The following is a 49705-nucleotide window of genomic DNA, read 5'->3' on the forward strand; positions in this document are numbered from 1 at the left end:
TGGATTTTCACAGTTATTTGCAAAGCTTAAACTGCTGATTGCCAATAATATTAAACCCAACCCTAGTGCTTGCATGGTGCCACTCCTTGTAGCTGCATTGATTTACTTTAAAAGGAAATGCAGCCTAGTTCTGTAGCGCTTTTGCAGCATAAAAAAACGCAGCCTTAAGCTGCGTTTTTAAAGCACGTTTGATGCAAATTAGTTTAATGCAGCCACTACAGCTTGACCCATCTCGATCGTACCGACTTTATTCATGCCTTCAGACATAATATCCGCTGTACGTAAACCTTGATCCAATACGTTGCCTACCGCATCTTCAATAGCTTTGGCTGCCGCTTCTTCACGGAAAGTATAACGTAGCATCATAGCAACAGATAAAATTGTTGCCAGTGGATTGGCAATGTTTTGACCTGCGATATCTGGTGCTGAACCATGGCAAGGTTCATACATACCTTTACCATTTTCATCTAAAGATGCAGATGGCAACATCCCAATAGAGCCTGTCAACATGGCAGCTTCATCAGATAAGATATCGCCAAATAAGTTACCTGTCACCAATACGTCAAATTGTTTTGGCGCACGTACCAACTGCATTGCTGCGTTGTCGACATACATATGTGACAAATTGATCTCTGGATATTGCTCAGCATGCAATTGAGTTACGGTTTGTTTCCAAAGCTCAGTCACTTCAAGCACGTTGGCTTTATCGACTGAACATACTTTGCCGCCACGAAGTTTTGCCATTTCAAAGGCCACTTTGGCAATACGTTTGATTTCAGATTCCGCATAAACGTCGGTGTTAAAGCCTTGTTTTTCGCCGTTTTCGAGTTCACGGATACCGCGTGGTTGACCGAAGTAAATACCACCTGTTAATTCACGAACAATTAAAATATCAAGACCCGCTACAATTTCAGGCTTTAAGCTTGAAGCACCCGCCAACTGCGGATACAAGATTGCAGGACGTAAATTCGCGAATAGATTTAACTCAGAACGTAATTTTAATAAACCACGTTCAGGACGGATTGAGCGTTCAATGGTATCCCATTGTGGACCGCCTACTGCACCAAGTAAAATTGCATCTGCACGTTTGGCTTGTTCAGAAGTCACGTCTGGATATGGTGCACCGTGCGCATCAATCGCGGCACCGCCTAATAAACCTTGTTCCCACGTCAAACCCAGATTGAATTTGTCATTCACAGACGTTAAGACCTGTTCAGCAGCTTTTACAATTTCAGGGCCAATGCCGTCACCAGCTAAAATCAAAATATGTTTTGACATGAGATATTCCATTGATACATGACTAAAAAATTTAGTCCAATTAAAGTTTTTGTTCTACAAACTCACCCACGCTAGTTATAGCATCATAGGGTTTGCAAAAACGACGAATGGTCTTTTGCTCTTGCTTTAAATCAACACACAAAGGGTCAGGAACCGAGGCTTTGAGTAAACTGGTACTCCGTGTGGTATTCCGTTTACGATACATCTGCAAGGTATAAGACGTTTTGGCCTTAAATCTATGAATTAAATGCAACTTTTCTGCTCGGTCTTTAGACACTGGATAGAAACGTAACACCAATTCATGCGAACCTGCTGGTACTGACAAATATAAAGCGTTGTTTTTACCTAAATGGCTTTGTTGCAAACGCAAAATTTTTGCCTGTATGGCTTCACGATAAACTTTATGTTTATCGCTATCCACAATTTGAATCGCATTAAAACGTTCAAATTCACAATTACTGGTGCCTGTACAATAAATTAACGCATTGTTTTGCGTCGCTTTTGTTTCAGGCACATGTTTAATTTGTGCAGTATCGACCAATTGGCAGGCACTGAGTAGCATGATTGCGCTCAGTACCAAACCGCTAAAGCATGTTTTTTTCATCTTGCTACCGAATGCCAATGAAATTTGAACAAAATGTTAGCAAGACTTCACAATCGAAGCTATGGCTTTAGCCACGAATTTCGTTAAATACCCAAGGACGTGCTGCTTTGGTTTTTTCTTCATAAGCACGAATGTCATCGCTTGCTTGTAAAGTTAAACCAATATCATCTAAACCGTTTAATAAGCAGTGCTTACGGAATGGATCGACTTCAAATCTAAAGCTTTCTCCACTCGGTGTACGCACTTCTTGTGCTTCTAAATCGATGGTTAACTGATAACCTTCATTTGCAAAGCATTCTTTAAATAACTGATCCACAATCTCTTCAGACAAGATCACAGGTAACATGCCATTTTTAAAGCTGTTATTAAAGAAAATGTCCGCATAACTTGGTGCAATCACAGTACGGAAACCGTATTCTTCCAATGCCCACGGCGCATGCTCACGGCTCGAACCACAACCAAAATTGGCACGTGAAATCAAGATTGATGCACCTTGATAACGCGCTTTGTTTAATTCAAAGTCTGGGTTAATCGGGCGTTTTGAGTTGTCTTGACCTAAATAACCTTCATCCAAATAACGAAGTTCATCAAAAAGGTTAGCACCAAAACCAGTACGCTTAATTGATTTTAAAAACTGTTTTGGAATAATTAAATCTGTATCGACATTGGCACGGTCTAATGGTGCAACGATACCTTGTTCAACGGTATATTTTTTCATGTTGTTTGCTCCTATTAGAATGAACGTACATCAACAAAGTGACCTGCAATCGCTGCTGCTGCTGCCATTGCTGGGCTCACCAAGTGGGTACGACCACCATTACCTTGACGACCTTCAAAGTTACGGTTTGAAGTCGATGCACAATGTTCGCCCGGCTGTAATTTGTCTGCATTCATCGCTAAACACATTGAGCAACCCGGCTCACGCCATTCAAAACCTGCTTCGATTAAGATTTTGTCTAAGCCTTCCGCTTCTGCCTGTGCTTTGACTAAACCAGAACCTGGTACCACCATCGCTTGTTTAATGCTTGGCGCCACTTTTTTGCCTTTGGCAACTTCAGCCGCCGCACGGATATCTTCAATACGTGAGTTGGTACACGAACCAATAAACACGCGGTCTAATTGAATATCAGCCAAAGCCTGACCTGCGGTTAAGCCCATATATTGGTAAGCACGGGTCCAGTCATTACGCTGTACATCATCTTTGGCTTGTTCTAAAGTTGGTACCGCTTGAGTCACAGGAATGACCATTTCAGGTGAAGTACCCCAAGACACTTGTGGCTCAATCTCTTCACCTTGAAGCACAACTACGGTATCAAAGTGCGCGCCTTCATCAGAATGCAAGGTATTCCAGTATGCTACAGCTTGATCCCATTGCTCACCTTTTGGCGCATATGGACGATCTTTTACATATTCAATGGTTTTTTCATCGACAGCGACCATACCCACACGGGCACCGCCTTCAATGGCCATGTTACAAACTGTCATACGGCCTTCGATCGACATATCGCGGAACACTTGACCACCAAATTCAATCGCATGACCGGTACCGCCAGCAGTACCAATCTTGCCAATGATGGCTAATACCACATCTTTTGGTGTAACGCCTTGACCCAATTTTCCGTCAACACGTACCAACATGTTTTTCATTTTCTTTTGCACTAAGCATTGGGTTGCTAAGACATGCTCAACTTCCGATGTCCCAATACCATGTGCCAAACAGCCAAATGCACCATGGGTTGCTGTATGTGAGTCACCACACACCACTGTCATACCTGGCAAAGTTAAACCTTGCTCAGGTCCAACTACATGCGCAATCCCTTGACGCACATCATTAATATCAAACTGCACCACATCAAAGGTTTTACAGTTGTCATCTAAAGTTTGCACTTGGATACGTGAAGTATCATCTTCAATACCCGAAATACCTTCAGCGCGCTCTTTTTTAGAGGTTGGTACGTTATGGTCTGGTGTTGCTACATTGGCACTTAAACGCCAAGGCTTACGACCCGCCAATTGCAAGCCTTCAAAGGCTTGTGGAGAAGTCACTTCATGCAATAAATGACGGTCGATATACAGTAAGCTGGAGCCATCATCTCGTTGTTTTACTAGATGGTCATCCCATAATTTGTCATACAATGTTTTTGCTTGTTGGGTTTCGCCTGCCATGTCGATTTGCTCCACTGGACTGGGTAAATTCTTTCATTAATTATGGATTATAAACGGCTAATACCATAAATCTAATTTATCATTTTTATTAATTTAAAAACTTTTTTTAATAGGTTAATCCCTATTCATCTCGTGCAACTTATCATCTAATTTTCCTATTAACATTAAAAATATATTCGCTTTTACAAATTAAATGAGAATGCTTATGATTTACTTATCGGCACATGAATAGCATTTTGAGGAGCAGCAACATGGCACATATTCAAAACTTTGTTGACCAAAACCAACGTATGTTTAAAAAGACCTTAAGCTACTACATCATGCACATTACAGTTGCGATGTTAGTGGGCTACTTTGTCACAGGCAGTATTTGGATGGCAATGACCTTAAGTATTTTAGAACCCACCATTCAAGCTGTCGCTTACTTCTTCCATGAGCGGGTATGGGATAAAAAAAATCAAGCCATGCAAGATGCATAAAAAACTAACTGCTCCGTAAAAGGTCACTGATTTTAGTGGCCTTTTTTTGTAGCAATTTTACCAATAGATAAAACCATGACTAAATAGTGAGTCAAGTGATCATATTTTGACGCAAATTGTGCATTTTTTCTTTGCTTAAACATAAAAACTTATAAATAATGAAATAAGCATAAAAAAACTTTATGGATAAGCGCTTATGAATCTTGCAGCCTTTGAAGCCTTTGTCAAAGTGATGGAAACGGGTTCAATTTCGATGGCAGCTGATCAGCTGTTTATTACCCAACCCGCTGTGACAAAACGTATTCATAGTTTAGAAGAACACTTTGGCGTTAAGCTATTTGAATCTGCTGGACGTGGTGTACAAGCGACCCATGCAGCACACTCGCTATTGCCCAAAGTTAAAAACTGGCTCAATGAACTAGGTGATATTCACCATACTTTAAGTCACGAACAAAACGAAGTGCAAGGTAAGTTAAAGCTGGGCACTAGTCATCATATTGGCTTGCATCATTTGCCGCATCATTTACGTCGTTATGCGCAAGATTATCCAAATGTACGTTTAGATGTACGTTTTGTAGATTCAGAGCAAGCCCATGAACAAGTGCTCGCAGGCGATTTAGAGCTGGCTTTTTTAACGCTACCGCCGCAATTAGACAGTCGTTTAAAATATGTGACGATCTGGAATGATCCTTTGGTGTTCGTGGCTGCACCTTTTCATCCATTAGCCAGTCAACGTGATCTAAGCTTGCAAGATCTAATTGCCTACCCAAGTTTATTACCTGCTGCACAAACCTATACCTCGCAAATCACTTTAGCGGAATTTGAAAAGCAAGGGGTCAAGCCTAAAGTCACTATGAGCAACAATCCACTTGAGTCTATTCGGATGTTGGTCTCTATTGGTCTAGGTTGGTCAGTCTTGCCTAAAACAATGGTTAGTGAAGAACTGCAACAACTCGATATTAATTTAGAAATGCACCGCCAATTGGGTATGGTATGGCATCCGGGACGTAGCCAATCAAAAGCTGCACAAGCTTTGGTAAATCTCATGTCGCCTCATCACAGCAATTAAAATTTGTTTACACACAACAAAAATAACTTCGCGTACATTAAAAAGATCAGCCTCGGCTGGTCTTTTTTAATAATAACAAGCGGAGCAGTGTATGCACCAACGCGTTTTAGAGCGAGCGACTGAACTTCATTTCTCTCCCAATTTACAACAATCCGACCCTGAACAATTACGCCAAGATATTCGTGACTATTTTTTAGAAACCTTTGCCTGTTATGAGTCCTTATTCGATTGTTTAAAACCAGAGGGCTTTTATGAAAAAGCTATTCCTTTGCGTCATCCATTAATTTTTTATTATGGTCATAGCGCAAGCTTTTTTATCAATAAATTATTATTAGCCAAATTGATTACCGAACGCGTTCATCCACACTTTGAATCACTGTTTGCTGTAGGGGTAGATGAAATGAGTTGGGATGATTTGGATCATCGTCATTATGATTGGCCCAGTATTGCTGCAGTACATGCGTATCGGCAACAAGTTAAACAGATCGTACTTGAAGTCATTGATCGTATTGCTATGCAAACACCGGTCAATTGGCAACATCCATGTTGGCCGATTCTGATGGGCATTGAGCATGAACGCATTCATTTGGAAACTTCCTCTGTTTTAATTCGGCAGCAAAAACTAGATTATGTCCAACCCCATTCTGCTTGGCGTGCTTTTACTCAGCAACATAGCGCACCGCAAAATACCTTGTTGCCTGTCGCTGCCAGCGACATCTGTTTATACAAGACCCAAGCCAACCCGTATTATGGTTGGGATAATGAATATGGCATTCATAAAGCGCAAGTTGCAGCATTTAGTGCCAGTCGCTATTTGGTGAGTAACCAAGAGTTTTTGGCATTTGTTGAGGATGATGGTTATACACAAACCGAGCTGTGGACAGATGAAGGGCGCGAGTGGCTTAAATTCTCACAGGTCAAACATCCCACCTTTTGGCAACAGTCTGCACAAGGTTGGCAGTTGCGTTTGATGACCGAAATGGTGCCTATGCCTTGGGACTGGCCAGTAGAAGTCAACTTTCATGAAGCTAAAGCATTTTGTAATTGGAAAAGTCAACTTACCGCACAAAAAATTCGCTTACCCAGTGAAGATGAGTGGTATGCCCTTTATCAAAGCACGGGCTTAAGCCCAGAACAGATTCAACAACAGGCCAATTTGCAACTCAAACTGGCAGCCTCTGCATGCCCTGTCCATCAGTTTGCGCATGGCGATTTCTACGATGTGCAAGGTAATGTCTGGCAATGGACTGAAACACCCATCTACCCTTTTGATGGTTTTCAGGTCCATCCAATTTATGATGATTTCACCACCCCAACTTTTGATGGTCAACATAATCTGATAAAAGGCGGTTCATGGATCTCTAGTGGTAATGAAATTTTACATTCCGCACGTTATGCCTTTAGACGACATTTTTTCCAACATGCCGGTTTTCGTTATGTCATGGCTGAACAAGAGCTCAATCCTATTCAATCGCATTATGAAACCGATAAGCTTGCAGCCGAATACTTAGAGTTCCAATACGGCCCAGAATATTTTGGCGTGGCTAATTTTGCGAAAACCTTAGTACAACTGGCCATGCAAAAACTACCTGAACTTAACAAAGCTCAAGCCCTAGATTTAGGCTGTGCCACTGGACGGGCCAGCTTCGAACTGGCACATTATTTTGATCAGGTCACCGGCATTGATTTTTCGGCACGCTTTATTCAACACGGCGTACAATTAGCCAAGCAACAAACGTTGCACTATAGCATCTGCTTAGAAGGCGATTTAGTGGAACATAAATCTTGCCAACTCCATCATTTGGGTTTAGATCAAGTGGCAGATAAAGTCGCCTTTTTCCAAGGCGATGCCTGTAACTTAAAGCCCCAATTTAGCGGTTACGATTTTATTTTAGCGGCCAACTTAATTGATCGTCTGCATCATCCTAAAGCGTTCTTAACAACAGTCCATCAACGTTTAAATGTGGGCGGTGTATTGATGTTAACCTCGCCTTATACCTGGCTCACGGAGCATACCGAACGTAGCGAATGGATTGGTGGCTTTAAACAGGATGCAGAAAATTTTACCACGCTAGATGGACTCAAAGCCTTGCTTAGTCCGCATTTTGATTTAATTGAAGCACCACAGCATGTGGAATTTGTCATTCGTGAAACTGCACGCAAATTCCAACACAGTTTAAGTGAAGTCACGCTGTGGCGACGCAAAAGCTAAACCAAGAAAAGCGCCTCTAAGGCGCTTATTTAAAATGAACCAAACAATGTCCCCAAAGTAATGGCCACCGTTAAAGAAACCATTGGAATCAATACCGTGCACATGGCTACATTGGCATAAGATTGTTTGTGAGTCATGCCACAAATTGACAATAAAGTAATCACTGCACCTGAATGAGGTAAAGTATCCAAACAGCCTGCAGCCAAAGCGGCAATACGGTGTAGTAATTCAGGATTAATACCCGCGGCATTTGCCATTGCCAAGTAATCAGCCCCTAAAGTCGATAATGCAATCGACATCCCCCCTGAAGAAGAACCAGTAATCCCTGCCAAAACATTCATGGCAATCGCTTCTGAAATCAATGGATTACTCGATACATTGAGCACCATGTCGCGAATGATGATAAAACCTGCCAAAGACGCAATCACTGCCCCATAACCCACCTCAGACGCTGTATTAAAAATAGGTAACATTGAACCCAAAGCGCCTTTATTTACCGTTTCCTTCAGGTTATTCCATTTACCTAAACGTAATAAAATTAAGCTTAAACAGGCCACCACTAAGGCAATCACTAAAGCCCATAAACCAGTTTGTTTAGTTGGTTCTAATTTCGGATAAAGTTGTTGCAATGAACTAAAGTCCATATTTGGAAAAATTAGATAGGTGAATACAGCATTGACGCCAATTACGAGCAGTAAAGGTAAAAATGCCAAAAATACCGGCATTTCACCTTGTGAACTCACACCATTTTCTAACTTTTCTGCTTCTTGGGTATCAATGCCATAGCCTTCGCCGTTTTTACGTGCTTTATTGGCACGGCTTTGTAACCACATACAACCTAAAGCAAACATAATCAAGCCAGAAATAATGCCTATACCCGGCGCGGCAAATACATTGGTGGCAAAAAATGGAATTGGAATCGCATTTTGAATGGAAGGTGAACCCGGTAGTGCGGTCATGGTAAAGGTAAATGAGCCTAACGCAATCGCCCCAGGAATTAAGCGCTTGGGAATATTGGCCGCTTGAAACATAGATTTCGCAATTGGATAAATTGCAAACGCCACCACAAAAAGTGACACCCCGCCATAAGTTAATACACCACAGGCTAACACAACCGTCAAAATGGCGCGTTTATGACCTAATTTTTGCATGATCCAGTTTGAAATACTCGAGGCGGAACCTGAATCCACCATCAGTTGTCCAAATAAAGCACCTAACAAAAAAATAGGAAAGAATTTTAAAATATAGCCGCCCAAAGCCGCCATAAATGTTTCAGTATACTGCGGCATCATGTAGACCATGTCACCCGAGAGGACGATGGCAACGGCTGCCATAATCGGGGCCAAAATCAACACTGAAATACCTCGATAGGCAAAAAACATCAGTAATACCAATGAGATGATGATTGCTAAAGTACCCATTTTTTCTCCTTATTTTTTATTTTGTTGTTATCCGTAACTTTTTACACAGCTTAAACCATCAACAACAGATGAGCGCTCACATCATCTTGATGCTAAGGCTGTGTTAGATGTGCATTGATGAGGCAATAGACAGATGCTCTACCCACTTCAATCCTAAGCAGGTAGAACTCATCTTCGATCGATTATTTGGTTAGAGAATCTTCATGTAAGGATTCATTCAGTTGATCTACAATAATGGCCCATTCACCATCAGATTTGATTTTTTCAGCTAAAAATTGGCGCTGCGCTTCGCTCCAATAATCCGCTTGGGTAATTTTGGTATGGGCATTGAGTTGATGGGTGCTAATAAATAAAGCGATACCCTCTTCTGAACTATCTAATCCTAATTGCTCAAATAAATGGGTCATGCGTGGGCGGACGTGATTCATGTTTTTCTCCTTATTTTTATTGATCTGTCTCAGCTTAGAATACGCAATTTTTTGTTTTGATCGGTAGAAAAATGTAAAAAAGCACTCATCATGAGTGCTTTTATTTGCATCCAAATCAGCTTAAATTGACCAGTCTTGAACATCCCAGCCTTGTTGTTTAGCAAGCGTTTCTAAACGGTCATCAGGATTCACAGCAATGGCATGATCGGCATATTCAAGTAAGAAGCGGTCATTAATCGAATCTGAGTAGGCCCAAGATTCAGTCACATCACGTCCTTGTAACCATTGATCTAGACGAGTAAGTTTGCCTTGTTGATAGCACGGCGTATTAATCACTTTACCTGTGTATTTACCATCCATGACTTCTGCATTGGTGGCAATGATTTCAGTAATGCCAAATTCACGGAAGATGGGCGCAGTAATAAAGTCTGAAGTTGCGGTAATGCCTACCAACTGATGACCTGCCTCTTTATGGGCTTGAATGGCTTTAAAACCTTCAGGACGCATTTGTGCACGAATGACTTTTTGCATAAATAATTCATGCAGTTCAGTTAAATAAGCATGGTCATGCTGGGTTAAAAACTCAAACACAAATTCGTTATAGGCAATCGGATCAAGTTGACCAGCTTTATAGTCGTCATAAAACTTATCATTCATGGCACGGTGACGTACTGGATCAACCAAGCCTTCATTTACTAAAAATTCACCCCAAGAATGGTCTGAATCGGTATTCAATAAGGTATGGTCGAGATCAAACAGTGCCAATTTCATGAAAATACTCGTAAAAGCTGAAATTTAAGAAAAAAAATGTAAATCTATCTCGGCTAGTCGATAGAAATTCGTTAAGATCATAGCAGTTTTAATATTTTTAAACTTTGCTTTTTTCGTGTTGGACAAAGAAATAACAATCCCCGAAGGCAAAGAGATAAATTACACATATTTTAGGTAGCCAAATGATCGACTCTGAAGGTTTCCGACCCAATGTCGGGATCATTTTGGCAAACGATTCTGGACAAGTTTTATGGGCAAAACGCATTGGTCACAATGCATGGCAATTTCCACAAGGTGGTATCCAATTTGGAGAAACCCCGGAGCAAGCACTTTATCGTGAGCTAAGAGAAGAAGTTGGCTTACTGCCCGAACACGTCCAGATAATAGCGCAAACGAAAGGTTGGCTGCGTTATCGTTTGCCACATCGGTATATCCGAACGGATTCAGACCCCGTATGTATTGGTCAAAAACAGAAGTGGTTTTTGCTTAAGCTGACCGCGCCTGTACAAAATATTCAGTTGAATCTTTCCGATCCACCTGAATTTGATCAATGGCAATGGGTCAGTTACTGGTATCCGCTTGGTCAAGTTGTCAACTTCAAACGTGACGTATACCGTAAAGCGATGGTGGAACTGTGTCAGCAGTTGCCTGTTGCCAAACCTTAAAAAAATCTGTCATGGGTGCAGATTTTTTATGCCAGTCTTGTTATAAATAAAATTGAAATTTAACCCCTTAGGATTGGGAGTGGCCTTTATGTCGAATATGCAACTGGATACCTTAAGACGCATTGTACAAGAGATCAATGCGTCCACCAGTTTGCATGAATCTTTAGATATTATGGTCAATCAAGTCGCTGAAGCCATGCATGTCGATGTCTGTTCGATCTATTTATTAGATGAACGCAATCAACGCTATGTGCTGATGGCCTCTAAGGGCTTAAAGTCTGAATCGGTAGGTCATGTTTCCCTGCAAACCAGTGAGGGTTTAATTGGTTTAGTCGGACAACGTGAAGAAATTGTCAATTTAGATGATGCGCCCAGCCACGAGCGTTTTCTGTATTTGCCAGAAACCGGTGAAGAACTGTATAGCTCATTTTTAGGCGTACCTGTCATGTATCGCCGTAAGGTTATGGGCGTACTGGTGGTGCAAAATAAAGAAAAACAAGATTTTAGTGAAGCAGCAGAATCTTTTTTAGTGACACTTTGCGCCCAGCTCTCAGGCGTGATTGCCCATGCACATGCCGTGGGTAATATTGATGTGTTTCGTAAACCCAATAACTTACCTGCCTATAAAACCTTCCAAGGGGTTGCAGGCTCAGGCGGTATTGCTTTGGGCCGTGCCATTATCTTGTATCCGCCTGCTGATTTAGCTGCGGTACCGGATCGTGAAGCCGATGATATTAGTGAAGAATTGGCCTTACTCGATCATGCTGTAGCCGCAGTACGTAGTGAAATCCAGTCACTCGATGACAAAATGCAAGATGCTTTAATGGCAGAAGAGCGCGCTTTGTTTAGTGTGTTTTTACGTATGCTGGATGAAAACGCCTTGCCTGCGGAAATTAAAGACGAAATTCGCGATGGCAATTGGGCACAAGGTGCGGTGCGTTTAGTGATTGAAAAACATACCGCTTTATTTGCACAAATGGAAGATGAGTATTTACGCGAACGGGTTTCAGATCTTAAAGATTTAGGGCGGCGTATTTTGGCCTTTTTACAAGAGGCCGATGCCAGCCACCGTGAACTGACCGATGAAAGTATTTTAATTGGCGAAGAGATTTCTACAGCCGCATTGGTAGAACTACCAGTAGATAAAATTGCTGCCATTGTCACCACTGAAGGCGCGATGAACTCGCATATGGTGATTGTAGCGCGTGCGCTCGGTATTCCAACAGTGGTGGGTGTCACTGAACTGCCGATTAATAGTCTTGATGATGTCGAGATGATTGTTGATGCCCATCAAGGGCGAGTATTTATTAATCCGCCACGGCGTTTACGTGCGCGTTATAAAGAGATTCAAAAAGAAGAAGAGCAAATTGCTAAAGACTTACGTCAATACGAAACCCGCGATGCCATCACACCAGATGGTGTAGCAGTCAAGCTGTTTGTGAATACGGGCCTAATGATTGATGTGGTGCGTGGAGTACAGCGCGGTGCTAAAGGCGTAGGCTTATATCGCTCTGAAATTCCGTTTATGCTGCGTGATCGCTTCCCCGGTGAAGAAGAACAGCGTACCATTTACCGCCAGCAACTCAGTCACTTTGCCAATAAACCCGTGGTGATGCGTACCTTAGATATTGGTGCTGATAAAGACTTACCTTATTTCACTATTGAAGAAGAAAACTCAGCATTGGGTTGGCGTGGTATTCGCTTTACGCTTGATCATCCCGAAATTTTTTCTGCGCAAATTCGCGCGATGCTCAAAGCCAGTATTGGTTTGAACAATCTGCATATTTTATTACCGATGATCACCAGCGTCAGCGAAGTCGAAGAAGCCTTGTATTTGCTTGATCGTGATTGGCATGCGGTACAAGAAGAAGAACAGGTCAAAATTCAAAAACCTAAAATTGGCATTATGGTCGAAGTACCAAGCGTCTTATTACAAATTGAAGAATTTGCAGAACTGGTGGATTTCTTCTCTGTAGGATCCAATGACTTAACCCAATATTTACTCGCAGTTGATCGTAATAATCCGCGCGTGGCCAACGTCTATTCACACTTCCATCCTTCGGTATTACGTGCTTTAAGCCGCTTAGTTAAAGAATGTCATAAATACGATAAACCCATCAGCTTATGCGGTGAAATGGCCGGTGATCCACTGTCAGCAGTTTTGTTAATGGCAATGGGTTTTAATACACTGTCGATGAGTTCAAGTAATATTTTGCGTGTACGTAAAGCTATTTGTCATGTTCCCATGAGCGATGCTGAAGCTTTACTCGACAAAGTCTTAAAAATGAATAATCCACTTATGGTCAAAAGCTGGGTTGAATATTATTTTAAAACCCATGGTTTATCCGATATGGTTAAAACCAATCGTTTAGTCAGCGTTTAAGCCGCGCATAAAAAAGGGAGATATTCATTTGAGTATCCCCCTTTTTTGTATTTGCTATAACCGCGTTTGGCATTCTTTTTACGGTCTACAAATACTTGGCTTTTGTTAACTTCATGCATATGTTTTGCCACAAAATTATGCACAATCACTTCAGGCTGTTTTTTCTTAGCCATTGCATATCCTCATTGAGATAAAGTTAATAGTAAAGCGTTATATTGCAGCTTTAAGTTTAAATTTCAAGCAGAAAATAAAAAAACTGAGGCGTCTTTGTTTGGTTTCTGCTTATTCAAACATATTATTTATAGATATACTATTTATAAATGCTTAATAATCAAAAATTTAAATCATCGAATTAACCACTTGATCAAAATCAAATATCCCATTGGGAAAAACTGGGATTTTGCGATAAAATTAAGCAATAGGCTGAGAAAAACAGTCCTCAATACGACTTTATACACTAAAACTGTGACCTTAATCTGTCACATCGACCCTTTAAAATCAGTTAACAAAAGAGTTAATGTCTATCGGCGTTAAGCTGTTATTGATCTTTATATTTCTCTGATTTTTTTAAATCCCATGACAATAAAAAGGGAGCAACATCATGAGCAACGACATAAAAAAATGTCCTGTGACCCATTTAACGACTGACGCAGGTGCACCTGTAGTCGACAACCAAAATAGTATGACCGCAGGGCCACGTGGCCCACTTTTAGCCCAAGATTTATGGCTCAATGAAAAGCTGGCTAATTTTGTCCGTGAAGTCATTCCTGAGCGTCGTATGCATGCCAAAGGTTCAGGTGCATTTGGTACTTTCACGGTCACTCACGACATTAGCCAATATACCCGCGCTAAATTATTCTCAGAAATCGGCAAAAAAACTGAGATCTTTGTACGTTTCTCTACAGTCGCAGGGGAACGCGGTGCAGCAGATGCTGAACGTGATATCCGTGGCTTCGCGATGAAGTTTTATACCGAAGAAGGCAACTGGGATTTAGTCGGAAACAACACCCCTGTCTTCTTCTTACGCGATGCACGTAAATTCCCAGATTTAAACAAAGCGGTAAAACGCGACCCGAAAACCAATAAACGCAGTGCCACCAACAACTGGGATTTTTGGACTTTACTGCCTGAAGCTCTACATCAAGTCACTATTGTGATGTCTGATCGTGGTATTCCAGATGGTTACCGTCATATGCATGGTTTTGGTAGTCATACCTTTAGTTTTATTAATGCCAACAATGAACGCTTTTGGGTCAAATTCCACATGCGTACTCAACAAGGTATTAAAAACCTAACTGATGCCGAGGCTGAAGCACTTATTGCCAAAGATCGTGAAAGTTCACAAACTGACTTATTTGACGCAATTGAACGTGGGGATTTTCCAAAATGGACCATGTATGTGCAAATCATGCCAGAGACTGATGCGGAAAAAGTACCTTACCACCCATTTGATTTAACCAAAGTTTGGCCTAAAGGTGATTATCCACTGATTGAAGTGGGTGAGTTCGAGCTCAATCGTAATCCTGAAAACTACTTCCAAGACGTTGAGCAAGCGGCATTTGCGCCGAGTAACTTAGTTCCAGGCATCAGCTTCTCACCTGACCGTATGTTACAAGCACGTTTATTTAACTATGCCGATGCTGCACGCTACCGTGTTGGCGTTAATCATGCGCAGATTCCGGTTAATGCAGCACGTTGCCCTGTACATTCTAACCGCCGTGATGGTCAAGGCCGTATGGATGGTAACTATGGTGCCCTACCGCACTATGAACCAAACAGCTTTAGCCAATGGCAAGAACAACCGCAATATAAAGAACCACCACTGAAAATCACAGGCGATGCTGATTTTTGGGATTATCGTGAAGACGATAATGATTACTTTAGCCAACCACGCGCGTTATTCAACCTGATGAATGATGAGCAAAAACAAGCCTTATTTAATAATACAGCTGCCGCGATGGGCGACGCTTTAGACTTTATTAAATATCGTCATATTCGCAACTGTTTCTTATGTGACCCAGCGTATGGTGAAGGCGTTGCAAAAGCACTAGGCATGACAGTTGCAGATGCACAAGCAGCACGTGCTACAGACCCTGCGCAAGGCAATCCTGGTTTACTCTAAGACTTAGAGTCAGCTTTAAAAAAACCGCCAGTATGGCGGTTTTTTTTACACGATAATTTTTTTACCTTCATGCAAACAATAAAACGGATTAATAAATTTTGAGGTTTTTTGCATGACTTTATGCAATTCATGTTCAGGCTGTTCCCGTCCCTCTCGATTAATTTGGAAAGTACGATAACGCACCGCCACTGAACATTTAGAATGTAAATCCTTATGTGCCTGAAAGGCATCCTCAGGGCTTAAATGTAAGTAACGTAAGACATCTTTTTCTTCATAGCAATTGACAGGCAGTAATGCCACGCGTGGTGGACCTAGACGCTGATGAATGGTTTTAAAATGATTGGAATAACCTGTATCCCCTGCAAAAAAGCAATAGTCCACCCCATGCTTAATCACAAAGCCCCCCCAAAGTGCGCGATTATAATCGCGTAAGCCACGTCCAGAGGCATGCTGTGCTGGGGTAAAGACAATTTTAAAATCACCAAATTCTTGCCATTCCCACCAATCCAACTCAACCACATCAAACTCTTTAGGTAAATAGCTAGCATTGCCTAAACCGGTAAAAATCGGCATCGCAAACTTTTCATGTAGCCACGTTAAGGTGGCTAAATCCATATGGTCATAATGGTTATGGCTGATTAGCACAGCATCAATGGGTGGAAGCTCGTCTAAAGCAATTCCCGCAGGACAGGCACGTTTAGGTCCACGGCCCTGCTGAGGACCGGCAAACTCAGCCCAAATCGGATCGGTTAAGAAGTTATAAGGACCTATTTGAATTAAGGCGGTGGCATGACCAATAAACCAAACTTGCCAGTCATCTAGGTGAGCATGTGGGCGTTCATGCGGCACGACCCGACCCGGCGCAAGCCGTTGTTCTAGCTCGGCTGAATAATCCACTTTCCAAGTTGTTCGCTTACGACGTAACAGCCATTTGACCAAACTGCCACGGCTTGGTGCCTCAGGCGCATTGCCTGGATTAAAAAACACCTGACCATCGTGATGATCTGAGTGTAAATAATTTGACGTCGGTTGACGCCAAGTGTGCGTCCAACAAGAAAGCGTCGGCAATTGGAAATGATGTTGTTGTAAATCTTGTTTCATGTCATCCAAGTTCTAAGCATGGTTTAGGCGAACGAAGTTTGGCTTTTATTGCATATTGAGTGCACTTTGCCATAGTGCCACACTTTTTGCATCAAACAGCGAAAAAATGCTGCTTTAAAATACTGCGCTTGATTTATCTTAACTAAACTTTTTTAAAATTTAGTGAGTGTTTTTGTTGCTAGAGCAAAAAAGCACATCAGCTTAGCGTTTTAGATATTGTTCACGCCATTCTTTAAAGAAATACAGCACAATACCGCACATCACAACAGACACACCTATAAAGGCATGTGAGCTAATATGTTCATGATTCAAAGTTGCGCCGAGAATCAAAGCAATGATCGGGGTCATTACGTTACTTAAAGATACTGTTGATGCACTTAAACGACGAATGAGCCAGAAATAACACAACATTGCCACAATAGATGACATGATCATGGTAAAGCCAAAGCCCAACCATGCTTGCACACTTGGCATTTGAGTTGGAAAATGCTGCCAAATAAATGGAATCAACAGTAATGACCCAAACGCAGACACCAACAATGAACCAGTGGCCTGTGACATGGGTTTAAGTGGTGCATTAATTTGTTTCACCCAAAAGATCGAGCTAATGTAGGACAGCATACTAATCAGCATGAATACCACCCCCCACGGGTTAACTTTACTATCGGCAGAATCTGCAAAGACAAAACTCAAGCCTGCCACCGCAATTGCCATCCCCAGCCATTGCAGCCACACCAATTTATGGGTTTTTAAGATTACATGTCCAATAAGACCGGCTATCAGTGGTGAAAAACCAAAAATCAGCGCCATTAAACCGGAAGTTAAGTAATTGGCCGCCAAGTAAATAAACAGCTGTGCACCAATTAAATTGAGGCTGCCTGCCACATAGCTTTTAAGCGAAGTACGATCAAATGGTAAAGGATTGCGCATGATGCCAAGCAGAGCCAAGGCAATCACACATGCGCCAAAATAGCGAATAATCAGCACCCACATTGGATGTACTTCTGCCACACTCCAGACAATGGCTAAAGGTGTGGTCGCCCAAATAAGTACCAATAAGGCATAAATACTAGCGGTAACGATCATGGGCGAGGAATTTGAATTCATATCAGCTCAACAGTCATGCAAATCAAAATCGGACATTGCCATATACACTAACGCATAGCATGGTCATGCCTCGACAGAAAATAAAACAGGCATAAAAAAGCAGACCTAGGTTGCCCAAGGTCTGCCCTTTTGTAAACGATTTATAACAACAAAGTTACTTCACCAATTTACGAAGATCTTGGCTAAGATCCAAATATTTGTCTGCTTCAAAAGCGGCATTTTTGCTAATCAGCTTTTTCAAGTGACGCATTTCTTTGGCAGCATTGACTGTAATACCACCCACAATGATGCCATCCGTTACACCAAACAATACAAATGATGATTGCTCACGTAGCTCAGGATTGATTTCACCACGAACTTGCCATTCAGCAGCGGCCATATCACCAACAAACTGATAGTTGATATTCAACTGATCAGTCCAGAACCATGCAGGATTAACTGCAGGATGCTCAACACCCATCACATGACGTGCAAAGAGGCCTGCTTGAAGGTTGGCATTTTCCCACGTTTCAACACGGCGGTGGTTACCACAGTCACGAAGCTGAGTTGCAACATCACCTGCTGCATAAATGTCAGGATGTGAAGTCTGGCAGTTTTCATTGACTTTAATGGCAAAATCAACGTCCAAACCTGCTTCAACTGCAAGTTGCGCATTTGGCACAATACCAATACCGTAAACTACAGCATCTGCACGTAACTCTTCGCCATCTGCTAAAGTCACTACGATTTCTTCGCCATCTAATTTGCAGTCAGCGATTGAAGTCGACAAACGAACATCTACACCTGCAAGTTGTTGCTGTGCAAGTAAGAATTCGCTTAACACGCGTGGTGATGAACGACCCATCACCATTGGACCCATTTCGATCACTGTGACGTCACACTCTTTGTAACGTGCAGATGATGCAAGCTCAAGGCCAATGACACCACCACCAATTAAGATGATACGTTGACCTTTTTGTAATACAGGAACAAGGGCTTGTGAATCTTCAAGATTACGCAGCGTGTAAACGTGCTTGCCGAGCGCATCAAAGTTTGGCAAACGACGTGCTGCACCGCCAGTGGCAAGTAATAACTTGTCAAATGCAATCACATCGCCATTTTTAAGTTCAGCAGTTTTCGCGTCGCTATTAATTTTAACCACGCCATTGCCACGAATGACTTCAACACCAAGCTCTGCCAGTTTTTCTTCTGACAAGATTTCGATTTTAGTCTCTTCAGGTTTTAGAATTACATCTTTAGATAGCGGTGGACGCTCATAAGGAAGATGAGTTTCATCGCCCACTAAGATGATTTTACCTTCGTATTTATTAGCACGAAGTTCTAAAATTGCGCTAGCACCGGCTTGACCAGCACCAACAATAACGATGGTTTCAACGCTCATGTGCTTTTCCTTATTTCAATTCTGCAGATACGATACCAAAGCCTGCAATCCACTCGCTAATGTCTTCGTAGCAGTGTGCAGTCATTTCATATTCGCCCACTTCATGTAATGCAGCAAATGCAGCCATCCATGAACGAACTTCTTGACCACCACGACCACCATCACGACGGATTTCAGCTTCTGTCATCGCTTCCATCGCGGCAAAATCAGCTTTCTTGAAGGTTTCAAGTAAAGCACGATCCCACTCTGGGTTTAATGGCACAGCAACAGATTTGTCACCAGCAGCTAATTTTTGACCCACAGCAATGATTTTACCTTGACGTGCATTACGTGCTTCAGGGGTTGGGTTACGACCCGCAATTAAGAACTCTTCCACTTCTGGTGGTACAGCACCCATTTGCGGTGTAGGTGGATCATGTGACAAACCGCCTGTACCCAAAACAAGAACGCGTTCGTTTTCAAGGTTTAAAGATTTGATAAATTGACCTACAGCACGACCTAAAGCAATGGTACGCTTCGTGGTTGGCATTGGTGCTGCAGCGCCATTAATAAATACTGGAATCGTTGGGTAACGATCAAGCTCACCACCACATAAGAAATGTAATGGTTGTGTTACACCGTGATCGGCTTGCATGCGATATGAATACGCAACATCAACACCTTCATCTAATACACGACGGACGAGATTGATAGCTGTTTCTTCAGGAACATTAATATGGTCGTTGTCTTTACCATAATCCCAGTCACCTGCTGCTTTGGCACGAATACCCACACAGAAACTTGGCATCAAATCGTAGAAGAAGCCATTAAAGTGATCAGGACCAAAGGTAATGATTAAGGTTGGATTATAGTCTTCAACTTCTTTTGCAAGCTTGGCAAAAGTTTCGCGCACTTTTTCTTCTTTATATTTTTCTTGCGGTGAAGCAAATTCCATTAAAGGACTGTGCGATGCACAAATAAGTTTAACGGCCATGTAAGACTCCTAAACGGAAGGCAGCCAAAAGGCTGCCAAGGGAAGTTCGTTGAATATTAGATCTCGTCAAAGAAACCAGCACGTGGTTGACGTAAACCACGAATACCCAAACCGCATTCTGCATTAATTAATACACCAGTGAGCGGGCGGTTATTGGCACGAGATGCTAATAACACATATGAACCCGTCATATCTTCTGGTTCTGGTAAGAAGTTCAGTGGCATACCACGGGCAATTTTCTCAGGATCACGTGCATCAAGCAGACCAAGATTTTCTTGACCAAGTGATGCTGCACCTTTGATATTGACATTCATACCTGACGGTGCAACCGCGTTCACTCGTACTTTAGGCGCAAGCTCATAGGCTAATTCTTTCATAATACCGACACCAGCATGCTTAGACGCTGTATATACAGGGCCTCCGCCAGCTGAGTACAATGCTGAATTAGACAAAGTAAATATGATAGAACCTTCAGAAGCGATCAATGCATCAAGCGCAGCCTTCGCACCAAGGATTAACGACTTGGTGTTAATGCCCATGATTTCATCAAACGCTTTTTCAAGTTGCTCACCTGAAGTATTCACGATATCCGCGTAGTGATCCCAAATACCCGCATTACCCACAAAACAATCGAGTTTGCCAAAACGCTCTACTGTCGCTTGAACAGCACGAACGTTATCGGCATAGTTGGCTACATCACCTTCAATTGCAAGAACCTTACCACCAAAGTGCTCATTTAAAGCTGCGACTTTTTCTTTTGAGCGCTGAAGAACTGCAACCTGTGCACCTTCCTCAATAAAACGCTCAACCAATGCCCAGCCTAAACCTGAACCACCACCTGTGATCAGTGCAACTTCACCTTGTAGCCAACCCATGCTTACTCTCCTGCCATTTCTACGAACAATTGACCATCTTCAACAATCACTGGGAAAGTTTGGATTGGATCAGTTGCAGGTAGACATAATGCTTGACCTGTTTTTAAACAAAAACGTGCTGAATGTAATGGGCATTCAACAGTGCCATCATCTTCTAGGTAACCTTCAGACATAGAAGCGTTACCGTGGCTGCATTTATCATTCATCGCGAAGAATTCGCCACCGTTGTTAAATACAGCAAGTGCTTCAATACCATTTACGCCGCAATCTACTTTTAGCGCTTCGCCTTCGTCTAACTCGTCAACTTGGCAAACAAAAATCTTATTCATTAGAAGAACACACTCAGGTTATGTGAGTTATAGGTAACTTGGTCAAGCGTGATCTTACGGTTGAAGATTTGGAAGCCTAAGCCGCCTTCAACTTTACGGATCTTGTCATGACGTTTACCGCAATAAATGACAACGTCTTTCTCTTTTTGCGTACGATATAGAAGATAAGTCACGTACACATCGTATTCGCCTTCTACTTCAGTCGGCTCAACAATCACGTTTGATACCATATGTGTGGTACGTGATGGAGGCTCTTCAGCCCAAGCCATACCTGTTTCAAGACGAGCAACACGACGTTCTAAAAGATCTTTCGTATCGTTGAACACCCAAGTTGTAGGCGGTTCAACCGAACGACGACGGTCACGCGTTTGAGCGTTTGGCGTGGTACGTAGCGTATAAGAAATGTCTTCAGCTAACGTATCTAACCAGTCGCGGAATTTCCAATCGTCAAGCAATTTTGCTTCACGATAGAGGAACTGACTAATTTGGTGATGAAGTTCTAAGCTGATTTGACTCATTTCATAAGCTCCTTCTCGTATTCGTCAGCTGCTTTTTCCACGTCTTCCCATTTTTCATGGATTAATAAATCTGCCCAGCGGCGGTACATACCACGTGCTGCTGTTTCAGAGAAAATATAGTTAGTGATACCTGGGATACCATCTTCACGTACTTTTTCGTTGCCTTTACCCATTTCCATAATGAGTTTGTTTTGACGCGCTTTATAACCACGTAAAACTTTTTGGATTTCAATCCAGTTCTCAGAGTCATCTTGCTCTAGGAAACCAGCAGGACCAAAAGCACGTGTCGCAGAACGTTCAAATGCTTCTTTTACTTCTTGCGATGCTTCAGCATCTGCAATACAGAATGCCCAAACTTCAGTTTTATTTGGACCACGTGGGTGCCATACGCGAAGTGTTGCAGTACCGTTCAACCAAGACATGGTTGGGAACATGGTGTTGTGACCTGCAAGACGCAATGCACGTACTTCACCTAAACGTTCTTTTACTTCTTCGTAAGTTTCACGGAAGTAGTTGGCTACTTCACCATCAACCCATACGTTTGCATCTGGTTTTTCTGTAAAGAAGAAACCTGAACCGTGACCACGTGAACCGTATTGAAGTGCATCTTTGGCAGTTTCCCATACAGGACGTGCAGTTTGCGCAGCACCTAGTTTTTTAGATGCTTCGTCATCTGGTTTTGCGCCAAGGACTTGAATCGCAGATGCGTGAGAGAATAATGCATGGTATTGGTCAGATGCGAACTGTTCAGCCGCAAACTTCCAGTTACATTCGATTTCCCACTTGTGTACACCACCGATGATTTCAGTACCACCTGGACGACGATCAACTACGCCATCTAAGTACCAAGCGATATCACCCATGTAATCAAGAAGATCAGGTGTGCTCTCATCCCAGCAACCAAAGATTAAGCCTTTGTAAGACTCAACACGGTTCACTTCAACTAGACCCCATTGCTCTTTACAAGCACCATGTGGGAATGCACGCTCTTCAAGCGGGATATCTTTTAAAGAACCATCAATACCGTAAGACCAGCCGTGGTATGGGCAAGTGAATGCACGTGTGTTACCACAGTCTGCAAAGCTCACACGCATAGAACGGTGACGGCATTGGTTTAAGAATGCTTTGATTGAGCCGTCTTTTTGACGTGCCACAATAATTGGATCTTCACCCATATAGGTATTGAAGAAGTCACCCGCCTTTGGAATTTGGCTTTCGTGACATAAGAACAACCATGTACGACCGAACACACGTTCGAGTTCTAATTCATAGATGTCTGGATCAGTATAGATAGATGGCGTAACACGACCATTTTGTGCATCGACTAGAGCGTCGATTTCGCGCACATCAATTTTTCCACTCATGAAAAGTTCTCCTGTGTCCGGTAACGGCACAAAAAGTAATAGACTCAACTTGCGACGATAATCGTTTTTTGAGCACTCTTAGTGAAATATTTTTTTTGTTTCAATTAAGAGATTTTAAGAATTATTAAATAAATCATCCTCGCGCCAGAAACACTCATATACTTACACTAAGCATTTATTTTCTAAATGGTAGAATCATCTTCACCTAATAGTTGTTTATAGATTATACTAAACAGAAATCATAGTAAGACATTTTTTGGATTACTCTTTGGGACTGGTGATATGGAATTACGACACCTTCGATATTTTATTACCGTGGCTGAAGAACTTAACTTCAGTAAAGCGGCTTTAAAACTTTTCACAGCACAACCTTCATTAAGTCAGCAAATTAAAGACTTAGAAGAAGATGTGGGTGTCAAGTTATTACACCGTACTAAGCGTAAGGTTGAACTCACGGAAGAAGGTGCTGTGTTCTTAGAACAAGCCCGTTTGACGCTAGCTCAAGCAGACAAGGCAGTGGCGATGGCGCGCCAAGTGTCACAAGCCAAACAGCAAATGTTACGCATTGGTTTTGTACCTGTAGCTGAGATGAAAATCTTCCCTTATGTACTACCTAACTTACGGGTGCAAAATTCTGATCTGAAGATTGAATTGCTGAGTATGAATAACTCAGATCAGAGTAAAGCGATTAAAAAAGGTGAATTAGATATCACTTTTACTCGCCAAAGCCTACAAAGTGATGAAATTGAAAGTCAATTTGTGTTGCGTGAGCCTCTCATCTTTATTTTACCGAAAGACCACCCGCTGGCAAAATACGAGCGCATCCCTGTTAAAGCATTGAATGGTATAGATTTTATCATTCCTTCCGCAGAACAGTCACAAACACTGCATAACTTAATTTTAGATTTTGCCAAGGCCAATAATATTGAACTAAATATTGTGCAAAAAGCTGACAATATTCTGTTTAATATCAACTCCATTGGTATGGGTTTAGGTTGCACCATTTTACCGGGCTACATTGCACCGCTCACGATGAGCAATACGGTGATTCGCCCTTTAGATGTAGAGCTACCGCATCTAGACTTGTATGTTAGCTACCGTAAAAACAGTTCATCTATAGCGGTTTCTAAGTTTATGGAACTTTTAACCCGAGTATTTTATTTGGGCTTTAGCCGCGACACAGAATAATTTTTTACGACTCACCAGTCAGATCAAGGGCACCATTATTTTATCAATAAATGATGGTGCTTTTTTACGGGCAATTTCGCCTAAATTATAAACAATATAGACTTAAGTCTAAGATCGATTTTATAGTATGTCAGTGTGTTGAATGAAAAAAAAATCATAAGAAAATGTTTCAAGCTGAGCGCAATAGGCTTTTTTACCCCCAACTACAACTTAAGTCTAATAAGATTTAGCGCTGCTTTACACAGCATTTAAACAAATTGATCAATTATATATGAGAATAAGATTCATTTAATATCATCAGTTTGGTGATTAAATCAAAAAAAAGGATGACCTAAAGTCATCCTTTTTTAATATGGCTTATTTTACACCATGTACTGCAAGGTAGTTTTTAATCACAGTGTTGAATTCTTCAGCTTTTTCAACTTGTGACCAGTGACCACATTGGCTGAAGATATGCGCATCAGCATTTGGCACAATGTTTAAAATATCCCAAGTACGAGATACCGGGATCACCACGTCTTGCGTACCGTGAATCAACAATACTGGTACAGTAATGTCTTTCATTTTTTCAAAATCAAGCGGGAATTCAAAACGATCGCGGTCACGTGCGCCAACCACATCCATCAAACGGTTTGATGCATAGTCGTTTGCAGCAGAAGCAAAACGTACTTTTACAAGTTCGTCAGTGATCAAGTCTTTGTTCACTACAAACATAGAAAGGGTTTTTTTGATCCCTTCTTCTGTTAATACTGGGTTTGCGTGTGCTTTTAGTGCAGCTGTTTGTTTTGCACCGCCAGTACCCATAGAAACGATACCTAAAATACGCTCTGGATAGTCAAGCGCCATTTGGAAAGCTAACCAGCCACCCAATGAGTTACCCACTAACCACGTTTTTTCAATGCCTAACGCATCTAAAGTACGTACTGCGTGATCTACCCATGCACGGATCCCATATTCTGTACCTGGTGCAACGACAGTTTGACCATAACCAATCGTATCAATAGCGATACAACGTGCTTGTTCACCAATTGCAGGTAGGTTTAACCACCAGTTTGCCGCAGCAGATACACCAGTACCTGAACCGTGTAAGAATAAAATTGGTGTACCTTCACCAATTTCGTGGTAATGGGTAAGCTCGCCTTCAGCAGTTTCAATCCATTTGTCTTCTAAACCAAAGAATGCATCAGTGGTGTATTCAGGGATTTGTACAGTGCTCATACTTATTCCTCGTATCGCGTAAAACTGTGGCGGGTTGCCCCAACCTCAGTGATTTTATTCAGTGTATGACTGGTTTAACCCTTCCATATTACCTGTTCATTGGCCTAAAACTGATATAAATTTACGATCAAATCGTATAAAAAAACGATAATTTAAACTATTGTTTTATAAGGTATTTAACTTCAATTAAAGCCTTATTTTTATTCAGGTATTTTAATTGAAAATATTTATACATAAAAAAGAGCAGCTTAGACTGCTCTTTTTAAGCTTAATTTAGAATTTATGTGTATAGGTAGTTGCCACACGATATTCCTGTAAGTCTGATTTATAATCAAAATCAGCATCAATATACATGGCTTGTACACCTAAACCTTTGAGTTTACCTTCAGGTACAGTGTAATTCACAATTGCATTCAACTCTTGTGAATCTTGATCTTTTTTGCCCGCTGTATCAGCGTCAAAGCCCATCATATATACCGCAGTGGCATTTAAACCTTGTACACCCAATTTAGAAAAATCATAGCCATAAGTTAAACCTACTGATTTTTCGTTAGCAGCTGTAAACGTGGCAACGCCCCAGTTAACTAAATACGGCTGTGGTACCCAACCACCCAATGTTGGGAATGAACTATCCCCCATCATTTGTTGGTAACCTAAGCCAAATGTATGTGAACCGTGATTGATTTTGGCACCTAAAGATAGCGCTTGGTTATCAATCTTGCCATATAACTTGTCACCTGATTCTGAATTATCAAAATAACGCGCATGGCTAGTCAGTTTGGTTTTTTCGCCTAATGTGGTGTTGTAGTTTAAACCGACATAATGCTGTTGATAGATGTCTTGCACATCTGCATACCAATAGCTTAGCCCCACTTCTTTAGTTAATTGATGATCGACCCCAGCGATCCACATCCCATCTGCTGCTGCACCATTGTCAAATTGAGGCGGGGCAAATTTGGTTAAATCACGGAACTGGTTGTCATAACGATTATTGATGCTATCAATATAGGCTACAGTAAATTTAGTATCATCCAATAGATCTTTAGATTCTAACCATGCACCATTATAGGTGGTCAGCAATTGACGTGATGGGTCGAAGACCAATACTGGTGATACTGGCAGTAACTCACCTACTTTTAATTCGGTTTGTGACACTTTGGCCTTTAAGGTCGCACCAATTTTACCAAATTGATCCTTTGACTCTTTGCCATCATGCGGCAAAATCCAATCTGGATTTTTATCACGACCATTCAATTTAAAGGCATGTTGTACTAAAAGGTCTGCACCGACGTGTACGCCACCACCAATATCGTGATAACCCGACTTCGCATCTAAAGTCACACCCTGTGACCAAGATCCCCAGTTATTTTGTGGTTGATCTGCAATTTGACGGTCTAAATAAAAATTTTTAAACTTAAGCTGAACTTGGCTATCGTCAATAAAATCCGCGTGAGTTGCAGTTGTCCCTAATGCTAGTGTAGCGGCACAGATGGCTGTGCTTAATAATTGGCGACGCATGGCTACATTCCTTAAGTCTAGATGATGCTGGCTTGCGCTCATCATGCAAAAATCACTGCAATAAAAAAATCCGACTAGAGTCTTAATCTTATTTTCTGCTATACCGTCGTATTGTTAAGCAAATTGAATAAATTAGAGCTTTTACCAATAACTCATTTTTAATTTTTTTCCATTTAATCAAAATAAAGCCTTGTTGTATTTAATCTTTTTTTACTTTTATTTTTTAACATTTATTAATTCTAAAAAATTAATTGTTTTTAAGTTTAAATAAAAAATGCATGCTCACTAATAATATACGCTTATAATATATAAAACATCTAAAAACATATATTTTATCTATAAATCAAATATTTGCGCACAAAAAAGCACCCAATTGGGTGCTTTTTTTATGAACTTTAAGCCTTAAGCTTGCAATTCACGTGCTTTTGCCATGGTTAATGCCAAATCTTCGATCATGTCTTCTTGACCGCCAACCGTACCACGGCGACCAAGTTCCATTAAGATTTCACGCGCAGATACGCCATATTTCGCTTCAGCACGTTTAGCAAACAATAGGAATGACGAGTAAACACCCGCATAACCTAAAGTCGCTGCATCACGGTCTGCACGAATTGGGTTGTGCATCATTGGAATCACAAGGTCTTCAGCCACGTCTTGTACTTTGAACAAGTCAACGCCAGTGTCCATACCCATACGATTTGCAACCGCGATGAACAATTCAAGTGGCGTGTTACCCGCACCAGCACCAAGACCCGCAGATGCCAAGTCAACACGTACCGCACCTGCTTGAACAGCAGCAACAGTGTTAGAAACACCCATACCTAAGTTATGGTGACCGTGGAAACCAAGTTCGATGCTTGGATCCAAATGTTGACGTAAGTGACCAACGCGATCAATTACATCTTGCGGAAGCATGTAACCTGCAGAGTCAGTCACATAGATACAGTTTGCACCGTAAGACACCATCTTCTTCGCTTCTTCTAAAAGACGCTCAGGAGTTGCCATGTGAGCAAGCATTAAGAAGCCCACTGTGTCCATTTCTAACTTACGTGCAGCAGTGATGTGCTGTTCAGAACAATCCGCTTCAGTACAGTGCGTTGCAACACGAATGGTTGATACACCAATTTCGTGTGCCATTTTTAAATGGTCAACCGTACCAATACCAGGAAGAAGAAGTGCAGAAACTTTTGCATTCTTCATACGTGGCACAACAGCAGATAGGTATTCTTCGTCAGTTGCAGCAGCAAAACCATAGTTTACTGATGAACCACCAAGGCCGTCACCGTGAGTCACTTCAATTAAAGGTACGCCTGCATCATCAAGTGCTGTTGAAATGGCAATCATTTGCTCAACAGTGGTTTGATGGCGCTGTGGGTGCATACCATCACGTAAAGTCATATCATGAACAATAATCTTAGACATTGTGGTATTCCCTTAAGCTTCGGCAGTGTTAAAAACGTGTTCAGCAAACATTTCTGCAGTACGTGCAGCTGCTGCTGTCATAATGTCGAGGTTACCCGCGTATTTTGGTAAGAAGTCACCCAAACCTTCTACTTCTAAGAAGATAGAAACACGGTTACCATCAAAAATAGGACCATTTACAAGTTTGTAACCAGGTACATATTTTTGAACTTCTTTAATCATTGCGTGTACTGATTCAGTGATCGCCGCTTGATCTGGTTCACCTTCAACTAAGCAATGAACCGTGTCACGCATCATTAGTGGTGGCTCAGCAGGGTTAATGATGATGATCGCTTTACCTTGTTTCGCGCCACCCACTTTCTCAATTGCACCCGCAGTTGTACGAGTAAATTCATCAATGTTTTTACGTGTACCAGGACCAACAGATTTAGTCGATACAGTTGCAATGATTTCGCCGTATTCAACAGGTTGAACGCGAGATACTGCAGCAACCATAGGAATTGTTGCTTGACCGCCACAGGTTACCATGTTGACGTTTGGCACTTCGCCAGCTGCAAGCAATGCTTCTAAGTTTACTGGTGGTACGCAGAATGGACCAATCGCTGCAGGCGTTAAGTCAATCATCAGTACGCCAAGTTCGTTTAACTTGCGGCTGTTTTCAGCGTGTACGTATGCAGATGTTGCATCGAAAGCAATTTTGATGTCATCTTCAAGCACGTGAGGAAGAAGACCATCAACACCTTCAGCAGTGGTTTTTAAACCCATTTTCGCTGCGCGTGCAAGGCCTTCAGAAGTAGGGTCAATACCTACCATCCACACTGGCTCTAACCATTCGCTGCGTTGTAATTTATAAAGCAAATCTGTACCAATGTTACCTGGACCGATCATTGCACATTTAATCTTTTTCATGAATGTACTCTCTAAATTTCGATTTATTCAGCAGCAAAAGCAGCAGTTACTGAACCAAAGCCTTCAATTTCAACTTTGAATTCATCACCTGGGTTCGCTACAACCATAGGACCAAGCGCACCTGTTAATACGATATCACCTGCAAGTAATGGACGACCACGACGTACCATTTCATCTGCAAGCCAAACCGCAGCATTAAGTGGGTTTGCAAGACACGCTTTACCAACACCTTGAGAAACCACTTCGTCAGCGCGAGTCATCACCATCTTGCAATTAACAAGATCAAGGTTATCCAGTTTTACAGGACGAGAACCTAAAACAAATGCTGCAGATGAGGCGTTATCGGCTACAGTATCAATCAATGAGATTTTCCAGTTTTCGATACGGCTATCCACCACTTCTACCGCAGGAAGTGCATAATCAGTCGCGCTGATAATGTCGGCATAAGTGTGTTTTTCTTGGGTTAAATCTGCTTTAAGAACTAATGCGATTTCTGCTTCAACTTTTGGCTGAATCAATAGACCCGCAGGAATCGCTTCACCATCGCCATACGCCATATCGGCAAATAACATACCAAAGTCAGGTTGATCTACACCGAGCTGTGCTTGCACAACTTTTGAGGTTAAACCAATCTTACGACCCACTAAACGGCGGCCTTCAGCCAACGCACGTTTGGTATTGATTTCTTGAACTGCGTAAGCAATATCTACATCAGCAGTTTCACCGCCTAATTGTGGACGGATCGGTGCGATCGCAGCTTGATTAACTTCTGCATCACGCAGCGCTTGAGCAACTGATTCAACAACAGCAGAATTCGACATCAATGTTTCCTTAAACTGCAAAAATTGGACGTATACCATGCAGAAAATCTCAGCTCAAACTATGCTCACTCAAGCGTGCTTGTACAGTGAAAGTGCTGAATTTTTGCGATGGATATAGGTATAAACCTATTTAGAATCGACAATCTAGCGCCTTTATGCCAATACTTATTTTATTTTTTACAATAGTTAAAGCCTATAAAGCATTTTTATAATTTTAAGAAAAATTAATAACCTAATACAAATAGGCTACTTTTCTCTATACAAAAATTGCTACAACAAAAGCGATCAATTTAAAAAAAACCTACATCTACGACTAAAAGATAATAAAAAAAATCGCGCTATGGGGCTTGAGCTTGGCAAAGCTGCTGCTGAGTGAAAATTATTGCAGCCATGCCGTTAAATCAAATGAAGCTCAGGATGGTATTCAATAAAGCTAAAAAGGCTCATAGTCTGTCCTCCTTTTTAACATATTCAGCCCTTAAGCGACTTCAACTTGTGTAACTTGGTTTAACAAAAACTGCTGTAATGCCTGAACATCTGCAGCAATATACAGCGGTTTAAATTGCTGTAATAGCTCGACCGAATGTACACCATAACTTACCCCTACGCTTGGCATAGCAAGGTGAGCGGCCATATGTAAATCATAGCTGCTGTCACCAACCATGATGGCCTGCTCAGCTTGAACACCCGTAACGGCTAAAATTTCTTTAAGCATGAGGGGATCTGGTTTCGATTTGGTTTCGCTCGCTGCACGAGTCACTACAAACACATCTTCACTTTGAGTTTGCTTTAATACGCGGTCTAAACCTTTACGACTTTTACCTGTAGCTACAGCCAGTTGTACCCCTTGTGCTTTTAATGCTTGTAACATTTCAGCCACACCACTAAACCAAGCATCGCCTTTAGAGTTGGCAACATAATGCTCCGAGTAACTTTGCAAAATATCAGCATGTAGTTCAGGTACATGTGGAAACAGGGTCTGTGCCACTTCCGGTAAACCTAAACCAATAATGCTTTTAGCAGCATCAAAAGTTAAAGGTTGATTAAACTTTTGGGCGGCAAATTGTAGACTGGCTACAATCTGCCCCACTGAATCAAATAATGTACCATCCCAATCAAAGATAATCAGTTCTACTGGTTTTTTCATTGCGTTCCTTTATTTGATTCAGTATTAGACTGCTTCACTCTGTCCTAAATTCAGCTTATTCAGGGAGAGCATGGATTTAAATAAGCTTATGCTTATTCATCATCTTCGACAAAGGTCACTACTTTATCAGCTTTTTGCGCACGTAACTGCGCTACAGTGCTTTGCATATCTTCAGGCAATGGCGCTTCAATCACAGGATAGCCTGGAATCTCAAGACGCATCGCATGTAAGCACAAACGGCGTGGCTTAGGCCCTTTGTATTCAGTTTCATGCCCATACTTTTCATCGCCTACCAGCGGATGACCAATACTTAAACCATGCACACGAATCTGATGAGTACGACCCGATAATGGTGATGCATACACCAAAGTGGCATGCATAAAGCGTTCTTGTACATTCCACTGGGTTTTTGACTCTTTACCTTCTTTAGAGACACGCACGCGACGTTCGCCATTTGGTAGTTCATAACGGTGTAGAGGCTGGTCAATTAGTTGCTTATCTAAAGCTACTTTACCTTTAACCACAGCCGCATAGGTCTTTTGGATTTTGTGTTCGCGCAGCATATCTTGCAAGGTTTTTAACACACTGCGTTTTTTAGAAATCATCACCAAACCTGAGGTATCACGGTCAATACGATGAATCAATTCTAGGTATTTTTTACCACTCGCTGCACGCAAGCCTTCAATTAAGCCATAGGCCACACCGCTACCACCATGGACTGCAATCCCTGCAGGTTTATTGACAACCATGAGGCCTTCATCTTCATACACAACGCGGGCCAACAAGCCTTGCGCCACTTTATCTGAAACAGCAGCTTCTTCTTTTTGCTCAAAACGAATCGGCGCCACGCGAATTTGATCGCCAATTTTAAGTTTAGTTTCTGCTTTAATACGTTTTTTATTGACGCGCACTTGCCCTTCACGAATCAAACGATAGATACGGCTTTTGGGTACGCCCTTTAAACGGCTAAATAAAAAATTATCAATACGCTGATCCAATTGATGTTCATCAACTTCGAACCAAGTGACAGCTTGCCATTGTTGGGTAGAATTCATACAGTTACTATGACCTAAAAAAATACTAAAATTGAATAAAAAATGTTCGGTTAGGCTATTCTTTTCACAAGAAAGATCAGTTTAGCCCATAGGCAGATGATGCAAGGTTTGATATAGTCAGCGCACGGAAACCACCGTAACTGAGTCGGAATTTAAACAAAAACCTGTTTTTAGGCTTTGTTCAATTAAATGAATCACTCAATTAGCTCGGAAAGGTCCCAAAAGAATATGCCAACGCCGAGGGCTTATTATATCGGCAAAACCTGCAAACTGTTGCGTTAATTTGTACCTCGGTACAGAAATCAGTTTGCCCGAAAAAATATGTCGCCAACCTTAGGTTGGTTTTTAAACGTAAACTGATACACATCAGATTCGTCGCCCCTGCACTATTTCAGGCTACAGCGTTTGATGCATTGGATCTGCACAATTTGTAAAGATACGACGTTCATTCCGTATCAAGACATTCTATCTAAAAGAGAGGGATGCTCTTCGAGCAATGTGACAGTGAAAGTTACTCATCCAATGCACCGCATGTCCGCCAGTGAAACACGCAGGTTGACTTTAATCGTTTAAAGATTGAAGCCGTATTGCTTAACCATCAATACGAGAATCATACACCTTAGCCAACCCATTTGGCAGGTTAAAAAAGCTTAGAACAAATCTAAGCATTGATCCGTGATGTTTTTTAAGCAAGTCGCGACCTTATGCTGTGTATCACTATAAGGTGTTACACCCATGAAACGTATGTTGATTAATGCAACACATGCTGAAGAAATTCGCGTTGCACTTGTCACTGGTCAGCGTCTTTACGATTTTGATTTAGAAAACCGTACCCGTGAGCAGAAAAAATCCAATATCTACAAAGGTCACGTGACTCGCGTTGAGCCATCACTTGAAGCTGTCTTTGTTGAATATGGTGCACAGCGTCAGGGCTTTTTGTCGATGCGCGAAATTGCCAATTCTTATTACCAAGCTGACCCGCGTCAAACCACCAACATTCGTGAATTGATCACTGAAGGCACTGAACTTTTAGTGCAAGTGGAAAAAGAAGAACGTGGTAATAAAGGTGCTGCACTGTCGACCTTTATTTCGCTTGCAGGTCGTTATTTAGTTTTAATGCCAAACAATCCAAAAGGTGGCGGTATTAGCCGTCAAATTTCGGGTGCAGTGCGTGAAGAACTCAAAGAAATGTTGGCAGCCTTAAACATTCCACGCGGTATGAGTGTGATTGTACGTACTGCGGGTATTGGTCGCTCACAAGAAGAGTTACAACTCGACCTTCAACACTTAATGGATCTTTGGGCGCAAATTCAAAGCACATCAAGTTCAGGTCCATCTCCGATGTTAGTGCATCAAGAAGCGGGCGTGGTAACACGTGCCATTCGTGACTATCTACGTGATGATGTCGCTGAAATCTTAATTGACTCAGAACAAGCCTATAACGAAGCGTATAACTTTGTGAAAGCGGTGATGCCACGTCAGTTAGATAAGCTGAAAACTTATACTTTAAATGAGCCTTTATTTGCGCATTTTGGTGTCGAAAGCCAAATTCAAACGGCTTATGAACGTGAAGTGAAATTGCCTTCAGGCGGTTCAATCGTGATTGATCAAACTGAAGCTTTAGTGTCCATTGACATTAACTCAGCGAAATCAACCCGTGGTCATGATGTAGAAGAAACTGCACTAAATACCAACTTAGAAGCCGCTGAAGAAATCGCGCGCCAACTTCGTTTACGTGATATTGGCGGTTTAGTGGTGATCGATTTTATCGACATGACCAAAGACCGTAACCAGCGTATGGTGGAAGCCAAATTACGCGAAGCGACGCAAAGCGACCGCGCACGTATTCAATTTGGTCAATTGTCACGTTTTGGTTTAATGGAAATGAGCCGTCAACGCTTACGTCCATCTTTAGAAGAAGCAACAGGTTATGTCTGCCCACGCTGTCATGGCACTGGTATGGTACGTGACTTACGTTCTTTATCACTGTCCATCATGCGTAAAGTGGAAGAGATTGCACTGCGTGAACGTCATGGTGAAGTTCAAGTACAAGTGCCTGTCGAAATTGCCGCGTTCTTGTTAAACGAAAAACGTCATAGCCTAGTTTACTTAGAACAAACTTCAAATGTACGTGTAACCGTTTTACCGCATCCGCATTTAGAAACGCCACACTACGAAATTTCATATAACCCAGAAGGCTTTGCGCCAACCAGTTACGAGCGTACAGAAGCAACCCGTAACAGTGAAAAAGAATTGGGTTATGAATCGTCTGAGTGGCATTTAGAAGAAGCAGAGCACATTCCTGCGCCTGCGCAAGCACCACAACAAGAAAAAACCAATAAACGTGCGCCTAAACAGCAGCACAATCATGCACCAGCTCAGCCACAAGTTGCTGCGCCAGCACAACCACAAGCTGCTGCATCTAGCCCATGTGCATGGTTAGAAAACTTGTTTGTACAAAAACAAGCCAAAACTGTGGATCAAGCACGTACCGCCAACAATGCTGCTGCTGCAATTGAACAAATGGTCAATGGTGGTGCAGTGAGCCGTGGTCAATTTGGTCAAGTGAATCACACAGCTGCTGCGCCTGCTCCTGCTGCAGCGGTTGTTGAAAGCAACAATGCTTATTTAGCCCCATCAACCGTGGCTAAAACTGAACGTGATGACAAGCCTGTAGAACGTGAAGAAAAACCACGCCATAACAGCAACAACAAAAAACCACGTAACAACAAGCATAAAGAGCCACGCGAACAAGTTGCTACACCAGAGCCTGTACATCAAGTACATGAAGAAGTCGTACAAATCTCGCGTCAAGAGCAACGTCAAGAAGCGCGTGAAAACAAACGCAACTCACGTCGTCAGCATCATAACAATGAGCCAGCACAAGCACAGCCAGAAGCGCAAGCTGCTGAACAAGCTGTACCACGTCGTGACCGTCGCAATCAACCACGCCCAGAACGTCCAGTACGTCAACGTGATCCAAGCGTCTTAAATGATACGCCAGCCTCTGCACCAGTTGCTGCTGTCGCAGTTGTCAATGATAAACAACCTAAAGTTGAGGTCGTTGAAGTACCGCGTCAGGACATCACACCAACTGCCTTGGTGGTGAATGTTGACCAAGCGCAAAGTGATATCGTGGCTTTAGCGCCTGCACAAGCTGCAGTGAAAGCGGAACGTCAAGAACGTCCACATCGTCAACCGCGCAATGAGCAACGTGAACGTAAAGCTGAAAAAGCACCAGTTCAAGCGCCAGCTGAAGTTGCTGTAGTGGAACAAGTGGTTGAGACACCTGTAGCTGTGGAAGAAAAACCGCAACAACAGCAAGTCAAACGTGCCAGCAACGATCCGCGTCAACGTCGTCGTGAACAACGCCAAGCCAAAGCACAGCAGACACAAGCGCCTAAATTGCGTGCCACTGAAGTACCTACTTTAGCGCAATACAACATTGGCAGCTTAATTCGTCATGTTTATGGTGAGGATTGTTCAGTACTCATTGAACAGTTTGGCTTATTACCAACCTTTAACCGTGCCCTGCAAAAATTCACTGATGAATATGCAGCAAGCATCGCCAAAGGTGCAGCGCCGGCTGAAGTTCAAGCTGAGAAGAAGCCTGTTACTCGTGATGTTGCAGTTGCCAAAGCACAACCTGAAGCAGAACCAGCACCAGTGTTAGAACTTACGCCACCTAAAGCAGTCGCACGTGTGGCCAATGACCCGCGTGAGCGTCGTCGCTTGGCTAAACAAGCTGCTGAACAAGCGTTTGAGCAAGCCAAAAAAGCGCAAGAAGTGGCCGCCGAAGTTCCTACAGCACCGGTTGCTGAAGTAGCGAACAGCGCTGCAGTAGATGCACCACTTGCAACTCAAGCTGAAGCCAACATTGAAGTAAGCGCTGTTGCTGAAACCGAAGCCACACCTATGCCTGAGCTTTCAGAACAAGTTGCGGTAGAGATTGAAGCAGAAGTGACTGAAATCACTGCTTTAACTCAAGCTGATGCTCAAACACCTGCGCTTACTGATGAAGCAGCTACTGAAGATGCAGCCAAAGTCAGCAAGGATAAAAATGTACGTCCACGTCGTCCACGTGGTCGTCCACCTAAAAAAGCGACACCAACTGCCGAATAAAGCATGGCATAGGCCAAAGTTTTAACTAAACCTAGCCACTTCGGTGGCTGGGTTTTTTTAATCGTTTTAGCACGTTATTGTTATAAAATCTAATCACTCACCCCAGCTAGTCCATGGGATTAGATGACGAATAAATAGGATTCTTATGAGCCAAAAATCACAGAGCGATCTTATTGGTATTGCTGAAGTTGCAGCAAAATTGCCGAAGTTTATGCGCAAAGTGCCACACTTAATTAGTGGTCTCAAACAAGCTTATTTGCGGACGTCTAATACGCCTGCGGGACTAGGCCTTGCCTTCGAAAAAGCAGTGAAACGTAATCCACATGGCTATGCTTTACTGTTTGAAGAGCAAAAATTTACCTATAATCAGCTCAATGCTTGGGCCAACCAAATTGCCCATTACTATCTATCACTTGGTGCACGTAAAGGCGACGTGATTGCAGTGATGCTAGAAAACCGCCCTGAACTGATTGCCACGGTTTTAGGGTTAGCAAAACTTGGGGTAACAGCAGCTCTAGTTAACACCTCACAAACAGGCAAAGTGCTGATTCATAGCATTAATTTAGTAAAACCGATTGCTTTAATTGTGGGTGAAGAGTGCCGTGCTGCTGTGGATGACATCCGTCAAGCCCTAGAAATTAATGAAGATCGCTTCCATTGGTTTGCTGATCAACCCACAACTGTACAACATGGTACAGCACCAAATGGCTATTTAAATTTAGCACAATTGATCGACAACTTTGCTCGCTTTAACCCACCCACTACGGGCAAAGTCCAAGGTAAAGATGGACTGTTTTATATCTATACCTCTGGTACCACCGGTTTACCTAAAGCTGTGGTATTTAGTAATAGTCGTTGGACACTTGCTTATGGCACCTATGGTCATGTTTTAGCCTTAAATAAAGATGATGTCATGTACGTGACCCTACCGCTATATCATGCCACAGGTATTGTGGTGTGTTGGTGTGGCGTGATTGCTAGTAGTGGTGCCCTTGCGATTCGTCGTAAATATTCAACCTCATCGTTCTGGCAGGATGTGAAAAAATTTGATGCCTCTGCCATTGGCTATGTGGGTGAACTATGCCGTTATTTAATGGATGCACCTGAATCCGAGCTCGATCGCGATCATCGCGTCAAAAAAATGATTGGCAACGGTATGCGCCCTAACATTTGGGACAAATTCAAAGCTCGTTTTGGGGTTGAAGAAGTTCTAGAACTGTATGGCTCAAGTGAAGGCAATGTTGGCTTTAGCAACGTGTTTAACTTTGACAATACTGTTGGTTTCTCACCTACCCCTTATGCGGTGATTGAGTTTGATAAAGACAAAAACGAACCGATTTTAGATGCCAATGGTTACTGTAAACGGGTTAAAAAAGGCGAAACAGGTCTTTTAATTGGTAAAATTACTCGTCGCTCACCCTTTGATGGCTATACCGACAGTAGCAAAAATAAAGCCGTCATTATGCAAAACGTGTTTAAACCAGGTGATGCTTATTTTAATACCGGTGATTTAGTCCGTGATATTGGCTTCCGTCATGCTCAATTTATTGACCGTTTAGGCGATACCTTCCGCTGGAAAGGTGAAAATGTTTCTACGACACAAGTCGAAAACATTGTCAGCGACTACCCTAAAATCGCCAATGCAGTGGTTTATGGAGTTGAAGTACCACATACCAACGGTCGTGCCGGGATGGTAGCAATTACACTTGCCGAAAATGCTACACTTAATCAACAAGACTTAAGCGATATGCTCAGCCATTTTAAAAATGAGCTTCCAGCCTATGCAGTACCGTTATTTGTGCGGGTACAAGAGCAAGTGGAAACCACAGGAACTTTTAAATACCTTAAAAACAAATTAAAAACCCAAGGTTTTAATCTAAATGAAACCAATGAGCGTATTTTGGTCTTGTTGCCTGGTCAAAAAAGCTACTGTGATTTAACTCCGGAAATCTATCACAATATCCAAGCGTATAAATATCGCTTCTAAATTGGTTGTTTTTTGATAGAAAAAACGCAATTTGTTGCATTTATAAGCAACCATGCAAAACTTTGTGATTTTTCCCTTGCGCTGTCTGCAAATCTTGCTACAATACGACCCATCAAAACGAGATGGGTCGTTAGCTCAGTTGGTAGAGCAGTAGACTTTTAATCTATTGGTCCCGCGTTCGAGTCGCGGACGACCCACCACTTATTTTGATAGATCTTTGAGATGGGTCGTTAGCTCAGTTGGTAGAGCAGTAGACTTTTAATCTATTGGTCCCGCGTTCGAGTCGCGGACGACCCACCATCTTCTAGATAGATCTCCTGCAGTAAAATTTGAATGGGTCGTTAGCTCAGTTGGTAGAGCAGTAGACTTTTAATCTATTGGTCCCGCGTTCGAGTCGCGGACGACCCACCATTCAATCCAAAGATTTAAGTTTTTATATTCAATATTACTTATGTAATGTTGGATTTTTTTCGTTTTAAGCTTACTCAATCTTAATTAATTTATAGGCCTGTGTCGGAAAACGATTGGTCTTGGCAAAATAGTCACGATTCACCGCCGTCGCATTGGCAATCTTCTCTAAGTCCATCACAATATTACCATCGCGATCAATATTATAGAAAAACTCAACGCCACTGGCTCGATGCAAAATGATTTGATGGCTTTCAGGTTGGTATGACCAACGATCTTGACGATACTGATCTTCAGAGGCAGACTGAATACTGCCGAGGTAAATAATACTCCGGTGTGCACTACCATCTTCTAATAAGCTAATCACAAAGTCTGCTGTGCCCTCTTTACAATGGATAAAAGGATCATCGCAGCGCATTACTACTTTATAACGCCCTATATAAGGCCGAGCTTGCTCGGGTACTTTACTGTTGCTGACTCGGCTACGCCCCGGTGCGACTACCTCACTAGCAATCTGACGTAACCTTTGCCCTTCAACGTGCTGAGCAATTTTGTCACGTAGTCCTTGATCGACTATAGGATTATCACTTGAATATTGAAGATCACAGGCCGTTAGGGTCAACATGCATAGCGCTAACCCCACGGTGATATTTTGCTGTTTTAATCGCACTTAAACTTTCCCTATACGATTAAGTTGAATTATCCTGCACCCAATCTTAGTTATATGATTGTTCATAATATATATGATCTGATTGGTCTGCTAGATCTTGTATCTCATTTATTTTATGCAACTATTTATATTCGAGACATCCTACTTACATAAATTAACTATTTTTTTAAGAGTATTACTTTAAAGACGATAAGATGAGCCCCATTTTATAAGTAGCTCATCTATTTAGCTGATATTTTTAGGAGAACTCAATGGCCAATGTTGGTTTATATCGCTCGCAGCGCTCGAATATGATTGCAGGGGTGATGGGTGGTATTGCTGAACGTTTTGGTTGGAACGCAAACTTATTGCGTATAATCTTTATTTTCATCTCCATCATGAGTGCCGCCTTTCCAGGAATTTTAGTTTATCTTGTATTATGGCTAGTCATGCCAAAACAACACTTACATGCTCAGCATGACTCTGCAACTCATTCTATGCGTACTGTGTACGACTCGAAAAAGTAAGCCTGCTTAGCGTTACATTCTATGTAGCGCTTTTTCATGTATAAGCCTTAAAGTTTTTATCTCTGACATAAAGTTAGGATTTTTACATTAAAATATAGTCTAGACACCGTATTTATGATTTCAAACATCAGCCTTATAAAATAAAAATACCTTAAATAACAGACATATATAATTATTTTCTTAATATTTCTTAATTTCCATATGGTTTAAATTTTATGTGATTCTTTTATATGTTTTTAATTTTATTAAAGTTTTGTCACATTTACAAAAAAATCAAAAAATGTTAATTATGTCGCAAATCTTCTTAAGAGATAATAACAATGAATCGGGTATTTAAAAATGTCTTTAATAAGGCAACTGGGGAGTATGTTGTTGCATCAGAACATGCAAAGGGACACACTAAAAGTCAGAAACTGATGTGCAGTGGTGTTGCAGCAACTTTAGTTCTTTTTGGAGTGAGCGTTAGTCATGCTAGTACTGTTTTGGAAAACAGTGTAGTAGAGGTTTCCATTAGTGACATTGGTACGTTTGGCTCAGGTAAGCAAAATAATTTAGGGATTTTATATGACCCTACGGAAAATGGTTTATTTTATCCACAACGTGACTACCTAACTCCTGGTGGGCCGTGGCAAATTTTTGCTGTATCGACTAGCGAAACTGGAATTCAAAGTAACGAAAATAACTTATCTGCGAAGCCCAAAAAAGATTTTGAGACCATTTCATCTACTCAACATCAAGTCATTGATAATAGTAAAGGACAACAAAGTGCTTCTTGGACTGGACAGTATACACATACTGATGGAAAGGTGTATTACAATATTACCAATCAATATAGTGTAGATAACACATTACATGGTATTGCAGTAGAAACAAAAATCTTTGCTAAAGAGAATCTAACCAATGTTAAATTCTTAACAGCCATTGATCCAGATTCTGATGGTTATGAGCTCCCAGCTATTTCTAGTGATAGATATGTGACTATTAATAAACGTGGCGATGCTAACAACCCAGATTTTAATGAAAATAATTGGGTATATGCTGAAGGTCCACTGACCGGCAATATGATTGGTATTCATTCTACATCTTCCTATGAACACAATACAGCAATCCTCAATGGTTGGAGTGCTACAATTAATGGTCAAAAAGAAGGTGCTTTCCATGATCCAGACCGTTATTTGTCAGGTGAGGTTTATGGTGAATATGGCGATTATGCAATCGGTATGGGCTTTAAGGTTGGAGATATTGCAGCAGGAGATTATGCAGTCATAGATTATAAGTATCTCCTTGGAAGTCCTTTTACCAATCCAGTTCCCCCCCCAGTCAATCCACCAGTTGAGGCATGGACCCATATTGATTTAGCTCAAAGCTATTATCAAAGTACCAAACTCAATGGGTCTACTACCTATCTGCCTGACTTAGGCGTGAACGTACGCCCGATCTTTGAAGGTGGTACTTTACAAATAGATCATGGCAATGAATCAGGCTTCTATGCCAATGATTTCACCATGAATGAATTAGGCGGCAAGATTGATGCCAATGGCACTGAGAGCCGTTTTAAAGGCGTATTTAGCAATACTGAAGGTGTGACGCAAGCTGGCGACTTCCATATTGTTAATCGCAGCAATCAAAATGGTACGGTCATTTTTGAGGGAAAAAATACCTATAACGGTAAGACCATCATCGAAAATGCGAGCTTAGCCTTGGCTCAAGGCGGTGATCTACAACATAGTTCAGGCGTACATTTGGCCCATGAAGATGCTGTGTTTGATGTGAGTAAAATCACTGACAAAGCCACACAAATTCAAGATTTAAGCAGTAGTGCCGGTACAGTTTACACTGGTAACACAGTGCTAACCGCAGGTACAGCCAACGATACCAGCTTTGCAGGCCAATTTACTGGTCAAGGTGGTTATAACAAAGTTGGTACAGGTACCCAGCACATTACTGGTCAAAGCCAAGATTTTGCAGGCGTAACTAATGTAGATCAAGGTACACTACGTGTTGATGGCTTACTCAACAACCAAGCTTTAAATGTATTAGATAAAGCAACTTTAAGCGGTCAAGGTTTTGTCGGTGGATTACTTACAGGGCACGCTGGTTCATTTATTGATCCTAATGGCCGTGATTTTGGTCGTTTAACCTTAACGGATGACTATATCGGTCAAGCCAATTCCAATATCCTGATTCAAACCATATTGGGTGATGACAAGAGCATAACCGACGTTCTTGCCATTCAAGGCAATACGCAAGGCAATGCTTTGGTTCATGTTGAAAATGTAGGTGGACAAGGTGCCTATACTCAACAAGGCATTAAAGTGATTGATGTCGATGGCGAATCAAATGCACAGTTTGCTTTAGCCAATGGTCCAATTAAAGTCAATGCCTTTGAGTATAACTTACTACAAAATAGCCCTGCCGATCCAAATGATGGCGACTGGTATTTATACAGCACCTACCGTGCTGGGATTGGTAATTATATTTCAACCCTATCATCTAACATTGAAACAGGCCTCAGTACAATTGGCAGCCTATATCAACGAATTGGTAGTCCTTATGAACCTGATGCCAACTATAAAACCACGTGGGGTCGTTTACTCGGCAACAGCGTTGATAAAAATGGCAACACACAGTTTGACTACAACCAATACAGCATGGGTTATCAGTTAGGTGGAGAACACTTTGCCATTGATAAAGCCAACAGCAAACATCGTTTTGGTTTAATGAATCATTTCATTCATGCCAACGCCAAAACCTATGATAACGAGCGCTTAAAATTAGGTTTAGGCCATCAAAACAGTTCGATTGATACCGATAGTTTTGGTTTTGGTGCTTACTACACAGCGACCTTTAACAATAATCTGTATTTAGATCTGGTCACTCAGATGAATTACATTGAAAATTCAATTGAAGTGCAAGCAGAACCTGATTTCACTTGGGAAGCATGGCAAAGTGCGACATCGCTGGAGTTAGGTCGTGCCTTTAACTTAAGTCAACAAACCAAAATTGAGCCGCAAGCCCAGTTGTCGTATATCTATACCACCTATCGTGATACACAAGATGCGTATTCTAACGTCATTGCAGACAGCACTAGCAGTGTATTAGCGCGTATCGGTGCACAAGTGAATCATGGCTTTAACTATAAAGAGCGTCCAGTGAGCGTTTATGGTTTACTCAACTATCGCCATGAATTTGCGCCTGATCATAAATTAAGTTTAGTGTCTTTAACCGACGGTTCAGAAATTCGTCTAACTGAAAGTTATGAAGAAAGCTCTATTGAAGCCGGTCTTGGTATTCAAGCGCAATTGGCTAATTTATACTATGTGTATAGCGATGTGCGTCATTTAGCAGATGTGAATGGTGACAGTAGTCGTACCCAAGTCAATTTAGGGATGAAAGGTCGCTTCTAAATTAAAACTCAATAAAAAATGCTGCTTTATGCAGCATTTTTTATTTGTCATAAGCTTTAGTTTTTTAACCATGCAATTTGCTTTGGCACAACATCAAGCTGAATGCGTTGCACTATCTGGCCTGTCGTTAAATCTATCTGGATAATTTGCTTAGCTGCTGCATCATTCATAAAGACATGATCTTGCCTACCATGCATTGCCAATTGCGTTTGTGCTAAGTCAGTAGCTTTGCTGAATACAGGTAGGTAATGCATCACTTGCCATGTGCTGCTCTCTAAAATAGATAGACCGCCCTGATCATCCAAAATCACAAAATACTTTCCGCTACTACTAAAACTTTGCTTTAAGCGTTTTAGTGGTTGGTCAGTCCATGCCACAAGATCGGCTTGTTGGTTGGCTGGATCAACAATAAACAGCTCTTGTTGTGTTGACGCTAACGCAACTAAATCACTAACTTTTTCATGTCCGAGTAAAGTGCCAATACGGACTGGGGTCGCAATTTTAGTATCAATAAAGCGTTGCCCTTGTTGCTCGACTAACAGCACTCCATCTTGGCAGCCAAAGGCAATAAAGTTTTGATTAGATGCTGCACCGTGTAGACCTGGGCAGGCATGACTTAAAGTTTGTTCTTCATGGTAATGATCGCCATGTTGGGCATAGCTTTTCACCATGCTAAGCTGCGTTTCCCCTTCAGCTAAATAGCTACTGAGCACCATATTGCCACGTGGTTCTGCTACCCCATGATGCTTATATGGTAGACGCTGTGAAGCCACTAAACCTTGGGCAATATCTTGGTCAGTAAACACATCAAATTTAGAGCTTTGAGTCTCGCTGCCATCATAAAACACTGCCGCTTGCCCATTCATTTGACGGTAATGCGTTGGGGCTGCGCCATATAAACGATAGTCTAAAATCTTAGGCTGCGAACCTGCTGCCACAAAACTCACCTCACCTGCCACACGATCCATAAATAACGCATAACCATAGCTTGGGCTGCTATACAGCGCCAAAGGCAATTGCTTTAACGCCGTATTAAAGACCGTTTTATTTTGCTTTAAATCATAAAGCGATAATGCGGCACGCTCATTCTCCTGACTCACGACAGCCAAATGTCCTAAAGCTAAATTGGGCTGTGGCTGTCCTTCATCTTGCACTTGTTGCTGTGAAGAGCCCCCACCCCCACAAGCTGTAACTAAACCTGCGACAAGCACTAACCCCAACATACGTAAATGTTGCCTATTTTCCTCAGAATTGCTTTCTTGTTAAATTTTGAAACGTTATAACATAACATTATAAAATTACCAATCTTGATTTTTTATTCCTACAGCTCATTACACATTCAAGCGATACGATGGCTTTTCAGTGGAAACCTTTGCCACTGTCTAGCAAAATCCTTATACTTAAGGGCAATTTTTCTCTAATTTTAAGTGGATGACCATGAGTCGCGCCATATCGCATATTGATACCTTCCAAGGCTTAATTCTTGCCTTACAAAACTACTGGGCCGAGCAAGGCTGCGTTGTATTACAACCTTACGACATGGAAATGGGCGCAGGGACATTCCACACTGCGACATTCTTACGTGCGCTTGGGCCTGAAACTTGGAACGCTGCATACGTGCAACCATCACGCCGTCCGAAAGATGGTCGTTATGGCGAAAACCCAAACCGCTTGCAACACTACTACCAATTCCAAGTGGTGCTTAAGCCAAACCCAGACAACATCCAACAGTTGTACCTAGACTCATTAAAAGCGATTGGTATTGACCCACTTGTACACGACATTCGTTTCGTAGAAGACAACTGGGAATCTCCAACACTGGGCGCTTGGGGTCTTGGTTGGGAAGTATGGCTCAACGGTATGGAAGTAACGCAGTTTACTTACTTCCAACAAGTTGGCGGTGTTGAATGCTACCCAGTCACAGGCGAAATCACGTATGGTTTAGAGCGTCTTGCCATGTACTTGCAAGGTGTTGATTCTGTATATGATTTGGTTTGGACCAAAGGTCAATTTGGTACAGTAACGTACGGTGACGTGTTCCATCAAAACGAAGTTGAACAATCAACCTATAACTTTGAATATGCACCAGTCGACAAGATGTTCGAACTGTTCGATTTCTATGAAGCTGAAGCGACACGTTTAATCGAAGCGGAACTTCCACTTCCTGCGTATGAGCAAGTGATCAAAGCATCTCATAGCTTTAACTTACTTGATGCCCGCGGTGCAATTTCAGTGACTGAACGTCAGCGTTATATCTTACGTGTACGTACGTTGGCACGTTCGATTGCTACAAGTTATGTAGCAGCACGTGCGAAACTTGGTTTCCCTATGGCAGAACCTGCACTGCGTGACGAAGTTTTGGCGCAATTAAAAGCACAAGTTGAAGCAGAAACAAAAGTTGAATCTAAGGAGAGCAAATAATGTCTAAACATACCGTTTTGTTCGAATTAGGCTGTGAAGAACTTCCACCAAAAAGCTTAAAAAAATTACGTGATGCGCTGCAAGCTGAAACTGTAAAGGGCTTAAAAGATGCAGGTCTTGCATTCGATTCTATCGAAGCCTACGCAGCTCCACGTCGTTTGGCATTAAAAATTGTCAACGTTGATGGCGCGCAAGCGGACACGCAAAAACGTTTTGATGGCCCTGCAAAACAAGCAGCATTTGATGCTGAAGGCAATCCAACCAAAGCTTTAGAAGGCTTTATGCGTGGTCAAGGCATCACTGTAGATCAAGTATCGACTTTCCAAGCGGGTAAAGTCGAAAAAGTATGCTACTTAAAAGATGTGAAAGGTCAAAGCCTAGACGTGCTTTTACCGCAAATTTTACAAACTGCGCTTGATAACTTACCAATTGCAAAACGTATGCGTTCAGCTGCTAGCCGTACTGAATTCGTACGTCCTGTAAAATGGGTGGTATTGCTTAAAGACAACGATGTGGTTGATGCAACCATTCAAGATCACAAAGCAGGAAACGTAACTTTCGGTCATCGTTTCCATGCACCTGAAGCAATCACTTTAACGCATGCTGACGAATACTTAAGTAAGTTAAAAGCAGCTTACGTGGTGGCTTCTTTTGAAGAGCGTCAAGCAATCATCGACGGTCAAGTCAAAGCACTTGCTGATGAAGTCAATGCCATTGCGATTGTACCTGCTGATCTTCGTGATGAAGTGACAGCATTGGTTGAATGGCCTGTTGCGCTTCGTGCAAGTTTTGAAGAACGCTTCCTTGCTGTACCGCAAGAAGCTTTGATTACCACCATGCAGGACAACCAAAAGTACTTCTGCTTAGTGAACAGCGACAATAAACTTCAACCGTACTTCATTACTGTGTCAAACATTGAGTCGAAAGACCCGACACAAATTATTGAAGGTAACGAGAAAGTGGTTCGTCCACGTTTGTCGGATGCTGAATTCTTCTTCTTACAAGACCAAAAACAACCGCTTGCATCTCGTAAAGAGAAACTTGCAAACATGGTCTTCCAAGCAGAATTGGGCACGCTTTGGAACAAGTCTGAACGTATTGCGAAACTCGCTGTAGCACTCGCGCCAATTACAGGTGCAAATGCTTCCGACGCTGAAAAAGCGGCACTTCTTGCGAAATGTGACTTAACCTCTGAACTCGTGGGTGAATTCCCAGAACTTCAAGGTATTGCGGGGACTTACTACGCACGTCTTGAAGGCGAAAATGATGAAGTTGCTGAGTCTTTAGGTGAGCAGTATTTACCTAAATTTGCAGGTGACGTTTTACCGAAAACCAAAACAGGTACAACGATTGCCCTTGCTGACCGTTTAGATACATTGACGGGTATTTTCGGTATTGGTCAAGCGCCGACAGGTTCTAAAGACCCGTTTGCACTGCGTCGTTCTGCAATTGGTATCTTACGTCTTGTGACTGAAAACGAGCTAGATGTATCAATTGAAGATCTCATCAAACTTGCACTTGCTGCGTATGGCGATGTATTGAAAGACCACGATAAGACTTTGGCGGATGCTGTTGCATTCCTAGAAGGTCGTTACCGTGCGAAATACGAAGACCAAGGTGTTGCGGTTGATGTGATTCAAGCGGTTCAAGCGTTGTCGCCAAAATCTCCACTTGATTTTGACAAGCGTGTAAATGCGGTTAATCACTTCCGTGCATTGCCTGAAGCTGCTGCTCTTGCTGCTGCAAACAAGCGTGTTGCCAACATTCTTGCCAAAGAAGCTGCACCTGAAGGCTCTGTAGTTGAAGCAAACTTAGTTGAAGATGCTGAAAAAGCATTGTTCGCTGAACTTGCGAAAATTACACCTGTGGTTGAGCCGTTATTTGCTGCGAAAGACTACACTGCTGCGTTGTCTGCACTTGCTGCACTTCGTGCGCCTGTAGATGCGTTCTTTGATGGTGTAATGGTAATGGCTGATGATGCTAACCTAAAAGCAAACCGTTTACGTATGCTTGCACAGCTTCGTGACTTGTTTACCAAAGTGGCTGATATTTCGGTGTTACAGCACTAATCGTTACAGATTGTAATTGATTAAAAAACCCGCTATTTTGATAGCGGGTTTTTTAATTGAGCTGAAAATGAGTAAATCATTAGAAAAAGGCGAAATAGCTTTATTTAGATATAATAAATTACGTTTTTCTTTTGCGAATCTTAAGGCTGGTGATCAGCAAATATTAACAAGTGATCTTTGGTCACTCATCAACTCACATTTACAGCAAAAAATTTCCAAAAGCAGAGACCCAAACAAAACTTTTCTAGAAAGAGCTTTATACTTTTCATCACTTGCAGAATCATTCTATAAGGCAGCAAACAGTGTTTTACTTCCTACCAGAGCAACTCTCTTATATTATGGGATGCTTAATTTAGTAAAGTGTTTTCTTTCTTATCAAAAAATTGAACTTGAAACAGTACATGAGCATCATGGTCTAAATTTACCATTAGGCACAAGTGGTCAAGTTCAAGCCAAACCAAAATCAACAGAGGGAGTGAATATATTTGCAACGTTTTCAGAATTGATGGGCAAAAAAATTAGTCACCCCTTAACTATAAACTTTAGACAAGCCGTAACTAATATCCCTGAAATTCATAGCCTTTGTCATAGTTTAGAACTTATTAATAAAAGAAAACTATTACCAATCTCAGTCGAAATATTAACTAACTCTGATCACAACAAGTTTTTTACTGAAGTAATAATTGATAATAGACCTCTTTCATAAATCATTTTTTACTCAGCTCCAAGTTATAAATTCCAGCAATTAGATTGAATCTCAAACCAAGTCTTTTAGCTCTATTGCGATAACGTTCCGCAAGGATCTTGAAGGTTTTCAGGCTGCCAAATACATGCTCAATTGCTATTCTTCTTTTATTGATTTCCTGATTATAGATTTTTAGTTCAGGATCCAATTTACAGCGTCTTTTGGCTTTTAAGGGCAACAGGCTATTGGGATACAAAGTATAAATCCCCTGATAACCTTTATCTGCAAGAACAAAGGCTCCTGAAGGAATCTGGTTTAAATTGCGTTTGAAGAGCTCGAAATCATGTACAGCACCACGACTGGTACATAAACTCAGAATTTGCTGAGTCTTGTAGTGAATCATGGCCTGTACTTTAAAGGTATGGGTCTTTTTCTTGCCGCTATAGCTTTTCTTCTGTTTTTTTAGGCCTTTGGATTGGAATTTCTGTGGCATCCACGATCACCACATTCCAGTCTATGCCTTTGCCCTCGGGTAAATCTTTAGGTAAATTAAAAAGATTGGACCGAATCAGGCAGTCTTCAACATGACGGACAATTCTTGAGGCTGTGGGCTCTGAAACCCCGTAACTCGTCGCAACGTGAAATAAGGTTCGGTATTTTCCCGCCAATAGCTCAAACAGAGCAGAACCTGATCCTCCAGGCTTAACTTGGGTGGTCTGCCTTTGGCAGGGACATGCTTCTGCAATTGCACAACCATCAAATAGAAGGTTGACCATGAGATGCCCGTGTATCGCTTGAACTGAGGATCAGAAAGCTTGTTTGAATCGATGTATTTCATCCGCAGATTATGCACGAATGTCAAGAAATATGGAGTGCAAATATTAATCAAAAAGAAGATCATTTTTT

The 49705-nt window shown here is 41.8% G+C and carries 42 protein-coding genes and 3 tRNA genes (1 of these 45 only partly in view); 17 read left to right on the forward strand and 28 right to left on the reverse strand.

Annotated features, from left to right (window positions below; translation table 11 throughout):
• The 5 genes from AC5YCI_RS09965 to leuC all read right to left on the reverse strand — a co-directional run.
• A protein-coding gene (locus tag AC5YCI_RS09965) for a lysozyme inhibitor LprI family protein (RefSeq protein ID WP_496129786.1) crosses the window boundary here: on the reverse strand, positions 1 to 75 show its 5' portion. The gene continues 294 nt to the left of window position 1, outside the view; only the first 75 of its 369 coding nucleotides appear in the window; it begins with the start codon at positions 73 to 75; the stop codon falls past the left edge of the window.
• Positions 76 to 198: 123 nt separating this feature from the next.
• Positions 199 to 1278 (reverse strand): 3-isopropylmalate dehydrogenase, encoded by a 1080-nt coding sequence (gene leuB, locus AC5YCI_RS09970; protein WP_496129785.1) that lies wholly within the window; start codon positions 1276 to 1278, stop codon positions 199 to 201.
• A gap of 40 nt (positions 1279 to 1318) precedes the next feature.
• A complete protein-coding gene (locus tag AC5YCI_RS09975) occupies positions 1319 to 1882 on the reverse strand; it encodes a hypothetical protein (protein WP_496129784.1) in 564 nt (187 codons plus the stop codon).
• Positions 1883 to 1949: 67 nt separating this feature from the next.
• Complete coding sequence (leuD, locus tag AC5YCI_RS09980) at positions 1950 to 2600, reverse strand: 3-isopropylmalate dehydratase small subunit (RefSeq protein WP_496129783.1); 651 nt, start codon at positions 2598 to 2600, stop codon at positions 1950 to 1952.
• Positions 2601 to 2614: 14 nt separating this feature from the next.
• On the reverse strand, positions 2615 to 4048 hold the full coding sequence (leuC, locus tag AC5YCI_RS09985) for a 3-isopropylmalate dehydratase large subunit (protein WP_496129782.1): 1434 nt from the start codon (positions 4046 to 4048) through the stop codon (positions 2615 to 2617).
• A 251-nt stretch (positions 4049 to 4299) separates the two neighbouring features.
• Between leuC and AC5YCI_RS09990 the strand changes: the two genes are divergently transcribed.
• The 3 genes from AC5YCI_RS09990 (at position 4300) to ovoA (ending at position 7808) form a co-directional block, all read left to right on the forward strand.
• A complete protein-coding gene (locus tag AC5YCI_RS09990; RefSeq protein WP_496129781.1) occupies positions 4300 to 4527 on the forward strand; it encodes a DUF2061 domain-containing protein in 228 nt (75 codons plus the stop codon).
• A 196-nt stretch (positions 4528 to 4723) separates the two neighbouring features.
• Positions 4724 to 5596, forward strand: coding sequence for a LysR family transcriptional regulator (locus AC5YCI_RS09995; RefSeq protein ID WP_496175503.1), 873 nt, complete (start codon positions 4724 to 4726; stop codon positions 5594 to 5596).
• Positions 5597 to 5687: 91 nt separating this feature from the next.
• The gene (ovoA, locus tag AC5YCI_RS10000; RefSeq protein WP_496129779.1) at positions 5688 to 7808 is read left to right on the forward strand and encodes a 5-histidylcysteine sulfoxide synthase; all 2121 of its coding nucleotides are present in this window, start codon (positions 5688 to 5690) and stop codon (positions 7806 to 7808) included.
• Between the two features lie 29 nt (positions 7809 to 7837).
• On the opposite strand, the gene AC5YCI_RS10005 is transcribed toward ovoA, so the two are convergent.
• The 3 genes from AC5YCI_RS10005 to AC5YCI_RS10015 form a co-directional block, all read right to left on the reverse strand.
• Positions 7838 to 9229: a GntP family permease gene (locus tag AC5YCI_RS10005; protein WP_496129778.1), complete on the reverse strand. Its 1392-nt coding sequence runs from the start codon at positions 9227 to 9229 to the stop codon at positions 7838 to 7840.
• Positions 9230 to 9411: 182 nt separating this feature from the next.
• Positions 9412 to 9657, reverse strand: a complete 246-nt coding sequence (locus AC5YCI_RS10010; RefSeq protein ID WP_496129777.1) for a DUF2789 domain-containing protein — start codon at positions 9655 to 9657, stop codon at positions 9412 to 9414.
• A 120-nt stretch (positions 9658 to 9777) separates the two neighbouring features.
• Positions 9778 to 10428 (reverse strand): HAD family hydrolase, encoded by a 651-nt coding sequence (locus AC5YCI_RS10015; protein ID WP_496129776.1) that lies wholly within the window; start codon positions 10426 to 10428, stop codon positions 9778 to 9780.
• 182 nt (positions 10429 to 10610) lie between these two features.
• On the opposite strand from AC5YCI_RS10015, the gene AC5YCI_RS10020 reads away from it, so the two are divergent.
• Together AC5YCI_RS10020 and ptsP are read left to right on the forward strand one after the other, a co-directional pair.
• The gene (locus AC5YCI_RS10020; protein ID WP_496129775.1) at positions 10611 to 11093 is read left to right on the forward strand and encodes an RNA pyrophosphohydrolase; all 483 of its coding nucleotides are present in this window, start codon (positions 10611 to 10613) and stop codon (positions 11091 to 11093) included.
• An 88-nt stretch (positions 11094 to 11181) separates the two neighbouring features.
• Positions 11182 to 13476 (forward strand): phosphoenolpyruvate--protein phosphotransferase, encoded by a 2295-nt coding sequence (gene ptsP, locus AC5YCI_RS10025; protein WP_496129774.1) that lies wholly within the window; start codon positions 11182 to 11184, stop codon positions 13474 to 13476.
• Here the strand turns inward: ptsP and AC5YCI_RS10030 are convergent.
• The gene (locus AC5YCI_RS10030) at positions 13473 to 13649 is read right to left on the reverse strand and encodes a DUF7230 family protein (RefSeq protein WP_496129773.1); all 177 of its coding nucleotides are present in this window, start codon (positions 13647 to 13649) and stop codon (positions 13473 to 13475) included. The genes ptsP and AC5YCI_RS10030 overlap by 4 nt on opposite strands.
• Positions 13650 to 14077: 428 nt before the next feature.
• On the opposite strand from AC5YCI_RS10030, the gene AC5YCI_RS10035 reads away from it, so the two are divergent.
• Complete coding sequence (locus AC5YCI_RS10035; protein ID WP_496129772.1) at positions 14078 to 15598, forward strand: catalase; 1521 nt, start codon at positions 14078 to 14080, stop codon at positions 15596 to 15598.
• A gap of 45 nt (positions 15599 to 15643) precedes the next feature.
• On the opposite strand, the gene AC5YCI_RS10040 is transcribed toward AC5YCI_RS10035, so the two are convergent.
• The 8 genes from AC5YCI_RS10040 to hcaE all read right to left on the reverse strand — a co-directional run bounded on the left by AC5YCI_RS10040 (position 15644) and on the right by hcaE (position 23246).
• The gene (locus AC5YCI_RS10040; protein WP_496129771.1) at positions 15644 to 16699 is read right to left on the reverse strand and encodes an MBL fold metallo-hydrolase; all 1056 of its coding nucleotides are present in this window, start codon (positions 16697 to 16699) and stop codon (positions 15644 to 15646) included.
• A 201-nt stretch (positions 16700 to 16900) separates the two neighbouring features.
• On the reverse strand, positions 16901 to 17806 hold the full coding sequence (locus AC5YCI_RS10045) for a DMT family transporter (RefSeq protein WP_496129770.1): 906 nt from the start codon (positions 17804 to 17806) through the stop codon (positions 16901 to 16903).
• Between the two features lie 154 nt (positions 17807 to 17960).
• A complete protein-coding gene (gene hcaD / locus AC5YCI_RS10050; RefSeq protein ID WP_496129769.1) occupies positions 17961 to 19187 on the reverse strand; it encodes a 3-phenylpropionate/cinnamic acid dioxygenase ferredoxin--NAD(+) reductase subunit in 1227 nt (408 codons plus the stop codon).
• Positions 19188 to 19197: 10 nt separating this feature from the next.
• Positions 19198 to 20160, reverse strand: a complete 963-nt coding sequence (locus tag AC5YCI_RS10055) for a 3-carboxyethylcatechol 2,3-dioxygenase (RefSeq protein WP_496129768.1) — start codon at positions 20158 to 20160, stop codon at positions 19198 to 19200.
• Positions 20161 to 20216: 56 nt separating this feature from the next.
• A complete protein-coding gene (hcaB, locus tag AC5YCI_RS10060; RefSeq protein WP_496129767.1) occupies positions 20217 to 21035 on the reverse strand; it encodes a 3-phenylpropionate-dihydrodiol/cinnamic acid-dihydrodiol dehydrogenase in 819 nt (272 codons plus the stop codon).
• A 2-nt stretch (positions 21036 to 21037) separates the two neighbouring features.
• Positions 21038 to 21364 carry a 3-phenylpropionate/cinnamic acid dioxygenase ferredoxin subunit gene (gene hcaC / locus AC5YCI_RS10065; protein ID WP_496129766.1) on the reverse strand — a complete coding sequence of 109 codons (327 nt, stop codon included), beginning with the start codon at positions 21362 to 21364 and terminating at the stop codon, positions 21038 to 21040.
• On the reverse strand, positions 21364 to 21882 hold the full coding sequence (hcaF, locus tag AC5YCI_RS10070; RefSeq protein ID WP_122898779.1) for a 3-phenylpropionate/cinnamic acid dioxygenase subunit beta: 519 nt from the start codon (positions 21880 to 21882) through the stop codon (positions 21364 to 21366). The genes hcaC and hcaF overlap by 1 nt, the downstream gene beginning before the upstream one ends.
• A complete protein-coding gene (gene hcaE, locus AC5YCI_RS10075; protein ID WP_496129765.1) occupies positions 21879 to 23246 on the reverse strand; it encodes a 3-phenylpropionate/cinnamic acid dioxygenase subunit alpha in 1368 nt (455 codons plus the stop codon). Before hcaE ends, hcaF begins: the two co-directional genes overlap by 4 nt.
• Before the next feature lie 282 nt (positions 23247 to 23528).
• Here hcaE and hcaR point away from each other — a divergent pair, with 282 nt between their 5' ends.
• Positions 23529 to 24434, forward strand: coding sequence for a DNA-binding transcriptional regulator HcaR (hcaR, locus tag AC5YCI_RS10080; RefSeq protein ID WP_496175504.1), 906 nt, complete (start codon positions 23529 to 23531; stop codon positions 24432 to 24434).
• Between the two features lie 357 nt (positions 24435 to 24791).
• Here hcaR and AC5YCI_RS10085 read toward each other — a convergent pair whose 3' ends face one another.
• The 7 genes from AC5YCI_RS10085 to AC5YCI_RS10115 all read right to left on the reverse strand — a co-directional run bounded on the left by AC5YCI_RS10085 (position 24792) and on the right by AC5YCI_RS10115 (position 32524).
• Complete coding sequence (locus AC5YCI_RS10085) at positions 24792 to 25652, reverse strand: alpha/beta fold hydrolase (protein ID WP_496129763.1); 861 nt, start codon at positions 25650 to 25652, stop codon at positions 24792 to 24794.
• A 273-nt stretch (positions 25653 to 25925) separates the two neighbouring features.
• The gene (locus tag AC5YCI_RS10090) at positions 25926 to 27170 is read right to left on the reverse strand and encodes an OprD family outer membrane porin (protein WP_496129762.1); all 1245 of its coding nucleotides are present in this window, start codon (positions 27168 to 27170) and stop codon (positions 25926 to 25928) included.
• A 402-nt stretch (positions 27171 to 27572) separates the two neighbouring features.
• Positions 27573 to 28592, reverse strand: a complete 1020-nt coding sequence (gene dmpG / locus AC5YCI_RS10095) for a 4-hydroxy-2-oxovalerate aldolase (protein ID WP_496129761.1) — start codon at positions 28590 to 28592, stop codon at positions 27573 to 27575.
• Positions 28593 to 28604: 12 nt separating this feature from the next.
• Complete coding sequence (locus AC5YCI_RS10100; protein ID WP_168407266.1) at positions 28605 to 29501, reverse strand: acetaldehyde dehydrogenase (acetylating); 897 nt, start codon at positions 29499 to 29501, stop codon at positions 28605 to 28607.
• A gap of 23 nt (positions 29502 to 29524) precedes the next feature.
• Complete coding sequence (mhpD, locus tag AC5YCI_RS10105) at positions 29525 to 30322, reverse strand: 2-keto-4-pentenoate hydratase (RefSeq protein WP_496129760.1); 798 nt, start codon at positions 30320 to 30322, stop codon at positions 29525 to 29527.
• A 478-nt stretch (positions 30323 to 30800) separates the two neighbouring features.
• Positions 30801 to 31469 carry an HAD-IA family hydrolase gene (locus tag AC5YCI_RS10110; protein ID WP_496129759.1) on the reverse strand — a complete coding sequence of 223 codons (669 nt, stop codon included), beginning with the start codon at positions 31467 to 31469 and terminating at the stop codon, positions 30801 to 30803.
• Positions 31470 to 31561: 92 nt separating this feature from the next.
• On the reverse strand, positions 31562 to 32524 hold the full coding sequence (locus AC5YCI_RS10115; RefSeq protein WP_496129758.1) for an RluA family pseudouridine synthase: 963 nt from the start codon (positions 32522 to 32524) through the stop codon (positions 31562 to 31564).
• Positions 32525 to 33259: 735 nt separating this feature from the next.
• Here AC5YCI_RS10115 and AC5YCI_RS10120 point away from each other — a divergent pair.
• From AC5YCI_RS10120 to AC5YCI_RS10140, 5 genes are all read left to right on the forward strand, one after another.
• The gene (locus AC5YCI_RS10120) at positions 33260 to 36646 is read left to right on the forward strand and encodes an Rne/Rng family ribonuclease (RefSeq protein ID WP_496129757.1); all 3387 of its coding nucleotides are present in this window, start codon (positions 33260 to 33262) and stop codon (positions 36644 to 36646) included.
• Between the two features lie 145 nt (positions 36647 to 36791).
• Positions 36792 to 38633 carry a long-chain-acyl-CoA synthetase gene (locus tag AC5YCI_RS10125; protein ID WP_496129756.1) on the forward strand — a complete coding sequence of 614 codons (1842 nt, stop codon included), beginning with the start codon at positions 36792 to 36794 and terminating at the stop codon, positions 38631 to 38633.
• 124 nt (positions 38634 to 38757) lie between these two features.
• A tRNA-Lys gene (locus AC5YCI_RS10130) sits at positions 38758 to 38833 on the forward strand.
• 24 nt (positions 38834 to 38857) lie between these two features.
• Positions 38858 to 38933, forward strand: a tRNA-Lys gene (locus AC5YCI_RS10135).
• A 35-nt stretch (positions 38934 to 38968) separates the two neighbouring features.
• Positions 38969 to 39044, forward strand: a tRNA-Lys gene (locus AC5YCI_RS10140).
• A gap of 70 nt (positions 39045 to 39114) precedes the next feature.
• Here AC5YCI_RS10140 and AC5YCI_RS10145 read toward each other — a convergent pair.
• Positions 39115 to 39711: a hypothetical protein gene (locus tag AC5YCI_RS10145; protein ID WP_496175505.1), complete on the reverse strand. Its 597-nt coding sequence runs from the start codon at positions 39709 to 39711 to the stop codon at positions 39115 to 39117.
• Between the two features lie 251 nt (positions 39712 to 39962).
• Here AC5YCI_RS10145 and AC5YCI_RS10150 point away from each other — a divergent pair, with 251 nt between their 5' ends.
• Both AC5YCI_RS10150 and AC5YCI_RS10155 read left to right on the forward strand, forming a co-directional pair.
• Positions 39963 to 40217: a PspC domain-containing protein gene (locus AC5YCI_RS10150; protein ID WP_496129754.1), complete on the forward strand. Its 255-nt coding sequence runs from the start codon at positions 39963 to 39965 to the stop codon at positions 40215 to 40217.
• 320 nt (positions 40218 to 40537) lie between these two features.
• Entirely contained in the window at positions 40538 to 43624 is a 3087-nt protein-coding gene (locus tag AC5YCI_RS10155; protein ID WP_496129753.1) for an autotransporter outer membrane beta-barrel domain-containing protein, read from the forward strand.
• A gap of 56 nt (positions 43625 to 43680) precedes the next feature.
• On the opposite strand, the gene AC5YCI_RS10160 is transcribed toward AC5YCI_RS10155, so the two are convergent.
• Positions 43681 to 44847, reverse strand: coding sequence for a hypothetical protein (locus AC5YCI_RS10160; RefSeq protein ID WP_496129752.1), 1167 nt, complete (start codon positions 44845 to 44847; stop codon positions 43681 to 43683).
• 214 nt (positions 44848 to 45061) lie between these two features.
• Between AC5YCI_RS10160 and glyQ the strand changes: the two genes are divergently transcribed.
• The 3 genes from glyQ (at position 45062) to AC5YCI_RS10175 (ending at position 48820) form a co-directional block, all read left to right on the forward strand.
• Positions 45062 to 46045, forward strand: coding sequence for a glycine--tRNA ligase subunit alpha (gene glyQ / locus AC5YCI_RS10165; protein ID WP_496129751.1), 984 nt, complete (start codon positions 45062 to 45064; stop codon positions 46043 to 46045).
• Positions 46045 to 48114, forward strand: a complete 2070-nt coding sequence (gene glyS, locus AC5YCI_RS10170) for a glycine--tRNA ligase subunit beta (protein WP_496129750.1) — start codon at positions 46045 to 46047, stop codon at positions 48112 to 48114. The genes glyQ and glyS overlap by 1 nt, the downstream gene beginning before the upstream one ends.
• Before the next feature lie 67 nt (positions 48115 to 48181).
• Positions 48182 to 48820: a YaaC family protein gene (locus AC5YCI_RS10175; protein ID WP_496129749.1), complete on the forward strand. Its 639-nt coding sequence runs from the start codon at positions 48182 to 48184 to the stop codon at positions 48818 to 48820.
• A 1-nt stretch (position 48821) separates the two neighbouring features.
• Here the strand turns inward: AC5YCI_RS10175 and AC5YCI_RS10180 are convergent, their stop codons facing one another.
• Both AC5YCI_RS10180 and AC5YCI_RS10185 read right to left on the reverse strand, forming a co-directional pair.
• Positions 48822 to 49292 (reverse strand): transposase family protein, encoded by a 471-nt coding sequence (locus AC5YCI_RS10180; protein ID WP_496129748.1) that lies wholly within the window; start codon positions 49290 to 49292, stop codon positions 48822 to 48824.
• Positions 49240 to 49575, reverse strand: a complete 336-nt coding sequence (locus AC5YCI_RS10185; RefSeq protein WP_496175437.1) for a transposase family protein — start codon at positions 49573 to 49575, stop codon at positions 49240 to 49242. Before AC5YCI_RS10185 ends, AC5YCI_RS10180 begins: the two co-directional genes overlap by 53 nt.
• Positions 49576 to 49705: the final 130 nt, after the last annotated feature.

It is taken from the genome of Acinetobacter sp. CY17 (assembly GCF_059515825.1).

Coding starts and splice junctions, on each gene's coding strand:
- leuB (WP_496129785.1), bottom strand. CDS start 1,278: ATGTCAAAACATATTTTGATTTTAGCTGGTGACGGCATTGGCCCTGAA.
- AC5YCI_RS09975 (WP_496129784.1), bottom strand. CDS start 1,882: ATGAAAAAAACATGCTTTAGCGGTTTGGTACTGAGCGCAATCATGCTA.
- leuD (WP_496129783.1), bottom strand. CDS start 2,600: ATGAAAAAATATACCGTTGAACAAGGTATCGTTGCACCATTAGACCGT.
- leuC (WP_496129782.1), bottom strand. CDS start 4,048: ATGGCAGGCGAAACCCAACAAGCAAAAACATTGTATGACAAATTATGG.
- AC5YCI_RS09990 (WP_496129781.1), top strand. CDS start 4,300: ATGGCACATATTCAAAACTTTGTTGACCAAAACCAACGTATGTTTAAA.
- AC5YCI_RS09995 (WP_496175503.1), top strand. CDS start 4,724: ATGAATCTTGCAGCCTTTGAAGCCTTTGTCAAAGTGATGGAAACGGGT.
- ovoA (WP_496129779.1), top strand. CDS start 5,688: ATGCACCAACGCGTTTTAGAGCGAGCGACTGAACTTCATTTCTCTCCC.
- AC5YCI_RS10005 (WP_496129778.1), bottom strand. CDS start 9,229: ATGGGTACTTTAGCAATCATCATCTCATTGGTATTACTGATGTTTTTT.
- AC5YCI_RS10010 (WP_496129777.1), bottom strand. CDS start 9,657: ATGAATCACGTCCGCCCACGCATGACCCATTTATTTGAGCAATTAGGA.
- AC5YCI_RS10015 (WP_496129776.1), bottom strand. CDS start 10,428: ATGAAATTGGCACTGTTTGATCTCGACCATACCTTATTGAATACCGAT.
- AC5YCI_RS10020 (WP_496129775.1), top strand. CDS start 10,611: ATGATCGACTCTGAAGGTTTCCGACCCAATGTCGGGATCATTTTGGCA.
- ptsP (WP_496129774.1), top strand. CDS start 11,182: ATGTCGAATATGCAACTGGATACCTTAAGACGCATTGTACAAGAGATC.
- AC5YCI_RS10030 (WP_496129773.1), bottom strand. CDS start 13,649: ATGGCTAAGAAAAAACAGCCTGAAGTGATTGTGCATAATTTTGTGGCA.
- AC5YCI_RS10035 (WP_496129772.1), top strand. CDS start 14,078: ATGAGCAACGACATAAAAAAATGTCCTGTGACCCATTTAACGACTGAC.
- AC5YCI_RS10040 (WP_496129771.1), bottom strand. CDS start 16,699: ATGAAACAAGATTTACAACAACATCATTTCCAATTGCCGACGCTTTCT.
- AC5YCI_RS10045 (WP_496129770.1), bottom strand. CDS start 17,806: ATGAATTCAAATTCCTCGCCCATGATCGTTACCGCTAGTATTTATGCC.
- hcaD (WP_496129769.1), bottom strand. CDS start 19,187: ATGAGCGTTGAAACCATCGTTATTGTTGGTGCTGGTCAAGCCGGTGCT.
- AC5YCI_RS10055 (WP_496129768.1), bottom strand. CDS start 20,160: ATGGCCGTTAAACTTATTTGTGCATCGCACAGTCCTTTAATGGAATTT.
- hcaB (WP_496129767.1), bottom strand. CDS start 21,035: ATGGGTTGGCTACAAGGTGAAGTTGCACTGATCACAGGTGGTGGTTCA.
- hcaC (WP_496129766.1), bottom strand. CDS start 21,364: ATGAATAAGATTTTTGTTTGCCAAGTTGACGAGTTAGACGAAGGCGAA.
- hcaF (WP_122898779.1), bottom strand. CDS start 21,882: ATGAGTCAAATCAGCTTAGAACTTCATCACCAAATTAGTCAGTTCCTC.
- hcaE (WP_496129765.1), bottom strand. CDS start 23,246: ATGAGTGGAAAAATTGATGTGCGCGAAATCGACGCTCTAGTCGATGCA.
- hcaR (WP_496175504.1), top strand. CDS start 23,529: ATGGAATTACGACACCTTCGATATTTTATTACCGTGGCTGAAGAACTT.
- AC5YCI_RS10085 (WP_496129763.1), bottom strand. CDS start 25,652: ATGAGCACTGTACAAATCCCTGAATACACCACTGATGCATTCTTTGGT.
- AC5YCI_RS10090 (WP_496129762.1), bottom strand. CDS start 27,170: ATGCGTCGCCAATTATTAAGCACAGCCATCTGTGCCGCTACACTAGCA.
- dmpG (WP_496129761.1), bottom strand. CDS start 28,592: ATGTCTAAGATTATTGTTCATGATATGACTTTACGTGATGGTATGCAC.
- AC5YCI_RS10100 (WP_168407266.1), bottom strand. CDS start 29,501: ATGAAAAAGATTAAATGTGCAATGATCGGTCCAGGTAACATTGGTACA.
- mhpD (WP_496129760.1), bottom strand. CDS start 30,322: ATGTCGAATTCTGCTGTTGTTGAATCAGTTGCTCAAGCGCTGCGTGAT.
- AC5YCI_RS10110 (WP_496129759.1), bottom strand. CDS start 31,469: ATGAAAAAACCAGTAGAACTGATTATCTTTGATTGGGATGGTACATTA.
- AC5YCI_RS10115 (WP_496129758.1), bottom strand. CDS start 32,524: ATGAATTCTACCCAACAATGGCAAGCTGTCACTTGGTTCGAAGTTGAT.
- AC5YCI_RS10120 (WP_496129757.1), top strand. CDS start 33,260: ATGAAACGTATGTTGATTAATGCAACACATGCTGAAGAAATTCGCGTT.
- AC5YCI_RS10125 (WP_496129756.1), top strand. CDS start 36,792: ATGAGCCAAAAATCACAGAGCGATCTTATTGGTATTGCTGAAGTTGCA.
- AC5YCI_RS10150 (WP_496129754.1), top strand. CDS start 39,963: ATGGCCAATGTTGGTTTATATCGCTCGCAGCGCTCGAATATGATTGCA.
- AC5YCI_RS10155 (WP_496129753.1), top strand. CDS start 40,538: ATGAATCGGGTATTTAAAAATGTCTTTAATAAGGCAACTGGGGAGTAT.
- AC5YCI_RS10160 (WP_496129752.1), bottom strand. CDS start 44,847: ATGTTGGGGTTAGTGCTTGTCGCAGGTTTAGTTACAGCTTGTGGGGGT.
- glyQ (WP_496129751.1), top strand. CDS start 45,062: ATGAGTCGCGCCATATCGCATATTGATACCTTCCAAGGCTTAATTCTT.
- glyS (WP_496129750.1), top strand. CDS start 46,045: ATGTCTAAACATACCGTTTTGTTCGAATTAGGCTGTGAAGAACTTCCA.
- AC5YCI_RS10175 (WP_496129749.1), top strand. CDS start 48,182: ATGAGTAAATCATTAGAAAAAGGCGAAATAGCTTTATTTAGATATAAT.
- AC5YCI_RS10180 (WP_496129748.1), bottom strand. CDS start 49,292: ATGCCACAGAAATTCCAATCCAAAGGCCTAAAAAAACAGAAGAAAAGC.
- AC5YCI_RS10185 (WP_496175437.1), bottom strand. CDS start 49,575: ATGGTCAACCTTCTATTTGATGGTTGTGCAATTGCAGAAGCATGTCCC.